Origin of the sequence: Arenibacter troitsensis (assembly GCF_900177645.1) — a bacterium.
GTDB lineage: Bacteria > Bacteroidota > Bacteroidia > Flavobacteriales > Flavobacteriaceae > Arenibacter > Arenibacter troitsensis.
This window is the reverse complement of record NZ_FXAO01000015.1, coordinates 1-56880: the sequence shown is the minus strand read 5'-3', so window position 1 is coordinate 56880 and position 56880 is coordinate 1. Positions and strand designations below refer to the sequence as shown.

The following is a 56880-nucleotide window of genomic DNA, read 5'->3' as shown; positions in this document are numbered from 1 at the left end:
TGGAGGCTTTTTGGGACTTTGGGACTTTGGCAGTGTGGTTGTTCTGGGGTATCGGGCTATTGTTTCATGGGTTAAAGGTGTTTTCGTATAATCCATTTTTCAATAAGGAGTGGGAAGAAAGGCAGATCCGCAAGTACATGGAGAAAGAAAAACGTGAAGCTGAAAAATACAAATAATGGCAATGGATAGAGATAATTTAGATATATATATTAGGGCTAAAAAGCGAGTGGATACACTTAAGAATTTTTATGCACATATTGCTGTTTACTTGGTTATGAATGTGCTTCTTTTTGTTTTTAAAGGGAGGATCGTGAGTTTCTTTGTAGATAAGGGAGTGGAGGATCAAGGGTTTTTAAATTGGATGGAATGGAATATGGTCTTTATTCCTATTGTTTGGGGGGTAGTCCTTTTGGTGGCCGGGATTTATATTTTGAAATTGAAACCCGGGTTCATTGAAAAATGGGAGGAAAAGCAATTGCGAAAATACACGGAGGAGTAAGAACAGGGGAATCGTACCATAAACTAAAAACCAATTAACCGCTATAAATGAACGCAATCATAATTGAAGATGAAAAACCTGCCGCCAGAAGATTAGGGCGATTATTGACCAATTTAAAGGTAGAGGTTTCCATTATGCTACACTCTGTTGAGGAGGCCATTGAATGGTTTCGGGAAAATAAACATCCAGACTTGATTTTTTTGGATATTCAGCTTTCGGACGGTCTGTCATTTGAGATTTTCGAGGCTGTGGATATTCAAAGTTCAGTAATTTTTACCACGGCATATGATGAATATGCCTTGCAGGCATTTAAGTTGAATAGTATAGACTATTTGTTAAAACCTATCGATGGGGAGGAGTTGGAAAATGCCGTAAAAAAGTACCTTGTTTTTAGGCCCGAAATACAGAAGTTGTCCCTTGATTTCGAGGATATAAAAAAGTTGTTGGTAAACCCATTGGAGCGGGAATACAAAAAGAGGTTTACTGTTAGTGTAGGTCAGCATCTAAAAATTATTAATGCGGAAGAAATAGAATGTTTTTACAGTGAGAACAAAGGTACCTATGCTTCTACAATTGATGGAAGAAATTACCTGCTGGACCTTACTTTGGAAAACTTGGAATCGGAACTTCATCCCAACTCCTTTTTCAGGGTGAGCAGAAAATTCTATGTGAATATAAGCCATATCAAAGATATTGTTTCCTATACCAATTCCAGGTTGGAAATCAAATTAAACCGCTTTAATGGTCAGGAGATAATAGTGAGTAGGGAAAGGGTGAAAGACTTTAAGCTATGGTTGGAATAATGGTATTTAATTTATTAATTTTTAATGTTTTAGGTGTAAAATTAAATCGCTATAAGTTTTTCTTATAGTGGTGTTTTTAGGTAATTTGGGGCTATTCTTCAACCCTGTTATCGTCAAAAGAGGAAGGTAGTAATTTAGGAATTAATTTGATGAATATAGGCAATAGAACTGCCCCTCCTGGGAGTATGAAAATTGCCAATGAAGGGATACTTTTAAAAATATCCAGTAGTTGATTTTGTACTTTTTTCTTCTCTTCCGGACTAAGGTCTTTGACCGTTGATTTTGATAATAGGGTGACCAATTCCTTGCTTTCCGAAAGTTCTTTTTGAAGACGTTTGCTGTTTCTTAGAATCAGTTTGTTTACAATTTTGGACATGCTATCATAAAATTGGACAGCCAAATTATGATCTTTTAGATGGGGTATTTTGTCGGCGTTTAATTGAAAAAATCCGGTAACATCGCGCAGTGATTTTGCTATTTCATTTTGGTCAAAACCAAGGTCCGTTCCCAAGCCAAATATAAATTCGGATTCAGTGTAATCCAAGGACTGATCTTCCCATACCGTTAAACATGCCACATCCAAAAAATAGCTATTTTCCGAAGAGGAATATTTATTGACCAGTTCATTTCTATAGGAGCCATCAAAATCCTGTTTTACACTTTCAATAAAGGTCAGCGAGGAGGCAAAAAGTTGCGCCAATCTTTCATCACTCTTGTTTTTCTCTTTAGAATTTAGGGTGTGATATGTAATATTTATGGTAATATGTTCCAGCTGTTGGGCATACTCTTTTATAAATGTTTCACCTTCAAGATATCTTTTAAAGCTAAGGACATCTATAAAAAGTAGTGAATTGGTTATAATGTTGTTGAAGGTCTTGCTGATAACGTTATCCTCCAGATATATTCTGGAATTTAATAGGTTTTCCAGTTTGGAAGATGTTTTTTTTCCCGTCAGGAATTTGTTAAAAAAGGAAATCCTGTTAATTCCCAAGTCTTTATAAAACATTAAGATGTATCCTAAAAAGGCTTCAAAATCGGATTCCTTGTTTTTGAGCTTATAGGTGAAATAGAGCGCAGTAATTAAATTGATCTTGGCTTTTTCGTCTTCAGTTAATGGTACCTCTTTGGTAATAAAGGAAGGAATATCCAAGTTGATCCCATAAACAAAGCCGGTACTTTTTAGAAGGGCATATAATTCTTGAAAGGAGCTGAAGTAGTCATGATTGTCCTTTACAAGATACCCAAATTTATCTATCCAACCAGAGGCCGAAGGATTCATAGAGCCAAATTTTAAAGGGTAAAATTAAGTTAAAATATGGGACTACATTCTTATTGGGGCTTTTTTTTAGGGAATGGCGCTTTTGACATGTTAACATAATATTAACATTTAAAACCAAACCCCTAGAATTGAACCTCCGTAGGTAAGGATGATTTTAATCTAAAAATATCTTATTATGAAAAAGACAAAATTATTATTTGGAATTGGCTTGCTAGGGCTAGCAGGCGCTATTTTGGTAGCGGCAGATCACATAGATGCTCCGTCCTCCATGGGTACTTCCGCGGATATAGCGGATTTTTACGGCTTCGAGCCTTCCGAAGGTTCGGATAATACCGTTTTTGTGGTGGACCTGCAGTCCAATGTACTTCCGGATTTGGCTTATGGAAGCTTTGATGAAATGGTTTTAACCGAAATCAATATCGATACGGATGGGGATTTGGTAGAAGATTTGGTAATTCAGGCCATACCAAGAGATGGTAAAATGTATTTTTTTGGACCGGTAAAGCCAACAAAAACTGGTTTGGACAGTCAAGTTATGGTGAGCTCGCCCTTAGGAAGTGTTGAAATTTCCGGGACAACCGCCATTAAGGCAACCACTGCGAATGGGGCAACACTATTTGCCGGGCCTAGACAGGATTCTTTTTTCTTCGATTTCTTTCAGTTTAACGCCGTCATAGGCGGAATGGCACCAGGTGGATTTAAGACTGCCGATGAGGCAGTAGATACTTTTGAAGGTAAAAACACCATGTCTATTGTCGTAGAGGTTCCAAACACCTTGTTGGGAACCCCTACAGGTGCTAATGCCCTGCAATTACCGGTATATAAGACTTGGGTTACAACAAACAAAAAACAATAATATATAACTACTTAAAATTATAATTATGAAACTAAATACAATAAAATATGCGTTACTGCCAATCTTAGGTTTGGCTATGATGACTTCCTGTAATAACGATGATGACATGATGGATCCAATAGCAATGGCCACTTGTGATGATGGAATTATGAACGGAAGTGAAACTGGTATTGATTGTGGTGGTTCCTGTGAACCTTGTCTAACAACTGTGGATTTTTCTGGCAACTATACGCAAGTAGACCATATGGGGAGACCTGGCATAAACACGGTTTTCGGTTTTGATATGGAGGGTCAGCCAAGTGTAAAAGATGCGCATAACAGGACTGTTCCTTCTGAAATGGCAGCTACTTTCCAAGCAGGGTATGAAGCTCGATTGGAACAATATTATGACGTGTACGCCGATCTTTTGGGGATTGACCCTGCTGCCCTCAATTATGAGAATAATATTTTGGGACTGGATGCCGCTACCCTTACGACCTACTTGGCGGCAGATGTATTGGAGATCTCTCCCAATTTGCCCACCACTTATTTTGATCCGGGAACAGATTTTGACAACGATGGAAGGATATTGGTTCCGGACGGGGATGAGGTTGCTTTAACGGGGAGAAAGTTGACAGATGATGTAATTGATGTGTCCCTAATACTATTGTTTGGCGGGGCTGAAGGAGATCGTTTTGACGGGTCGGACAAAAATATGGATGGTAGCCCAGACACACCTAGATTAACTTCGGACGGTGTTGCCTTGACAGCTACTGTCTCTGCAAGTTTTCCTTACGTGGGCAATCCGGAATAAGTTTTTATCTACGAACTTGACCATGATAATTTTTGATAGCTCCCTATAATTAGGTAGACGAAATATTTGATGGTGAAGTGCACCTGCCTATCCGCCCGTTCCGGTACGGACGGGAATGAAGAAGTCGGGCAGGTCTGATTGAAGAATAAACAATAAAATTTAAGCACATGAAAAGGAGGATAGGGGAGGACGGTAATAGTTCTCCCTTGTTTAAAAAGCATCAATTAGAAATTTAAACCTGAAACTATGAAATATACACTTCTATTTATGGTACTGCTTATGGTGGTATCCTGCTCGCAAGAGTCCAAAGAGAAAATTACGGACATCCGGGATTATAATATTTTTCTCAATGATGTAGAATCCAAGAAAACATCAAAATATTTTGAACAATGGAATTCTATGATCAAGCCAGATAGCATGCAGCTTATGAGTTTTGGAATCGTTGCTGGGGAATATAGTAGATATTTTCAGGAGACTGGAGATATTGCTCAACTAAAAATGGCTGAAAAAGCCCTGAAAAAAGCGGTGGAAATCGCTGCCATCGGAAAATCCGGATATTACAGGGCATTGGCCCGCAACTATATTTCACAACATCGCTTCAAGGAGGCATTGGAACTTGCCAATGCGTCCAGGAGCATGGGCAGTGGGATTTTAGAGACGCAAAAATTACTTTTTGACGTCCATATGGAACTGGGTAATTATGTAGATGCCGAATACTATCTGGATAGCATAAAGAATATGTCCGATTTTGATTATTTGATTCGATTGGCCAAATGGAACGATCACAAAGGGGATTTGGAAACAGCCATTAATTTTATGGAGAAGGCAAAGGATAATGCCGAATCTTCGAAAAATTCCTCCTTAATGTTGTGGTCCTATACCAATTTGGCGGATTACTATGGCCATGCCGGAAGAATACAGGATTCCTATGATCACTATTTAAAATCACTACGAATGGATCCCCAAAACGCTTATGCCAAGAAAGGAATTGCTTGGATTGTCTTTTCGCATGAAAAAAATCCAGAAGAAGCATTGCGCATTTTGGATTCCATAACCAAAAATTATAGGTCTCCGGACTATTTCCTGTTGAAGGCCGAGATAGCAGATTATATGGGAGACACCATGCAACTGGCACATAATTTGGACACCTACGCCATAGCCGTAGACAACCCAAGTTACGGCGCAATGTACAATGTTTACAATGCAGGTATGTATTTGGAACTGACGGAACAGTACCATAAGGCCCTGAAGCTTGCGGAAATTGAAGTAGACAATAGGCCTACACCGGAATCCTATAATCTTTTGGCCTATAGTTATTTTAAACTTGGCGAGAATGATAAGGCCCTAGAGATTGTTCGAAAGTATATTGAGGGCAAAACCTTTGAACCCACCATACTTTATCGTACAGCGGAGATCTATAAGGCCACCGGGGAGTATTCCAAACTTGCGGAAATAAAGGAGGAATTATTGGGTGCGATCTATGAACTTGGTCCTTCTATGGAAAGTAAAATTTTGAACCTGTAAATACGGGAAATTGGATCGGACCATATACTTTATGTATAAGGCGGAGTTTAAACTTGTGAATGTGTGTTTAGTGGTTTTTTAGGAGGGAACACCATGGCAAATACTGTTGTGGTGTTTTTTTATTTGAGAAGTAGGATTAGCAAACCCAACAGGGCTGCAACAATAAAAATATAAATATAAGTTTCCCTTGTACGATCTCTTAGGGCCCTATTTTTAATTCTTTCCTTAATTTTCTTTAATTCTATTTCGGAAACTGTCTTGAAGTTTAGTTTTGTAAGTGCGGGGACGGAATCGGAATATATATTGTCCCTGTTGCTATCCCTAAACTTTGCCCTGCTGGATGGCTTTAAAGAGCGATTCTGATTCACTCTATTGTTCATGTCTTGAATGCTTCCGCTCATATCAAAATTTTTGGGCTACTTTTTATTATACTTAAAAATAGCCCAAAAAAAATAAAATACAAAGTTTTATTAGTGAAACTCAATTTTGAGAAGTCAGTAAGACGCACTGAAAATTGCAAGTTGAACTAATCCCGCCTTTTTCGGCGGGATCCAGGTTCAATACCTCGACCCTTGGGTCGATTCCTATTATTGGGTTCAGGGCTTGCCCTGAGGTTTAATACCTTTTATTCTATTTCTATGGGTTATTCCCATTCGGTATGGAAGATACCTTCCATATCTGTCCTTTCATAGGTGTGCGATCCAAAGTGATCTCGCTGCGCCTGAATAAGGTTCAAAGGTAATCTGCCAGAGGTGTAGGCATCAAAATACGTCAAGGAGTTGGAAAGACCTGGCAACGGAATGCCATTTTTGGCTCCATATGCCACAAGGTTTCTTGTAGCCCCTACGGTAGATTGTACCTTGGGGACGAATTGGGGCGATAAAAGTAGGTTGGGCAATTGCTTGTCCTTGGTAAAGGCAGTGGATATGTCTTCCAACAAACCGGCACGAATAATACATCCCGCTCTCCAAATTTTGGCTATTACGGAAAGGTCCAGATCGTAGCCATATTCCTTGGAGGCATCTGCCAATTGATGAAGTCCCTGCGCATAGGTGGTAATAAAGGAAAAGTACAGGGCTTCCTCTGCCCATTTGGCCATTTCCTTTTTGTCCATTATGGCTGGTTCCGATCTGTTGTACAACTTATCGGCCAAAACCCTTTCTTCTTTTAAGGCCGAAATTTCCCTCATGCTTACGGCTATATCTATACTGGGAATTGGAATACCAAGGTCCATGGCATTTTGGGATGTCCATTTTCCAGTACCTTTTTGTTTGGCCTTGTCCAAGATTTTGTCTACCAATCTGCCGTCGCCTTTGTCGTCTTCCTGTTTAAATATGTCCGCAGATATTTCTATTAGAAAAGACTGTAGTCTTCCCTTGTTCCATGAATCGAATATGGCATGAAGTTCATCATTGCTGTACTTGCCTGCTTTTTTAAGGAGGTCATATATTTCGGAGGTAAGTTGCATTAGGCCATATTCAATGCCGTTATGTACCATTTTTACATAGTTTCCGGCAGATTTTGGTCCCAAATAGGCTACGCAGGGCTCCCCATTAAATTTGGCAGAGACCGCTTCAAATATAGGTTGTACCTCCTTGTAAGCTTCTTTATTTCCTCCAGGCATTATACTGGGACCCCTTCTGGCACCTTTTGCACCTCCAGAAACACCGGAACCAAAAAAGTGTATTCCCTTGCCTTGTAGATAAGCTTCCCTTCGATCGGTATCCGTAAAAAAGGAATTTCCACCATCTATGATTAGGTCGTTTTTATCCAAATATGGTAATAGGCTTTCAATTACGGAGTCCACTATTTTACCGGCTGGCACTAAAAGCATTATTTTTCTTGGCTGCGATAAGGATTGTACAAAGTGTTCGACATTGGTGGTAGCGTTTACTTTTTTGGTATCCTGTCCTTCTTCGATCAGTGCATTTACTTTTTCTTCATCAAGATCGTAACCCATTGCCGAAAAGTTGTTGTCCGCAACGTTCAAAATAAAATTACGCCCCATCACACCTAGGCCAATCAATCCAAAATCATATGTGTTTTCCATGTTTTTTCCTTAAAGTTATTTAACAAAATAAAGAGGCTTTTGTTAAGTGTCCTTGTTTATAAATGTATAATCTAAATTAGTTTTATCTTCGCATGATAATTCAAAAATCAAAAATAGTCAATTAAACGGTTTTTAGAACCAAAGTTTTAAAATCCCAACAAATTGAACAAAACTTCCAATAATTATAATATGAACAAAACAGCAAATCAAATGCTTGTTATTTTTGGGGCATCAGGAGATTTAACTGCTAGAAAGCTGGTACCAGCACTATTTAATTTATATAAGGCAAAACAACTTCCCGAAAATTTCGTGGTATTGGGAGTGAGTAGGAGTAATATGACCGATGGTGAGTTCAGGAAAAAGGTGGTCCAGGAAAGTACTTACTTAAAAGATAAGGTAAAGGATGCTTCCTTGGATTTTATAAACACTTTTGCCGATAAGTTTTTTTATGAGGATCTGGGCGAGGATTACAATAAGGTGTACAATAAGTTGGCAACCAGAATATCGGACCTGAACAATAAATTCAGTACCGGGGAAAACTATATCTTCTATCTTTCGACCCCTCCAAGTCTATACGAGGTTATTGCTAAAAACCTTTCTGAGCAAGGTTTAAATAACGAAACCAACGGATGGAAGCGTATTATTGTAGAAAAGCCTTTTGGGTACAGTTTGGAAACGGCCAAAAAACTTAATATAGGTCTTCAAACCTACTTTAATGAATCCCAGATCTATAGAATTGACCATTATTTGGGCAAGGAAACAGTTCAGAATTTATTGGTGACCCGTTTTTCCAACAGTATTTTTGAACCACTTTGGAACCGGAATTACATACACCATATAGAAATTACCAATGCCGAAAGTGTTGGTGTTGAAAAAAGGGGCGGCTATTATGATAAATCGGGTGCGCTTCGGGATATGTTCCAGAATCATTTATTGCAGATAGTCTCATTAATTGTAATGGAACCGCCAATAGATGCCAGTGCCCAGGAAATTAGGAACGAAAAAGTGAAGGCTTTAAAATCATTGCGAATTATGCGCGATGAGGAAACCTTATATAATAATACAGTAAGAGGGCAATACCTGGCATCTGTTATAGATGGTAAAAAAGTTAAAGGATATAGGGAAGAGGAAGGTGTTGATCCCAACTCCAAAACGGAGACTTATGCCGCTATTAAATTTTTTGTGGATAATTGGAGGTGGAAAGACGTTCCCTTCTATGTGCGCACCGCAAAAAGAATGCCTACTAAGGTAACCGAAGTGGTAATTCATTTTAAATCGCCGCACCACCAAGTATTTAAAAATTCTGATATGAACAACAAGGATAACCAGTTGATCATTAGGATTCAACCAGATGAAGGTATCCTTATTAAGTTTGGGGTAAAAGTTCCGGGACAGGGCTTTACGGTAGAACGTGCCAATCTGGATTTTTACTATTCCAATTTGGCAGATAACAATGTCATGGACGCTTACGAAAGATTGTTATTGGATGCCATGCAGGGCGACGCTACCCTTTATGCCAGAGCGGATGAGGTGGAAGCTGCTTGGGAGTTTGTAGATCCAATCCTGGACTATTGGAAGAATGGTTCGGATGTAAATATATACGGTTACTCCTCTGGAGTTTGGGGTCCAACCAATTCGGACCGCTTATTGGAAGGGGACTTAAAGTGGAGGAATCCCGGAGAAAACTTGGCCGACGATCCAGGTTTCTGTGTTATAAAATAAATATCAAATAAAAAAAATAGAATAGATGCACATTAATATAGCACCTACCAAAACAGAAGTGGCCAAAAACTTTTCAGATTATCTGGAAGAACTGATAAAGGAAAACAAAACAACCCATATTGCCTTGTCCGGAGGCAGTACCCCTAAGGTGGTCTTTGATTATATGGCAGAGCATTATAAGGATGTAGATTGGTCTACGGTTCATTTGTATTGGGGCGATGAACGATGTGTTCCTCCTACGGATCCGGAAAGTAATTACAAAATGACGGTAGACCATTTACTGTCCAAGATTGATATACCCAAAGATAATATTCATCGTGTTCTAGGGGAAGACCTACCGGAACTGGAGGCCAGACGATATGGAAAGGTCTTGGAAGAGGAATTGCCCATAGTGAACAACCTGCCCCAATTTGATTTGGTGATCCTTGGTATGGGTGATGACGGACATACGGCATCAATATTCCCACATGAAATTGGCCTATGGGATTCAGCAAAAAACTGCGAAGTAGCAGTGCATCCAGATTCCGGTCAAAGAAGGATCACCATTACTGGTAAGCTGATCAATAACGCCAAAACGGTAGCATTTTTGGTGACGGGTAGTAGTAAGGCGGAAAAAGTAAGGACCATACTCACAAAGGAGGAAGGCCATGAAAACTATCCAGCATCATTGGTAGCACCTTCATCCGGTGAATTAATTTGGTTCTTGGACGAGGAGGCCGCTGCCCAGATCAACTAAGCGGGATCCAGATTTATTTTTACATTTTCGTTGTCCAAATCCTTTAAGTGGTCATTCATTTTAAACTGGGACGATTCAAACTGACTGCTGCGCGACATTGCCTGTTTCTTTCGTTGAATGCTGCGTGCAAACCTTCTAACGCCCTGTTCGTCTTCAATGATTAGGCCAGGCACAGGGGCACTTCGGCCATCCGCATCTTTGGCTACCATAGTAAAATAGGAGCTATTGCAATGTTTCTTTTTACCCGTGGTTACATTTTCAGATTCCACACGAACACCTATGACCATGGAGGTGCGTCCAGTATAATTTACCGAGGCCTTAAGGGTGATCAGTTCTCCAACTTCAATGGGATTTAAAAAATCTACCTTGTTCACGGATGCTGTTACACAATACTTTCTTGAATGCTTTGAAGCGCAGGCAAAGGCAATTTGATCCATTAGGTTTAATATGTGGCCACCGTGTACTTTACCACCAAAATTGGAATGGGAAGGCAGCATCAACTCGGTAATGGATATCCTGGATTGTCTGGCAGTTTTAAATTGGTCCATTGTTTTTAGTTTAAGTGGGGAGAGTTTTCCTTTTCAACGGAAGTAATAAAATATTTGGTATCACCTAACCAAAAGAAGGTCCTATAGCGCTCAATATAAGTCACTTTAACATAAGACCCCTGATATTCCTTCAATTTGTCAATTACGTCGTCCTTTATGACCGAGAAGGAAAATATTTGTGCCCCGGATATTCCTTGGCTAATCTCACCTTCCCATGTCTTTATGAACACTCCTTTATGACTAATTTTAATTAGTTCCCCAGAACGGATACCTTCACTATAGGGAACGAAATAAACAAATAGAATATAGACGGTAAATATCAGTACCAGGCCTAGTAAGGTTAATCCGAGAAATTTTTTCATTTAAATATTGTATTTGTTTATAGCAGCGATACGGGTTCCTCGTTTTCGTCATCATCGTCCTGTGCTCTTTTGAGCAAGGATTCGGGGATGGATTTCTTTGCTTTGGCCCCCATTTTCTTCAATTTTTCTATGCTGGTAATGATATTCCCTCGGCCATCGACCAATTTGTTCATGGCTCCCTTGTATTCGGATTTCGCTTCGTCCATCTTTTTGCCTACCTTCATCAAATCCCCAACAAATCCTTCAAACTTGTCATATAGCGCTCCTGCCTGTCGTGCAATTTCAATGGCGTTGCGCTGTTGTTTTTCATTGTTCCACATCGTATCTATTGTGCGTAAGGTAGCCAATAGGGTAGAAGGGGTAACTATGATAATGTTTTGTTCAAATGCCTTGTTGTACAGGTTGTTATCGTTGTTTATTGCAATGGCAAATGCAGGTTCTATGGGAACGAACATGAGTACAAAATCCGGACTTTCCATTTCATAAAGGTCCTCGTATTTCTTGGCCGAAAGTTGGTCTACATGTCTTCTCAGGGAATTGATATGATCTTTGAGGAATTTGTCCTTTAGTTCATCCTCTGCGTTTACATATCGCTCATAATCCGTAAGGGAAACCTTGGAATCCACGATCATCTTTTTGCCGTCGGGCAGGTTAATGATTACATCGGGCAAAACGCGACTTCCATCTTCACGGGTAAAGCTCTGTTGTACCGTATATTCCCGATCTTTTTCCAAGCCCGACTTTTCAAGGACCCGCTCCAATACCAATTCGCCCCAATTCCCTTGCATTTTACTGTCTCCTTTTAGGGCTTTGGTCAGGTTTTCAGCTTCTTGGGTAATTTTGAGGTTTTGCGTTTGAAGATTGGCCAATTGTTCCTTTAAGGCAGAATGCATACCTACGCTTTCTTTTTGGCTGTCCTCTACCTTTTTTTCGAAAAGAATTATTTTTTCTTGTAAAGGGGTCAATATATTTTTAATGTTTTCCCTGTTCTGTTCAGTGAATTTAGTGCTTTTTTCATCCAAAATCTTATTGGCCAAATTCTCGAATTCCTTGGTGAATTTTTCCTGTAATTTTTCTACCTCCCCTTTTTGTTCCCTGTTTTTTAGGTCTAAATTCTCCATTTCCGCCTGATAGCGAACTATCTGATTGCCCAATTGTTCCTTTTCGGATTGTAATTGTGCTTTATATTCCTCAGCAGCCAATAGTTTCTGCTCCAGGGCGCTCAAGTTGGTTCTCAACTGTTGTTCCCGTTCCAACAGGGCGCTTTGACTGGATTTTGTTTTTAGATTTTGGATATAATTCCCTAAAAAATATCCAATGGCAAGGCCAACTAGGGCAAGGACTGCATATACTAGCAATTCATTCATTTAATTATTCATCTTTGCTGTAAAGATAGTGGATTGTGTTAAAAAAAAGTGATGTTGACTTTTATTACTTATTAACTCTAAACGAACCTGTTTCGGCATCGAAAGTAATGGTATCTGCAGGGAACAGATTTTCAAAACTTTTCATTTGTATCAATTCGCAAGGTGATCCAAAGGTGCTCTGGTTTTTTTCCAATATCAACATTTTGTCGCACAACTGGATAGCAATTTCAATTTCGTGGGTAGTAAAGAGAATGGTCTTTTTTGTTGTATGGGCAATAGATCTGAGCAGTTTCAATATTTGGACCTTATGGTATAGGTCCAAATGTGTTGTAGGCTCATCCAGTAAAATGAGCTGGGTATCCTGTGCAATGGCCCTGGCTATCATTACACGCTGCAACTGTCCATCACTTAGCTCATAACATTTTTTGGACCTTAATTCTGAAATCTGTACCATTTCCATGGCCAAGGAGATCTTGTCCCTATCCTCAGGTGTCAGTGTACCAAGCCAATTGGTATATGGTTGCCGTCCTAAACTGATGAGCTCTTGCACCGTTAAATTTTTGGAAGCAATGGGTTCTGTTAGTACAACACTTATTTCGGCAGCCAGTTCGGCTATAGTATGTTGTTCCAAAGGCAGCTTGTTCAAAGTGATACTACCGGATAATTTGGGCTGTACATTGCCGAGTGTGCGCAATAAGGTAGATTTTCCTATACCGTTAACACCAACAATGGCCGCAAGTTCACCTTTGGCCAAGGAAAAATTGATATCCTTGGCAATGCAGGACTGTTGCTTCTTGTTGGAATAGCCAATGCTTAGGTTTTCCGTTTTTAGGGCGATATGGAGAGTATTTGTATCTATCTGAGGTGAATTTTTGTTACTAATTTATTGGTTTTTGCCGTTTTTTTGTCTTTTTATAATTTACCTATCCACGGAAGGTAGTGTGCTTCTGCCCGAAATTGAGCATATGTTAAAAAATCATTTTCCTTTTTCTTAGTAGCAGCCAAATAACCACCGGTGCCCCAATGATTGATGTTATGGCGTTGATGGGTAAAACACTGGCCGAATTGGGCATTTGGGCAATGGTATCGCAGATTAGCATCAAAATGGCACCGTAAATCAATACGGCCGGAACCAAAACTTTATGATCGGTGGTGTTAAAAATTTGTCGGGTCAAATGGGGTACCGCCAGGCCTATAAAGGCAATGGGTCCGGCAAAAGCCGTTACTCCACCTGCCAACAATCCCGTGGCAACAATGATGGAATATCTGGATCGCTTCATATTTACGCCCAGACTCTTGGCATAACTTTCTCCCAATAATAGGGCGTTCAAGGGTTTAATGGAAAAAATACTGATCAAAATCCCGATCCCTATTATCATTAACAACAACAAAAGTTGGTTCCATGATAAATTTCCTATACTTCCAAAAGACCAATATACATATTGCTGTAATTTTTCGGCCGAGGAAAAATAGGACAGTACGCTCACCACTGCGGTGGTAATGCTACCAAACATTAGGCCAATGATAAGAAGAGCCATGGTGTCCTTTACCTTTGCGGCAACTACCATGACCGCCAAAAGCACCAGAAAGCTGCCTATACTGGATGCCAATGCCAAAGAAATATCATTTACCTTACCCAAAAAAATACCGGAGAATAGGGCGGACCCTAAAATCAATAGGGCAGCGCCTAAACTTGCGCCGGCGCTTATGCCCAGGACAAAGGGGCCCGCCAAGGGGTTTCTAAATAAGGTCTGCATCAATAAACCGCTCAAGGCCAAACCACTGCCCACCAATATGGCGGTAAACGCTTTGGGAATTCGGTAGTTCCAAATAATATAGCCCCAAGAATCCACTTTGGTGGTTCGTCCAATTATCGCATTCAATGTGTCCTCTAGGGGAATGGATACCGAGCCCAAGCTGATGTTCACCATAAAACAAATCAACATAACCAACAGCAGTAGGATAAAATAGATTCTATATGTCTTTAGTGGCAGCACTTAATCCAAGGGTTTAAAAAAGGTAGGTGCATAGTTCGGAAGAAGCTCTGGGTGAAAAATATGGATCAGGTCTTTTAGTACCAAATCCGGTCTGTTTGGTGCCAATTCAAAATAGAGCAATCCCCCAGTTTCCCCTTTGGAATTGGCGTAGGTATAAACGTTCTTATTTCTGTAAGCGGAAAATTGGGCATAATGTCGGTTGGCCGCCCTTAGTTCCGAATAGCTGCCGTACTGTGAAGGGGAGATCCAAAAATCGGCATCGTGGCCATGTTCAATCACACTTTCCAAACTTAAGGATAGACTTCCGGTTGAGGAGTTGCCGTTCCATAAATACTCTGCGTTTGCATCCGCTATAAAAGTAGAGGCCCAACTCTTTCCGCCGGGAAGGTACCATATGTCCTTATATAGGGCGCCACTTAATACCTTAGGCCTATTTTTTGCCTTTTCTGCCAAGGCCTTGGCATTATTGTAATTATCCTTAATGGAATTGAAAATGCTATCCGCTTCTTTTTCCTTTTGAAAAAATGGTGCGAAAAATTTTATCCATTCCGCTTTTCCCAAAGGTGTTTCTTCTGTCCAATCCCCGTTGTATACTACCGGAATATTGGATCGTTGAATAGTCTCATAAGCCTTGTTTTCGTGGTTAATGCTAAATCCTACAACTACTTCCGGATTTAAGGCAATCACCATTTCTGAATTTAGGGATTCATTGTTGCCCAATTCCTGCACCAATCCTTCATTTATACGTTTTCTGGTCATTGGGGATGATATGTACTTCGTATCCGGGAATCCTATTAATTTATCAGCCTCTCCCAGTGCTTCCAATGCTGGGATATGGGTTGTAGAGGTAACTACTATGTTTTGGACAGGCACTCCAATTATGGCATTATATTCATCACTGTTTAAGGTAATGGTCGACAATTTTTCTTTAGGTACCAAAGCATAGGTAAAACTTTCTTCCGATTCTGGCCAAGGTGAGGATACCCTTATCATGGTAACATCGGGCGATGTCTTTTCAATAGTAAAACCTTGGGCATAATCTATATTTGTGGGCAGTGTTAAAAAAGTACTGGAAATAGTCTCTTTTTTAGGCTGTTTGCAGGAATAAATGCATATAAAGAATAAAAAAAGAAGGGCTTTGTTCAAGAGTCTACAAGTTTGTTTAGGAATTCAAAAGTAGCATTAATTTCTTGAATCAAAATTTCTAAAAGCCTAACAATGGTCATAATATATTACATGTAGAGTATTTACTTTTGGGCAAATAAATAATTATGAGGGGAGAGTCCAACACCTTAATATATATTATTGCCGCTGTCATAGCCCTGCATTTTATTAGTGAAACTCAATTTTGAGAAGTCGGTAAGACGCACTTAAAATTGCAAGTTGAACTAATCCCGCCTTTTTCGGCGGGATCTAGGTTCAATACCTCGACCCTTGGGTCGATTCCTATTATTAGGTTCAGGGCTTGTCCTGAGTTTTAATACCTTTTTTTGTTGGTTTTATCTGGTTGGCCTATAAGCTAAATAGAAAAAATGACAGTGGTACTTCCAAAAAAAAGTAGTAGTTTCGCAGCGAATTTTGGTTTCTATTTCCAAATATATTGGGAATAGGATTAAAAGGGAATTCGGTGAAATTCCGAAACTGTTCCCGCAACTGTGAGCTTAATCCATGTTTATTGGATGGCTATCATTTCTTCTAATACCACTGCCCTATATTCCGGGGTGGGAAGGTAAATGATAGTACGCAAGTCAGGAGACCTGCCATATTCAGCACTAAATAGAATAGATCTTCGGGAAAAGGGTCTTCTTGAATATGGAAAAAAAGCAAATATTTTTATTTTTTATTGGACTATTGGCCTTTACCCAAGTTTTTGGGCAGAGTGACGGTGTTATTGTTTTGGACGAAGTTGTTTTGAGCGATGCCAAGCTTCTGCATTTCTCCAAGGGAACCAAAATAAGGGTGGTGAACGATTCCGTACAACAAAAAAGTGGGTCGTCATTAACCGATTTATTACGCTATAACTCCAATATATATTTTAAGGAAAATGGTTATGGAATGGTTTCCTCGGCTTCATTTCGGGGTACCAATGCCCAACAGACCGCAGTAGTTTGGAATGGGATAAATATAAATTCCCAACTTACCGGTCAGACAGATTTCAATACTTTAATTCCTAGAAATTACGGGGATGTGGTGGTCAGAAGTGGCGGGGGCTCGGTGCAATACGGGAGTGGTGCAGTTGGGGGGACTGTTCTATTAAACCACCGCTTTAAGTTTAATGACGGTTGGAGAAATAGTTTAGAGACAAGTTATGGTAGTTTTAACACCAGTAAGCTGGCATTTATTACTTCGCTAGGTAAAGAAAAAACATTCTTTCAAATCGGAATCAACCACATAGCTTCAGATAACGATTATAAGTACCTGGGAACAAACAGAAGAAACGAGAATGGTGCATACGATCAACTTAATATAAATGCCAATGTTGGCTTTATTTTGTCCGATCAAAATATTATAAAACTGTACCATAATATCTTTAGTGGTGACAGGGATTTTTCAGGGACCTTGACGGCCCCGGCCGATGAAAATTATAGGGATTTAAATTACAGGTCCCTCATAGAATGGAGCAGCTTTAATGAACGTAAGATCGCTCGTTTAAAAGTGGGGCATTTCTATGAACGTTATAGGTATTTCCCAAATAAGCAAAGGGAGGAGTTTAGCTTTGGGCAAGCCAATACCGTCCTTGCCAACTACGATTACAAATACCAATTGAACAAAATTTCCTTAAATGGGATCATCGATTTTTCTTCTATTTGGGCCAAAGGGACTTCTATTGAAAATGCCCAAAGAAATTTTGTTTCCGGAACTTTTCTTTTCTCCCATGAATTATCGGATAACTTTAATTATGGCCTAAACCTGAGACAAGAGGTGGTAAGCGATTATCAAAGCCCCTTTCTTTTTTCACTGAACAGCAGTTATAAGGTAAGTGGAAACTATACTTTAAGCTTGAACGCATCCAAAAATTATAGGGTTCCTACCTTTAACGACCTTTACTGGACAGGAGCCGGGGCTAGCGGTAATTTGGATGTTTTGCCGGAAACTTCTTGGCAAGTGGAACTTGGGCAAACCATTCAGCTAAAAAACATCGCACTTTCATTAAATGCCTATAATATAACAACCGATAATTTAATTCAATGGCGACCCAATACACAAGGTATTTGGATGGCGATGAATGTTCAGGATGTTTCCCAATACGGCCTTGAACTGGGCTTTGATTGGAAATGGAAATGGGAAGATCAAGAATTGGCCTGGGAAAGTGAATATAGCTTCACCAAATCTTTGGACAATGCAACAAAAAATCAATTACTTTATGTACCTGAGCATTTGTTGAGGTCAAATGTGGCTTATCAATTTAAGAAGTGGGTAGGCTTTTATCAATTTTTATATAATGGGTCGGTCTACACCACAACCGATAATAGTGATGGTTTGCCCTCTTATACCCTTGGCAACTTAGGGTTGGATTACCATTGGGGGAACATTTCCAAAATCAAATTTATTCTAGGGATAAAGGTGAACAACTTGTACAATAAAAATTATCAGAATGTGGCCTATAGGCCCATGCCCAATAGAAATTTTCAACTACAATTAATTACTAAATTTTAAAACAGCTAAAACAAATGAAGATTAGAAATGTATTTTTATCCTTGTTGATTATCGGCCTTTCTTGGTCATGTTCCAATGATGATGAGGAGATTCAGGAGCCTATGGGCGATTATGAAAATGGTTTATTGGTTTCCAACGAAGGTCCCTTTAGCAATGGAACAGGAACGGTCACTTTTATTTCCGAGGATCTGTCCGTGGTGAACAACGAAATTTATAAGATGACCAACAATGAAGATCTTGGCAATGTTGTGCAGTCGATAGGATTCACGGAGGACAAGGCGTTTATAGTGGCCAATGTCTCCAACAAAATAAATGTGGTAAATAGATATACTTTTGAAAAAATTACGAGCATTACCGAGGGATTGAACAATCCAAGGTATTTCATTGAAGCTAATGGTAAAGGGTATGTTACCAACTGGGGTGATACCGCTGATGAGACAGATGATTTTGTAGCCATTATCAATCTTGAAAGTTATATCGTGGAAGGCACTATATCTGTGGTGTTGGGGCCTGAAGCTATTTTAGCCCATGGCAATATGGTTTATGTGGCCCATCAAGGTGCTTGGGGACAGAACAATAAAGTTTCGGTAATCAATACTGCTTCCAATGAGGTAATAAAAACACTTACAGTAGGGGATGTGCCCAATTCCATGCAATTGGATGCCTCTGGGAACTTGTGGGTATTGGCTTCAGGCAAACCGGCTTATACGGGGGATGAAACTGCAGGGGTGCTATCCAAGATCAATACTGGCACCAATGTGGTGGATAGTAACATCCAGTTTGAGTCTACCGAGCATCCCAGTAGTTTAAATTTGGATAGTGGTGTTTTATATTATCATATGGGCGATAAGGTATTTGAACAGAGTCTGTCGGCAACTAGCCTAAGCAAGGACACTGTTTTGGAAGGTGTCAGTTTTTATACCATGGTCATAAACAATGGGAGATTATACGGTACTGATGCAGGTGATTATGCCAGTAATGGAACACTTACAGTTTATGATCTCAATACCAAATTGGCTATAGAAGAAATAACGGTGGGGATTATTCCTGGGGGGATTTACTTTAATTAGGTTATTGGCCTATTGAGTAGGTTTTTGTTGGCAAAGTAAATCCCAGAGGTTATTTGACCAATAAGTATGTATAACGGAACCCCTCCTTTACATGGCAAGGTCCAAGTAAAGGAGGGGTTTCTGTTTTATACTTCGTTTGTGGTATTAATATAAGGGTACGGCTTATTGAAAAGTAATATCAACAGGTTTATCCAGATACATATTATCTTTTATAGCCGTAAACATTTTGGAGTTGGAAACTTCATTTACAGGTATTTTTACACTAAAGTCCCTTTTGGCGGTTACTCCTGTAATTTCTTGGATTGCCCTAGCAAATAATGGTTCGTCAACATCCCCTAGAATTCCAAGATCCGCCAGATCTTCTGCTAACGCAACATCTGGGGTCAAGCCTGAGGTATAGTCCGAAAATCCTTCAGAATTTTCATTTCTTCCCATAAGCGGTTGCATTGCCCATCTATTACTAGGGTTTATCTTATTTTCCCTGTCGGACCTGTAGATATAATCATTGTCTATATCATCTACCATGGTAACGGAAAACTCATTTTTGCCCCTAGTAGTTTCGCCAATGTGAAAAACATTTACATAGGGTGCCAGTCCGTTCATGACCAATTCACTGGCCGATGCGGAACTTCCTGTTGCCAGAATATATACTTTGCTCAGGTTTAGGCTGTTCAATGCTGTTCCAGAGTCGGTTTTATTTGCAAAATAGTCTTCCAATTGCTCTTTATTCAACATGGATTGTATTTTGTCGTTCCATCGCTGTCTTACATATAATTCACTGGTATTGGTGCCGTAAACCATACTGGCCAATAATCTTGAACTGTTTACCGAACCTCCGGGGTTGTACCTAAGATCTAGCACCAATTCCGTTGCCCCGGCAGATTTAAACTGTCCAAAGACCGTATTTAGTTGTTCATTATAACTACTGGTAAAACCGTTGTACATTAGGTAGGCAATTTTGGTTCCGTTGACCTCTACGGTCTTCGCTACCAAGATAGGGTCTTCTTGCAATCCTGCAGATTTGGTCAAGGTTACTTCTTTGTCATTGTCGGTGACCACAGTGCCGGATATATCTGCCATACCAAGGGTGTAGGTATCCGAATTTCCAAAAAGTAGGCTTATATAATTGGAGTCTGTAAGTTGAACCCCGTTTACTCTAGTAAAAATATCCCCTCTGGCTATATCTTTGGTAGAGGCATTGGAATTTGGGATTATATACCGTACATATCCAAAAAGATCCGTACTGCCCTCATTACGCGCCAATCCAAATTCCAGTCCATTGCTTTTGGTCACACCACTTAAGGAATTTACAAGGGTTTCGTAATCATCCTCCACAAAACTGAAGCGATCAATAGCGGAACTGCTGCCAACTACATTAGAGTGGTTGTAACAGGTTTGATAGAAGAACTCCTCTGGATCGGTATAAGATTCAAGATAGTCCACATAGTCATCATTGGTAGCGAACCGGTCGTCCCCTAAATTTGGTGCGTCTGCCTGCCAAAAATACCAAAGATTTAGGCCTTGCCACATAAAATTCTGCACAGTTGACTCCTTTGGATAGACGAATGCGTCATCATCCTTGTCCGAACATGAAAGAATTATGGTAATTAAAAGTAGGCCTAGGATTTTTTTCATAATGTAATTGTATTATTAAACGTGTGGCGCACTATACATACTAGCCTATGTTTTTAAGCCGCATCTTATACATGGCACTGGCTACTGTTTTTTTATCAGGTTTAAGGGTTTTTTGATATCCATAAACATATTGTCCTTGGTCTTTGTGAACATTTTGGAACTACTAATCAATTCCACCGGCATATCTACCGTAAAATCCATTTTTGCGGTAACACCGGTAATTTCGGAAATGGCTTTGGCCAACAAGGGCTCATCCAAATTGCCCAATACCCCTAAATTGGATAGATCCTCACTTAATAAAATATCAGGTGTAAATCCGTCCGTATAATCCGAAAAGCCATTGGCATTTTCATTTCGTCCTATCAATGGTTGAATGGCCCAATGGTTATCAGGGTTGATGTTATCCTCCCTATCAGGATCATAGACATTGCCATTGTCAAAATCGTCAACAAAGGTAACCGAAAATTCATTCTTTCCAGTCGTTGTGGTTCCAATATGGATTACATTTATGTAAGGGTCCAAACCATTCATAACCAATTCACTTGCCGATGCACTGCTCCGGGTAGCAATGATATACACCTTGTTTAGGCCTAACGTGTTTATAGGCGTATTGTTGTCCGTTGCGTCCGCAAAGTATTCAATAAGGTCGGTCTCCTTAAACTCTGATTGTAGCTTTTGGTTATACCTGGCCTTAAGGAATATACTATTGGTATAAGTGCCATATATCATACTGGACAATAGTCTGGCCGAATTAACAGATCCACCTGGATTGTACCTTAGGTCCAATATTAGGTCTGTAACTCCGCTCGACTTAAACTCGCCAAAGACATTATTCAACTGTTCGTCATATTCGTTGGTAAAGCCATTGTACATTAAATAGCCAATTTTTTTTCCTCCAGTCTCCAATACCTTATTGATAAAGATCGGATTTTCGGTTAAGTTGGCTTCCTTTGTTAGAGAAACTGCCCTGTCTGTATCGGTAATAACATTATTGGAGATTTCCGCCATATTTAAGGTGTAGGTATCGTTATCACCAAATAATAGGTCTATATAGTTGTCTAGGTTAAGGGTAGTGCCATTAACACCTGTAAAAATATCCCCTCTGGCTATATCTTTGGTAGAGGCATTGGAATTGGGTACAATGTAGCGTACATAACCATAAACATCATTGCTATTGGCAAATAAGCTTAAGCCAAATTCCAAACCATTACTCTTGGATATTCCTGAGAAAGATTGCGTCAATTCCTTATAATCATCCGAATAAAAACTAAAGCGGTCTTCCGAGTAAAGTAATTTTTCGTCAAAAAATGTTCCCGGGTTTTCCTCGTCTTCCAAAAATGACACGTAATCGTCATAGGAAGCAAATCGTGTATCGGCCAAATCAGCTACATCACTTTGCCAAAAATAATAGGTGTTCATGGTCTGCCACATAAAGTTTTGGACTGTTACATCTATTTCTTCTTCCGGGGTAGGAATAATTTCTTCCAATTCCTCAGTAACCACGGGATCATCATTCTTACTACAATTGGTGAGGAGCAAACTCAATCCTAAGAAAGCTAATAAATACTTTTTCATAATTTCAAAAATAATTGCCATAACATCATGGGGTGTGGCCTACAAATATCATTCCATTAAAAAGTATGAAGCAGTTTTGGGGAACGATTTTAATTATATACGGTAATACTCTCAATTTGGTTTCCGTTGCGCTAATTTACTTACATTGTAATGAATTGAAAACTAATTGTAACAAAATTCGATGTAAGTCGTCTTGAAATTGTAAGCCTGTTATTCGGGATTATAAAACAACTGAACCAAAATGCAACAAACCGAGTTTTTAAATGTGGTTTTGCCATTTAAGGATAAACTTTATAGGTTGGCCAAACGATTATTGGTCTCTAAAGAGGAAGCTGAGGATGCCACACAAGAAATACTATTGAAGTTATGGTCCAAGAACAGTATGATGGAAGGCTATAGTAATGTGGAGGCATATGCCATGATGATGACAAAGAATTTTTGCTTGGACCGACTTAAATCCAAACAGGCAGGAAACTTAAAATTGGTACATAGCAATTACAAGGATGAAAATGTTTCACTACAAAATCAGTTAGAGGTTAGTGATAGTCTAAGTTGGATAGAAAGAATTATGGAGGAATTACCAGAACAACAGAAAATGGTCATACAGCTTAGGGATGTAGAACAGTATGAATTTGAGGAAATAGCGGAGCTTTTGGATATGAGTGCTACAGCGGTTAGGGTCACTTTATCAAGGGCACGAAAAACAGTGAGGGAAAAATTAGTTCAAAAACACAATTATGGAATTGGATAATATAGAAAAATTATTGGAAAAGTATTTTGAAGCAACTGCTACGGTTGCCGAAGAAGAAATCTTGAGGGAATATTTTGCAAAAGAAGACGTACCGTTGCACCTCAAGGAATATGCCCCAATGTTTCAGTATTTTTCCATGGCCAAAGATGAGAAGTTTACCAAAAAGGTTCCACTAAAACCCAGAAAAAGAAGCTATATAAAGTGGATTTCCGTTGCAGCTGTAAGCGTTTTGATTTTTGGTATATATTTTGGAAGAAGTTATCAAGAGCAGAGAGAAGCGGAATACGCTTATCAGGAAACGAAAAAGGCATTAAGCCTTTTGGCGTCCAATCTTGGTAAGGGAACCGAGAAAGTAGCTTATTTAAGGGAGTTTGAAGAAACAAAACAAAAAATTTACAACAAAAATTAAATTAAAAAAGATGAAGAAGAAAATCATAATAGTATTAGTAGCGGTATTGCCTTTTATCGGGTTTTCACAATCCATGTTCGATAAATTTGAAGATTTGGACAATGTGAGTGCTGTGGTCGTCAATGAAAGTATGTTTAAATTGTTGAGCAAGATAAACGTTGAGGTAGATGACAAAGAGGCACAGGATTTTATGGATATAGCCCAAAACCTAAAAAATTTAAAGGTATTCATTACCGAGGATAAAAAGATTTCCTCGGACATGCAGGTTACCATGGAGAAGTATTTAAAATCCTCCTCATTGCAGGAACTTATGAGGGTCAAGGATAAGGATGCCAACGTAAAGTTTTATATCAAGAGTGGGAAGGATGAAGATCACGTAAGTGAATTGCTCATGTTTGTTACCGGTATTAAAAATGGGAACGTGGAAATCAATGACAGGAAATTTGAAACGGTATTGCTATCACTGACCGGTGATATCGATTTAAACAAGATCGGATCATTAACTCAAAAGATGAATTTACCTTCCGAGTTGAATAAGGCGGGCAAAAACAAGTAATCGTGGGCTAGGGCAGTGGCCATTAAAAAGGCCGTTGCTCTGTCTGGTCAAAACTTAATTAGAAAGGAAATGAAAACAAGAATTGGGAAATTGGTCTGGGTAATGTTGTTGATCTTTGCAATTTCTGCATGTTCATCAACACAAAGTTTACAGGAATATTATGTGGACAATGCGGATAATCCAAATTTCTTATCGGTAGATCTGCCGGTAAGTTTATTGAATATGGAGAAGGCCGATTTAACCGAGGACCAAAGAGAGGCACTTAATTCATTAAAAAAATTAAATATTCTGGCGTTTAAAATAACCGAAGATAACCTTTTGGAGTTTCAAAAAGAAAAGGCGAATATTAACGCCATCCTAAAAAATGGCAAATTTACGGAGCTAATGAAAATGAACACCAATTTTGGCAAAGCTTCCGTTAGATATTTGGGGGATGATGATGCCATTGATGAGGTAATCATCTATGGTGATAGTGAGGATAAGGGCTTTATGCTGGTCCGGGTTTTGGGTAAAAACATGAACCCTGCCAAATTGATCCAGTTCATGAAGGCCATTGAAAAATCGGATTATAAAGGAGAAGGGCTTGGTGAAATTGGAAATTTTTTGAAAGGTTAGGCAGAAGTCCATCTAAAACAAAAAAGCCTGTATCAAAATACTTGATACAGGCTTTTTTGTATGTATTCCTTTCCATGAAAGCTAAAATTTATCCATTGAAATGTAGTTTTCGGAATTATGGTCTGCTAATACCGAAGGTTTGTTATTGTTAAAATCCATGGAGCCACTAGAAAATGATATGTATCAAGGAAGGGTATCATGGATAGCCAATAAGTATTGATTGGAAATGGGTCAAACATTTTCCTTTTAGAAATAAAGAAATATTTTTTAATAAGGGATATTTGGTTTTTAATCTTCTTCCAAATAGGGAAAGATTGAACCCCAACTTAATTTATAATTTGCACTTATTAAAAAAGTATCCGCTATGGCCATTTTAGGAAGCCTTATAAAGGGCGCAATACATTTGAAGGAAACTTTCAGTACGGAAAAGGATCACTGGAAAGAACAACAAGAGGTCCTGCAATACCTTTTAACTACTGCCAAGGATACCGATTTTGGCCAACATTACAAATTTGAAAGTATTTTGAATTCTGAAAACCCCTCCAAGGTATTTTCCGAAAAAGTACCATATTTTAATTATGATAAAATAAATGAAGAATGGTGGTCCAAACTACATAATGGTCATAATAATATTACTTGGCCTGGCCGCCCCTCATATTTTGCCCTGAGTTCGGGTACAACAGGCAACACCAGTAAGCGCATCCCGGTAACGGACGAAATGATTGAGGCGATTAGGGACGCCGGGCTAAAGCAGGTTTTTGCTTTGAGTAATTTTGATTTGCCAGCAGATTTTTTTGAAAAAGAAATAATGATGTTGGGAAGTTCCACCGATTTGGAGGAAAAAAATGATCATAAAGAGGGGGAGATAAGTGGTATTAGTGCTGGAAATATTCCTTTTTGGTTTAGAAGTTATTATAAGCCCGGGGAAGAAATTGCAAAAATTGATGATTGGGACAAAAGAGTTGCCCTTATTGCTGAAAAGGCCAAAGATTGGGATATTGGGGCTTTGAGCGGTATCCCGTCGTGGATAGAACTAATGCTTCAAAAAGTTATTGATCATCATAATCTAAAAGACATCCATGAAATTTGGCCAAATCTAATGGTGTACACTTCGGGTGGAGTTGCATTCGGGCCTTATGAAAAAAGTTTCAACGCCCTAATGGGGCATCCAATAACCATTATAGACACGTATTTAGCTTCAGAAGGCTTTATTGCATGCCAGACCAGGCCTGGAACCATGGCTATGCAATTAATTACGGACAATGGTATTTTTTTTGAGTTTGTTCCCTTTAAACCAGAATATATTCAAGAAGATGGTTCATTGGTCCAAAATGCCCCTGCCTTAACCCTGAATGAAGTGGAATTGGATAAGGACTATGTCTTGGTGATTAGCACGGTTAGTGGTGCTTGGCGATATATGATTGGGGATACTATAAAGTTTACCGATTTGGAGAAAGCGGAGATTGAGATCACAGGGCGTACAAAATTTTTTCTGAATACAGTGGGTTCCCAATTATCCGTAAACAAAATGGACGATGCTATGCGATTCCTGGAAGATACATTCCATACCAAGATACCGGAATATACCATTTGCGCCAAGCGTTGTGAAGATGGGGAGTTTTATCACTGTTGGTATCTGGGTTCCCATATGAAAAATCCCGATATGGACTCCCTATCCAATTCGCTTGACAAGTTTTTGAAAGAAGCTAATAAAAACTATAAGGTGGCGCGAGCTAAATCTTTGAAAGGGGTAAAAGTAAAGGTGGTGGGTACCGAAGTGTTTTATGACTGGAATGGTAAGAACAAAAAGAAGGGGGGTCAGGTAAAAATGGAAAGGGTCATGAACGAGGATAAATTTTCAGAATGGGAGAAGTTTGTCCAAACTACTGCATCCAATGGCAATTAACGACTGCGCTCTTCAACCAATACCATGATTTCTTCTGGCGATAGGTAATATTTTTTGATTCTATTTTTATAGGATGTTGCAATGTCCGCATGGTTAAGAATAAAGTTTTTGGTTGCAAGAATATATTCTTCCATGCCTTGGGCTACGGCATAAGTGTCGGCGGTTCGTTCGGCCTCTACTATAAAACGTTCCGAAAAAAGATATTTGAAGCCAAAGGAGATTAAATTGGTCTTACTCCTCTTTTGATAATCCATGATGTGTCCTAATTCATGACCTATCCAACCTATCAGAATATCGGAAGGAATATCCTTGGTCGTATATTGCTTATCTGCAATCTTAAAGGTTTCACTAATCAAAATTACATAGTTCCTATTGCTCCGTTTCTTAAAGAAACTTTGGAAAGTTGGTCTGGCCTGCATCGTGGATTTCTTGATATTCTTTTTAAATCTAAATTCAATACTACAATCCCGCAATTCGGGATAAAAAGAGAGCGCTTTTAAGGCTTCAAGCTCAATGGATTTTGGAATTTTGTGTTGTGCGTTCATAAAAAATGTGGTAGTAATAGCCAAAATGTATATTATCGTTTTCTTATTCAATAAATTCATAGTATAGTATATGAATATTTATTTACAAATAGTATTCCAAGAGCTAATATTTTAAGATAAATTAAAAGTTATACTTTTTAAGTGGTATAACATCTTTTTGTATTTATTATGGGAAGGGATGTTGGAAATATGAAACCCAATTCAAGATCTAATCTGCGGCTGTAATTAAGCCATTTTTAAAACAAATCATATATTAGATAAATTATAATCATTAACTATAACTATCTATTATCATGGAAAAAGCAGAAGAATGGCTTAATTACGGGGTGGAATTGGCAAAGGAGTTCGGCCCAAAGGTACTCACGGCGTTATTAATTTTTATTGTCGGATTATGGGTGATTAAAAGGATTATTGGAGGTACAAAAAAGGTTATGTATAACAGTAAATACGATGAATCCTTACAACGTTTTTTGCTGAGTTTGGTATCCTGGATCCTTAAAATATTTTTGATCTTATTGGTCATTGGGCAGTTGGGGATAAATATTACGACCTTCGCGGCTGTCATCGCTGCAGCTGGTTTGGCTGTGGGCCTGGCACTGCAGGGCTCATTGTCCAACTTTGCCGGTGGGGTTTTGATTATGATATTCAAGCCCTATAAAATTGGGGATTTAATAGAGGCACAAGGAGTGTTGGGTAGCGTAAAGGAAATTGAAATTTTCACCACCAAGCTTATAACACCCCAAAATAAGCTTGCCATCGTACCAAATGGGGCAATGGCCAATGGCAATATTATAAATTATACCGCTGAAGGTAAGATGAGGGTAGATACCACCATCGGAATTGGGTATGGTGAAGACATAAAGAAAGCCAAGAAAGTGCTATTGGAAGTATTGGAAGCCAATCCCCAGGTATTAAAAGACCCTGCACCATCTGTAAATGTGTCGGAATTGGCGGATAGTTCCGTTAATTTTGCCGTAAGGCCTTTTTGTGCACCAGAAGATTATTGGTCAGTGTATTTTGCAACTCTTGAAAATTGCAAATTGGCACTGGATAAGGCAGGTATTGAAATACCGTATCCACATCAGGTAGAAATACACAAGAAAGAATAGGTTTACGGGTATGCAAGGTCCATAAAAAAAAGCAATCTAGAGCGTCATTACTATGCTCTAGGTTGCTTTTTATTCTAGCACAGTTATTCTAAGGAGTGTTAACTCTGGGGTTTTTTAAATACCCGTATAATTACTAGGGGTAATTTGTTTCAATTCAGATTTTATATCTTCCGTTGTTTCCAAGGTATCTATAAAACTGGATATGGACTGTTGTGTAATCTTCTCATTGGTCCGTGTTAGTCCCTTCAACGCTTCATAAGGATTGGGGTAAGCCTCACGTCTTAAAATAGTTTGGATCGCTTCAGCTACTACTGCCCAATTGTTTTCCAAATCTTGCTCAAACTTCTCTTTATTCAACAATAGTTTGTTCAACCCCTTTAGAGTAGATTGAAAGGCTATAAGTGTATGGCCAAAAGGCACACCAACATTTCTAAGCACGGTACTATCTGTTAAATCCCTCTGCAACCTGGAAATTGGAAGTTTGGCCGATAAATGCTCGAAAATGGCATTGGCTATACCTAAATTACCTTCGGAGTTTTCAAAATCGATAGGGTTTACTTTATGCGGCATAGCGGAAGATCCTACTTCTCCTGCCTTTATTTTCTGTTTAAAATAATCCATGGATACATAGGTCCAAAAATCCCTGTCCAGATCTATGATTATGGTATTGATCCTCTTGAGGCAATCGAACAAGGCAGCCATATGGTCGTAATGTTCTATCTGTGTAGTTGGGAAGGAGTGGTGTAGACCAAGCTTCTCCTGGACAAATTGTTGTCCAAACCCCCTCCAATCAATTTGTGGGTAGGCCACCTTGTGGGCGTTAAAGTTTCCTGTGGCTCCACCAAATTTGGCAGCACTGGGAATATCGTTTAGCAGGTTAAATTGCTCTTCCAATCGAACCGTAAATACCTCGATCTCTTTTCCTAATCGGGTTGGGGACGCAGGCTGTCCATGCGTTCTTGCCAACATGGGTACAGCTTCCCATTCCTTCACTAAAGCCGTAAGCTTGTTCAGCACCTCCAAATATTGGGGTACGTAAACCTCGTTCATGGCCTCTTTAATGGAAAGCGGAATCGCGGTATTGTTTATATCTTGGGAGGTAAGTCCAAAATGGATAAACTCCTTATGGGACTCCAGACCCAATTTGTCGAATTCCTTCTTTATAAAGTACTCTACAGCCTTAACATCATGGTTGGTAACCTTTTCAATTTCTTTAATGGCATTGGCATCCTCAGAGTCAAAATCGATATAGATTTTTCTTAGATCAGTAAATTTTGAATTATCAAAATTTGAAAGTTGAGGAAGTGGAATTTCACAAAGTGCTATAAAATATTCAATTTCTATGCGCACTCTATATTTTATAAGCGCCTCTTCCGAAAAATAGGAGGCCAGGGAACTAATTTTATTTCTGTATCTGCCATCAATGGGGGATATGGCGTTTAATTTGTTTAATGACATTTTGTGCTATTTGATTGATTTTGGAAAAGCGCAAAGATAGCTATAAGTTGAAGAGTTTAAAAGTGAAGCGAAAGATTGTTCTGTTATTTGTTCAAAGGTCCATGCTTATCTTAGTTTTGCCAAGGTCATCCTTGCCCTGGCCTTATATGCTGCACTCCCATTTAGATAGTTCTTTTCCAGTATCATCTGCAATTCTGGATGGATCCATTCGAACTTGCTGCCCAATAACAAAAGGCTGGTCATGGAATACGCTTTGGCGGCCACTTTATGGTCACCTATGAGCCAATCAAAACAGGCGGAGGTAACTTTTTCCAAGTGATTTTCATTCAGTGTTTCACAGGTTTGTTGGTCCTTCGATTGAAAGTAGGCTTTCATTAAAACCTCACATATTTTTGCTATGGGCCTTACCGCAGGATCCAAATGTACAGAACCGATATTACCTGCAAAAATATCCATGTTCGGAAGAATGGAGGCCAATTTTTTTTTGGCAGTGAATTCCAATATCCAACAGGCTTTACAGGAAACAGGGTCATCTACCTTAAAGGCAATTTCCATAAGAGGAGCCATTAAAGATGGATCTTTTAGTACAAGGTTGGACATTGCCAATCTTTTGGTTCTGGAATGGTCAACGTTGCGAAGGGCGTTATAGAGTTCTAAGTAAGTCACAATTATATGTAAATATTAATTTTATAGACCCGTTATTATACCAAGTAATGAATATAAAAAATCACTTAAAATACCCGCCAAAATGAGTCAAATATTCTAAGATTATATATTTAAGGAAAGCCAAATTTAGGACTTTCCTGCAATTAACTCCGAAACTAATGGGGGCACTCCATTTACGGCACTGGCTTGTATAATGGTAAGTCTGTTGAATTCGGTTTGATTTATGTTGGGTTTTGGGTCTATAAAATAAATAGGGGTATCCTTGGAGGCATAATGTATTAAACTAGCTGCTGGATAGACTTGCATAGAGGTGCCAATAATAACTAAAATATGGGCTTTTTGCGTAATGTTGGCTGCTTTTTCCAATAAGGGTACTTCTTCTCCAAACCATACAATATGGGGGCGCAATTGATTACAATTCTCCGAAAGGTCGCCTATTTTAATGTCGGTTTTCCAGTCAATTATTTTACTCGGATTATGACTACACCTTGCCTTTAATAACTCTCCATGTAAATGAATTACTTTGGAACTGCCAGCACGTTCATGCAGATCATCTACATTTTGGGTAATGATGCTAACATCATAATGCTCCTCCAAGCGCACCAAAGCCCTATGGGCCATATTGGGGGAAACTTTGAACAATTGTCTTCTTCTCTCGTTATAAAAATTGAGCACTAATTCGGGATTCTTCTGAAAACCCTGCGGCGTGGCCACTTCCATGACATCATGGCCTTCCCATAAGCCGTTGGCATCCCTGAAGGTATTGATTCCACTTTCTGCACTAACTCCTGCCCCTGTTAAAACCACTATTTTTTTCATTGTACTGGATTATAGTAATATTTGTAAAATTAATTGTTTTCTTTTTTTAATACCTTAGGATTATGTTCGATCAAAAGTTACTTGATTATTTGGAGGGTTTTATTACCCCTGAGCGGAAAGCCCGTTTCTTGGATATTCTGGAAGAGCGGACAAATTATATTACGGTTGCTATAGAGGATGTTTACCAAATGCACAACACCAGTGCCGTGGTAAGAAGCTGCGATGTTTTTGGGGTGCAGCAGGCCCACCTTATAGAAAATAAGTTTGGCAAGCGCCTGGACAAGGACATAGCCATGGGGGCCCAGCAATGGGTCGATTTATACAGATATAAGACTACGACGGACTGCATTGATACTCTGAGGCAAAAAGGATACAAAATTGTGGCTACAACACCACATGGGGAAAATTGTTCACTTACGAATTTTAAATTTGATGGAAAGACGGCGCTATTTTTTGGAACCGAACGCGATGGGTTGAGTAAGGAGGTATTGGAAAAGGCAGATTCTTTCCTGAAAATTCCAATGGTCGGGTTTACTGAAAGTTTAAATATTTCCGTTTCTGCCGCGATAATTTTGCAAAATCTAACAAGTCAATTACGTAATGAGAATGTAAATTGGAGGTTGACCGAAGATGAGAAACTGGAAAAAAGATTGTATTGGACCAAGAAATCCGTGCGGAGTTTGAATGATGTTTTGGCCAGATATTATGGAACAAAATGATATTTTTAGTATATTTAATACCCAACTAACCATCAATCGACAAGCTCATGACAATTTTGCTTTATATTATTTTAGGGATTATAGCCTTGATTGTAGTTTTGGCTTTATTGGCCCCTAAAAATTATGATGTCTCCCGTTCTATAGAAATTTCCAAACCCAAAGCCGAAGTCTTTGATAATGTTAAATATTTAAAGAAGCAGCAAGAGTGGTCTCCATGGGCCAAAAAAGATCCCAATATGGAAAAGAAATTTACAGGCATTGATGGAGAGGTAGGGGCTATAAGTTATTGGAACGGCAATAAGGAGGTAGGTGAAGGTGAGCAGGAAATCACAAAAATAATAGACGGCAAAAGAGTTGAAGGGGAGCTTCGATTCATGAAACCTTTCAGGTCTACTTCAGGCAGTTATATCGATTTGGAAGATTTGGGAAATGGAAAAACCAAGGTTACATGGGGATTTAAGGGAGAGAACAAGTTCCCAATGTCCATTATGATGCTGTTTATGAACATGGATAAAGCTGTAGGTAAGGATTTTGAAGAGGGTCTTCGGGATTTAAAATCCATAATGGAAAAATAACTCGGTCGTGGAAAGTAATATGGTAGGCTGGTTCGAAATTCCAGTAACGAACATGGAGCGCGCCAAAAAGTTTTATGAGACGGTGTTTAATATTACTATCTCTGTCCATGAACTGGACGGGTTAATAATGGGCTGGTTTCCGTCTGCACCTGGCAAATCTGGAGCTATGGGATCATTAGTAAAGCATGATTTGTACATTCCAAGTGACACCAAAGGCCCAGTATTGTATTTTTCATGTAAAGATTTGTCCATTGAATTGAATAGAGTAGGGGGTGCTGGAGGTGCAATTTTGCAGTCTAAGAAAGAAATAGGTGAAGGTCATGGGTTTATGGCTTTGGTAAAGGATACTGAAGGCAATAGGATAGCGCTACATTCGCAAAATTAGCAACTAGATGTAGAAAATACTTGCCTCTGCCCTGGCTCCAAACCGTATGGGCAACCTTGTTGTCCCAATTCCTTTTGATACGTACATTTTAGAAATTTCGTTGTTGTACCAACCTTTAACGTAGTCCCCACTTCCGAAGGGTGTAAAGAAGGGCTCTCCAAAAAACGTAATCTGCCCCCCATGGGTGTGGCCCGAAAGAATAAGTTTTGGTTTAATTTCTTGTTCTATGCTTACAAGGTCTATTTGCTCTCTATAGGCAGGACAATGATTAAGAACGATTGTTGGTAACGATTTATCGATATCTTCTATGCACTTTTCAAAATCAGGATGTCCATGGACCAAGTCGTCCAAGCCGATAATGCTAATTTCACGGTTTTTGGTTCTGAATAGATAAGCTTCGTTGATTAGCAAAATACCATTATGGTTCTCATAAATGTCCTTTAATTTTTGCAAATCAATTCTACCAGATGATTCCTTATTGCCTAAAATGGCAATTTTTGGGATTTTGTTGTCAATTAGGTTTAAAAAATCCGCTAAAACCGGTAGATTTTTGTTCCGTTCTACAGAATCTCCTGTAATTAGGATGACGTCTGGCCACTCCTTGTTAATTCGCTCAGCAATAGATTTATGAACAGATTTTATACTCTGCAAATGCAGGTCGGTAAGGTGGACGACTTTAATTTTGTTGGATTCCGATTCAGAAATGTCGTGCTCCGTCCACTCCACAAAATAGGTTTCCAACCAGAAAGAATCAAGTACAACAAAACCAATAGATCCCAGAACCAATTTTAGCATAAATTGTTTTCTATTCAATTTCATTCAATATTTGTTGGAATCTTTTTTTAGTATTAGCCTAGGAAGTGCACGAAATTAAGAAACATATTTAGAAATAGTATTGTAAAAAAGTTAAAAAAGATGCTTAAATAGGTCAGAGAAATAATGTTTGGGGTATGTGGACCATTAATTTCTTGCTAATTCCAATAGTGCTACGTCAAAGTCATTTTCCAGATAAACTTTACCATTTTCTACCGTGACAAAGGTTTTTGAAAATGTATCATAAAGTTTGGTGCCATCACCGAAAAAGCCCTTCACCCACAGGAATTTTTTGCCTATTGGGAGATCCAGTCCAACTGCCACCTTATCCTTAAATTCGCCATCAACGTAAGTTCTGCCAAACACATAAGGATTCTTGGATAGTTGCTGATGCTTGCCCGCGCCTATGGCCGGATGATGGCCTCTAAAGGTGCCCAGCTTTTGCCAATAGGACAGTATGGTTTTGTTATTCCCAATACTGTCCAATTCTCCCCAGTTCATAAAGGATCTAAGGGTTGCATCACCTTTGGCGCCTTCCATGTTCAAGCTGCGGACAGATTCGTCCCCATAATAAATTTGGGAGGCACCGGGGGTAAGTAACAATACATTGGCCGCCCGATACGGTTTTTTTCTTTCCCTGTCAAAGGGGGTGTTGTCATCGTGGGAGGTGAGATAGTTAACCACACTTTTACCTTTTAATTCATTGAACAGTAGGTTGTTGTATTTGCTAAATATGGTTTCGTAATCCATATTGGCATCATCCTTTAATTCAAAATTGATCAGACTTTGAAACCCATTCCCAAAATAATCCACCTTTTTGTCGCCAAAATCATATTCACGGCCACTGGATATTCCATAACCATATACCTCCCCGACCATAAAAAAGGGATTGTCGTCCAACACCTCTTCTGGATGTTTTCTTTTCCATACATTAAAGGCATAGTTGGCCTCATTGTATAATTCCTGCCATGTTCTTTCATCCACATGCTTTGCAGTATCTACCCTAAAACCATCAATTCCCAAATCGTTTACATAATCCGTTAGCCATTTTATGATGTAAAAGCGAGGTGCCCTGGGATAATTGGTACGATCAAAAAAAACTTGCAATTCGTCCAATTCGTTGCTTAAACGCCCTTCTTCCTTCCATTTTGCCATCAGGGCATCCGGAAGTTCTACCGCAGTATCCAATTCCGTAATAATATCGGGTAGGTTTTCTACTAAAGTGCAGCTGGTTGTGGATTTATAATCGGTGAAGTCACACACCGGTTCCGAACGCACCCATTCTTTTGGCCATATAGGATCTATTTCTGTCACCGGACCTGTGTGGTTAAGCACAATATCCATCAATATTCTGATACCATTCTTATGTGCGGTCCTAACGAGTACTTCCAATTCCTTTCTTGTTCCAAAATTGGGGTCTAATGCTGTCCAATCCTTGGTCCAATATCCGTGATATCCGTATGTACTTCCCGTTCCTTCGTCTACATTGTCATGGATCTGCTCTACTATAGGGCTAAACCAAATGGCATTAATACCCAAGTCGGTAAAATAACCATCATTTATTTTTTGGGTAATACCAGGGATGTCACCTCCCATAAAACCTCTTAATAAAGCTGTTTCCTTGGTTCTGTTTAGACTAATATCATTCAAGGTGTCGCCGTTGTTAAAACGATCGGTAAGTAGAAAATAAATGTTGGCGGCATCCCATAAAAAGGGTTGGTTCAATTCCTTTTTGTGCGGTAATTCAGCAGTTGGTCGGGCTTCTTTTACTACTTCATTCTTATTTTCTTTACAGGATAAAAAAAACATTAAAAGCACGGCAAAAAGAAGTCCCTTTTTCATAACCATCTATTTTGTCTAAAGCTATAAAATGATGTCGGTAAAAGAAAATTTATTTTAAGCCAAACCCATTAGGTCAGCCAATATAAAATATTGATTTAATAGGGTTGGAGGAGCACCACTTTTGGGGGTAATATGGACCAGCTTATTTTTTCCTGTTAAGAACCTTGTATTCTTCGTAACAGCTACTAATGGCATCCAAGATCTGCAAGTCATTGGCCGTAGTTATAAAAGATTTGGAATAATTGCAGTTGTTAAGGATGTCCTCTATGTCTACCTTTTCCAATTGAAGTAGCTCCGTCAATGTTTCCCGGTCAAATTTTGAGGCCAAAAGATCCCTAATTTGATCGTCTTCCTTCATTTGACGCAGTTTCCGCATTTGGTTGGGCTTTTTTCCGAATAAATTTCTCAACAAATCTGCTGGGTTAAGTATGGCGCCCAATACTTTGGTAACGGCACTTGGGTTCTTGCTCCCGGCTTCATAACCTACGGACAAACCAGAAATACTATATTGAAAAGCATTGTTCAAAGGCAAATTCTTGACGTCTATTTCCAAGTAGCCCGTAAGAGAGTAGGGTCTAACGATTACCTCTTCCAACGCATATGCCAATTCCGTAAGTGAAATTTTTGTTTCTTTAAATTTGAACATATCATTGGTAACCCGCACTTTTTGTGATTTAAAACCTAAAAAAGTAATATAAAGGGTGTCATTGACCTTCGCAGGAATATTGAACTCTCCTTTTTCATTGGTAATTGTACCCACCACCTCGTTAAGATTCACGACATGGACACTTTCCATTGGCTGGTCGGTTTGGGCGTTTAGAACCACCGCTTTTAATTGTTTTACCTCCTGTTCATTTTTCTCGTCCTGGGAATATCCAAAAGAAACAAATATGAGGAATAGGGGCAAGAAATAATTTTTCATTAAATAAATTGGATGTTATAAATGGTAAACTAACTAAAAAAATACGCCGAAGCGTATTTTTTTAATATACAATTAACTAAAAGAAATCACTTTTTCTTTTAGATCTTCTTTTTCCTGAACTACTGGAAGGGCTTCCTTTGGATGCGCTTCTGTCCCTTCTTCTTCCTTTGTTGCGATCATTTTCCCTAGAATCACGACCTCCGCCACTTCTGCTTCTATCACGTCTTCCACGGCCTCCTCCTCCGCCTCCACCAGGATTTTTAGAGACTTCAACATTGACAAATCTACCATCGACCTTAAATTCCGTGAAGGTCTTTAAAATGGCTTCGGTAGCTGCTGCATCCGTATTGAAGAAAGAAAAACTATCTTTTACATCAACTTTGAAAATATCGTCCTTGCCTAGATTAACCGTGTCCCTGATGAAATCTTTTAAGGACATCCAGTCATAGCCGTCCTTTTCACCAACATTGATGAAATATCTAACGTTTCCGTCAGCTGGGATACGGCTATCCCCATCCCTAGATCTTCCTCTTTCTGAACGATCGCCGGAATCGGAGGTGTTTAGATCTTTGGTTTTGTTATAGTAATTAAAGAAACGGGTAAACTCTACAGAAACTATTTTTTTGATAAGTTCCTCACGGTCAATACCTTGAAGTACATCATTTATGGCGGGCAAGTAATTGTCTACTTCTTCATTAACCTTAGTGTCTTTAATTTTATTGGCCAAATGGTAAAGTTGTATTTCGCATATTTCCATTCCCGTAGGAATTTTTTTGGAAATGAAATCCTGTTGAATTTTATTTTCTATGGCCTTGATCTTCCTAAGTTCACTTCTGGTTACAATGACCATGGAAATTCCGGATTTACCAGCTCTTCCTGTACGTCCACTTCGGTGGGTATAGGTCTCTATTTCATCTGGTAATTGATAATTGATAACATGGGTAATATCGTCAACATCAATACCACGGGCAGCCACATCCGTAGCGACCAACATTTGTATTTGTTTCTTACGGAAGGAATTCATTACCAAATCCCTTTGGTTCTGACTTAAGTCCCCATGTAATGCTCCTGCGTTGTAACCATCCTCTATTAACTTTTCAGCTACCTTTTGGGTATCCCTTTTTGTTCTACAGAAAATAACGGAGAATATATCAGGGTTGGTATCGGCAAGTCTTTTTAGGGCTGGATAACGATCACGACCACCAACTACGTAGTATTCGTGTTGTACCGTAGTGGCACCCGAATTTTTTGTTCCTACCGTAATTTCTTGCGGACTGTGCATGAATTTTTTAGCTATTACCGCTACCTCTTTGGGCATGGTTGCTGAAAACAGCCAAGTGGACTTTTCTTTAGGCGTATTGGAAAGAATATCTTTGATATCTTCCATAAAACCCATATTCAGCATTTCATCTGCTTCATCCAGAACACAGTAATCAATTTTGGAGATATCCACCAAGCCACGGCCAATCATGTCTTTCATTCTACCTGGGGTAGCTACCACAATTTGGGCACCCCTTTTTATTTGTCTGGCCTGATCGGTAATACTGGCACCACCATAGATTGCAACAACATTAAGCCCTTTTTCATACTTGGAATATAAAGTAAGTTCATTGGTGATCTGTAGGCAAAGCTCCCTGGTAGGGGATAGTATTAAACCTTGTGTGGTTCTACTGTCGCTATCTATTTTTTGAATTAGTGGGAAACCGAATGCGGCGGTCTTTCCTGTGCCTGTTTGTGCCAAGGCAACTAAATCGGTTTCGCTTTCCAATAAGATTGGAATTGCTTTTTCTTGTACTTCCGAAGGTGATTCAAATCCCAAATCAGAAATAGCATTCAACAGGGACTGTTTAAGCCCCAATGCTTCAAATTTTGTCATAATATGTATTAAATAATCGCAAATATGTATGTTGCATAGAGCGATTATTCTTTATAACCTATTTAGACTCAGGGCAACACATGCTATACCAGCGGCGTTAATTGAAGCGGCAAAGGTACTGCTTATTTTTTAATTAAAATATTTTATTTTAGGTGGGTCTTAAGGAGCCAATATTAAACCGTAAACGGAGATTAAAATTCCAATGGCCCCGAACGACAACATGAGTGCAATGAAGTTTTTCTGTAATTTTTTGTTATCCCGAATAATTATACAAACTGCACCTAGTACGATACATATTTGAAATAATAGTTTTCCCAGGTCGAATTTCTTAGTCGCTGTTTCGTATTTTTGGGTAAGTTTTTCCCATTCGTTTATTCCTATAATTTTTCCCATTTCCCCGTCCAGATCTTGAGCCCAATGTTCTCTGGGAACATTGGATGATCCCACCAGTATTTCGGTTTTTTCCGCCTCGTATTTTAATACCAGGCTTTTGGTCTGGGCTATTTTGGTATTGATATTCCTAATTTTATCCTCGGGTATTATTCCAGTTTCCGTCAAGGCATTCAAATAGTCCAGTTCACTTTCTTTTAAACTTTGTTTAATACTTTTGGATTGGTACCAATTGGAATAGTTTACGTATTGGCTATGTGCGATCATCATTTCCTCTTCCAGATTATTGTTGACCAGTTCCGCAATGGCCAGTAAGGCGGCAAATACAGCAATCAGTATTCCTCCAATGGTCTCGGTGCGTTCCAATAACCTAGGAGTTGGTAGGGATGTTTGCTCGGGTTTATTTGTTGACATGGGGTCTGTTTTTGAAAAATGCAAGTATTTGTTCTATTGCTTTGGCTCTGTGGCTAATTTTGTTTTTGATCGAAAGTGGTAATTCGGCAAAAGTCTTGTCATAACCGTAAGGCTTAAAAATGGGGTCGTATCCAAAACCTTTTTCGCCTTTTTTTTGAGTTGTTATTTCGCCTTGAACAATCCCTTTAAAAAGAAATTGCTGCTTGTTGATATTTAGGGCGATAACGGTTTTAAAATGCGCCGATCTGTTGGTGTTTTTGTCCAATTGGAACAATAATTTGTCCATATTATCGTCTGCATTCTTTTGTTCGCCTGCGTATCTTGCAGAATACACTCCTGGTGCCCCATCCAGGGCATCCACTAATAGCCCTGTGTCGTCTGCGAAACAGGGGTAACCGTAATTTTCCGTAACAAAATTGGCTTTAATGATCGCGTTGCCCTCCAAGTCGGTTGCAGTTTCAGGAATCTCATCCATGCAGCCGATATCCTCTAATGAAAGTAGTTCTATTTCCTGGGGAAATAGCATTTGTACTTCTTTGACCTTGTTGTGGTTGTGTGTTGCAAATACCAATTGCATTTTGCCTAGTTTTGTAATTCTTTAGTTCGGGTTTGATTATCTTATGGGGCAAACCAATTTTAAAAGTCTAAAAGTAGTAATTTTATTTTCTTATCATTTTATTAAATTCTATGAAGTTAAAAATTCCGCCCCTTGTTGTCACTTTTGCTTTTGGGTTGTTAATGTATCTTCTGGCGACATATTTACCAGTAGGTTATTTTGATTTTTTTGGGAGGTATTATGTAATGTATTTTCTTTTTTTTCTGGCATTGCTAATTGGGGTGGTTTCATTGGTTCAATTTTTTGGTTCCAAGACCAGTATAGATCCACGTACCCCTTCCAAAGTGTCTAAATTGGTTACCGGCGGCCTATATCAGTATTCCAGAAACCCTATGTATTTGGCATTATTGCTCCTTCTTTTAAGCTGGGGACTGTATTTGGGAAATGCTTTTAATACACTTCTGGCGGCAGGGTTTGTTTATTATATGAATACCTTTCAGATCATACCCGAGGAGGAAGCGTTGACGAATATGTTCGGGAAGGAGTATCTAAAGTACTGTGTAATGGTTCGTCGTTGGTTTTAAATGTTTTATATAATCGATTTGACTTATAAGTAAAAATATTAGGTTTTTAGCTTATATTTAAATATATTAGCATTTTAACTTATATATGGTAGCTATAATTACAGGGGATATTATTAATTCGGATCGCTATGCGGCCTCGGAATGGATGGATATTCTAAAGCCATATCTTGCTGGTCAGGGAAAAACGCCCAATGATTGGGAGATTTACAGGGGAGATGAATTTCAAATAAGAACAACCCCTGAAAGAGCATTGAAAATGGCCATTCAGATCAAGGCCCTTATTAAATCCATCAAGAAATTGGATGTAAGGATTGGGATAGGATTAGGGTCCGAAACGTTTGTAGGGAATAGTGTGAGTCAGTCCAATGGGAAGGCCTACCAACGCTCCGGAAGAATTTTTGAAACCTTAAAAGAGCAAAAACTTAATTTGGCCATAGTCACCGGCCATGACGATAAGGACAAAACTTTGAACCTCATGTTGAAACTTGCATTGAATTTTATGGACGATTGGTCTGTTGTTTCGGCACAAATGGTGAGTTTAGCCCTAACAAAACCAAATGCTTCCCAACAAGAGGTTGCGGACCAATTGAAAATAAGGCAATCAGCAGTAAGCCAACGATTAAAACGGGCCCGGATGGATTTGGTATTGGAATTACTGGCGTATTATGATGAAAATCTAAAGGGTATTAAAATATGATGTTGTTTACTAAGCTCTTATTGGCCCACCTTTTGGGGGATTTTTTGTTTCAGCCTACTAAATGGGTGGTGCACAAAGAGGCCAATAAGATGGCGTCCAAATATCTGTACCTACATATATTGATCCACTTTGGGTTAACCATGCTTCTGCTTTGGGATATAAAATTATGGTGGTGGGCAGTTATTATTGCCCTTTCGCACTATATGATAGATTTGTCAAAGATATATGCCAACTCCTATTTTAAAAATAAGACCATTCCATTTTTTATAGACCAAGTTCTTCATTTGATTGTTTTGTATTGCTGTGCGTTCAATTCTGACATAATAGGGCACACCGTGGGTCTTATTCAGGAAATAAATTGGCCGTTGGTTACTGCTGTGGTGTTTGCCAGTTATCCGTCCTCCATTATTATGGCCAAATTATTGGAAGGTATGTCGGACAGGATAGAATTGGACCATAAATCCCTTCCGAATGCAGGTAAGTACATTGGTATTATAGAGCGTTTGTTTGTGTTGATATTTATAATTTTGGGCAGATGGGAGGCCATTGGTTTGTTGATTACCGCGAAATCTGTATTTAGGTTCAACGATCTTAAGGAAAGTAACTCAAGGAAGCTCACCGAGTATATATTGATCGGTACCTTGCTAAGTTTTGGATTGGCCATCCTAACAGGATTAATTTATCTTGGGGTTCGCTAAAGGTGACTTTGTACCGGTGCAGGGATATAGGTACATCTCGTCTATGTCAAAACCATATTACTATAGTGGGAAAAATCAATGTTCCGTAAATTGGCTTGGTGACTAGCTTGCAGGAGAATTTTATCAATTTCATAATTTTGTAAGGATAAAAAAATCATTTTCTTATATATGTCGAATAAAATCATGTATTGAATACTTTTCTTCGTTATAATAGGGAGTTGGATAAAATTAATTCATACTTTTGCCCCTTAAAATTCAGATTCAATGGTTGCGGTAGGCAGAAAATATGTGTTTGATTTTGATAGTACCCTAACTAGGGTAGAGGCACTGGATGTTTTGGCAGAAATTACCCTCAATGGCAGATCGGATAAGGACGATATTATTCGTGAAATCCAAAGAATAACCAATTTGGGTATTGACGGGGATATTTCTTTTACCCAGTCCTTGGAGAAAAGAATCAATTTATTAAATGCCCACAAGGACGATTTGGACAATTTGGTACAATTACTTCGCCAAAAGATTTCCAAGTCGATAGAATCCAACAAGGAATTTTTTCATAATTATGCCGATGATATTTATGTAATTTCTTGTGGTTTTAAAGAGTTTATAGATCCCATAGTTGCCGAATACAATATTCCTGCGGACAGAGTGTATGCCAATACATTTCGATTCGACGAAAATGGAAAAATAATAGGATTTGACGAGGATAACGTGTTAGCCTCGCACAATGGAAAGATTGCCTGTTTGAAAAACTTGGATTTACAAGGGGAAGTACAGGTAATTGGAGACGGTTATAGCGACTATGTAATGCGCGAAGCCGGTATTGCGGATAAATTTTTCGCCTATACCGAGAATGTGCATAGAGAAAAGGCTGCGAGAAACGCAGACTATATTACACCTAATTTAGATGAATTTTTATTTGTGAATAAGTTGCCAAGAAAGATATCCTACCCAAAGAATAGAATTAAGATTTTATTGTTGGAAAATGTCCATCAAAATGCTTTTGACACCCTTTCCGAGGAGGGGTTTTCCGTGGAGCTGTTAAAACATAGTTTAACGGAAGAAGAGCTCATCGAAAAAATAAAAGGAGTGCACGTTCTCGGAATACGTTCCAAGACGCAGGTCACCAAAAATGTGTTGGCTGCGGCGGACAAATTAATGGTGGTTGGCGCTTTCTGTATAGGTACTACCCAAATAGACCTGGAGGCATGCAAGAAGAAGGGTGTAGTGGTATTCAATGCGCCTTATAGCAATACAAGGTCTGTAGTGGAACTGGCTATCGGTGAGATTATCATGTTAATGAGGAGTATTTTTCCTCGTAGTACCGAAATCCATGCCGGTCAATGGAATAAGACTGCCGCCAATTCCAAAGAGGTGCGTGGTAAAAATCTCGGTATTGTAGGATATGGGAATATTGGAAAGCAATTGTCCGTATTGGCCGAAGCATTAGGGATGCGTGTCTACTATTACGATGTGGGCGATCAGTTGGCTTTGGGTAATGCCACCAAGTGCAGTACATTGGAGGATTTATTAAATGTTTCCGATGTTGTAACCTTGCACATAGACGATAATAAGGCCAATAAGAATTTTATTGGGGAAAGGGAAATTAACCAAATGAAGGATGGTGCCCTTTTTATAAATCTATCCAGAGGCTTTGTGGTGGATATTGAAGCTTTGGCCAATGCCCTGAAAAGTGGAAAGATTGCAGGAGCGGCCATAGATGTTTTTCCTGAGGAGCCTAGAAGTAATGGTGAGTTCTTAACAGAGCTTAAAGGTTTGGAGAACGTTATACTAACTCCGCATATTGGAGGTAGTACGGAAGAAGCACAACGTGATATTGCCGATTTCGTTCCCAATAAAATAATGGATTATATTAATTCTGGAAATACTGTAGATGCAGTGAACTTCCCAAATATTAGACTGCCCAAACAGAATAATGCACATAGATTTTTGCATATTCACAAGAATGTTCCTGGGGTCATGGCGAAGATCAATGAAGTTTTGGCCCGTTATGACATGAACATTTCAGGACAATATCTTTCTACCGATAACGAGGTGGGATATGTAATCTCCGATTTGGACAAAGAGTATAACAAGGATGTGTTAAAGGCCCTTAAAAAAATAGACAATACTATTAAATTTAGGGTGCTGTATTAGGATACAACCGGTAATCATAACTTAAAACTGCCTTGAATTTATTTTTTTGGCAGTTTTTTTATGTCTTTTACTGGAAATTTTTTAGGAACCGAACATATAGTGCTAAGCTGAATGGCTTCTGCACTGGGTTGGCACCTGCTTTTTCAATCATTTTTCCTTATTGATGATGGTAAGGTTCATTTCTTAGAATGGTAAAAGCCCTATATAGTTGCTCCACCATAAACAATCGGACCATTTGATGCGAAAAGGTCATTTTTGATAAACTGATCTTGCCCTGGCTTTTTTGATATACGGCATCGCTAAATCCGTAAGGGCCACCAATGACGAACACGAGTTGCTTTAAGCCGGAGTTCATTTTTTTTTGTAGGTATTCCGAGAATTCCACGGAAGTTTTCTGTTTCCCATTTTCATCCAACAGTATAAGCATATCCGCAGGGTTTAGTTTGTTAAGAATGGCCTCGCCCTCTTTTTCCTTTTGTTGTTTTTCAGATAGATTTTTGGTGTTTTTTAGGTCCGGAATTATTTCCAATTCAAACTTGATATAGTGTTTTAACCTATGTTGATACTCCTCAATTAATTGGCTTAATTGAGTACTATCTGTTTTCCCAAGTACTAAAAGTTTTATGGTCATAGGGCAAATGTAATAGGCTTATTTGAATCTCCAAAAAGAAACTTTTGTCTTAATGGAACATCGTGATAATGATGATCGTGCTTATTGATAATAATTGGACACTAAATATTTTGAAGGATTATTTTATTTGGGGCACCTAATTAATTAAGGAAATATTGAAGAGGGTGGAATTGGAGAAACATTTTAGTAAATTAGCATAGAAAAAATAGTGCATGATATCAGAAGAACAATTTAGGAAAGAACTCGATATAATAATAAAGAACGCGATACGTGAGGATGTGGGGGATGGGGATCATAGTTCGCTGGCCTGTATTCCCGACTCTGCAAGCGGTAAGGCTATGCTTTTGGTCAAGGACAACGGCATTATTGCCGGAGTGGATTTTGCCAAAAAAGTCTTCGAATATGTAGATAGTGACTTAGTCGTGGAAGTATTGATTAAGGATGGGGCATCGGTAAAATTTGGGGATATAGCCTTTTATGTTTCAGGACGTTCCCAAAGTATTTTAAAGGCGGAGAGATTGGTGCTCAATGGGATGCAAAGAATGAGTGCTATTGCCACCAAGACCCATTATTTTGTGAAACTTTTGGAAGGTACCAACACTAAGATATTGGATACCAGAAAGACCACCCCGGGAATAAGGGCGCTCGAAAAATGGGCGGTAAAGATAGGTGGAGGTGAAAATCATAGATTTGCCCTATACGATATGGTTATGTTAAAGGATAACCATATTGATTTTGCCGGTGGTATCACCAAGGCCATTCAGAAAACGCAAGAATATCTGGCCGCCAAAAAATTGGATCTAAAAATTATCGTAGAGGCTAGAAACCTGGAAGAAGTGGAGGTTATATTGCAGTCTAACGGAATATATAGAATTTTGCTGGATAACTTCAGTTTTGCCGATACCAAGAAAGCGGTAAAAATGATCGGGGATAAATGTCTAACAGAATCTTCGGGCGGAATTAATGAGGAAACCATACGGAAATATGCGGAATGCGGAGTTGATTTTATATCTTCTGGTGCTTTGACCCATTCCATTTACAATATGGATCTCAGTCTTAAAGCAGTATAAATGTCCCAGGAAATTGAAGGTAAACTGGAGAAGATTCCCATAGTTAATTGGATCGTGGGGTTAATGAAAAGCCTTAAGCTGCCTGGCTTTGAAGGGCTTTCAATTTATGACCTTATGGAGATGTATGTACTGGGGATCGTAAAGGGTGCCTTATCTACCCGTGCAAGCTCCATTTCCTTTAGTTTGTTTTTGGCCCTATTTCCTTTATTGATTTTTTTGGTTACCCTAATTCCGTTCATAATCCCCTATGTTTCTGTAGGAAATTCGAATTTTGATACGGAATTCCTAATTTTTTTAGAATCCTTTTTACCAAGGGCAACGGGAGATTATTTTAGTGAAATTTACCTGCAGATCAGTGCACAGGAAAGGGGAGATGTCCTGTCTTCCGCCATCGCATTTATAACCTCGATTTTTTTGATGGCCAACGGGGTGAATGCAATTTTTGTGGGATTTGAAAACTCTTACCATGTAAATCTCAATCGCAGTATTTTTAAGCAATATGTCTATGCCTTGATGGTGGGGTTGATGCTGTCTATACTTTTACTTTTGGGAGCGGTCATATTTGTTTATTTTGAGGCTTATGTGCTGATAGGCTTGCATGATATAACCCATAGGGGGATAGAATTGGAGGTAGACAAAAGTGAGTTTATTTTGGTGCAATGGGGCAAGTTTTTATTTCTGGGCTTGCTGGCCTATTTCATAACCGCTATTTTATATTATTTTGGAACGAAGGAGGGAAGGCAGGCCAGATTTTTTTCGGCTGGGGCCCTTATGACTACCTTGCTATTTATCCTTACTTCCTATTTGTTTGGGGTATATGTGGAAAAATTTGCCCGATATAACGAATTATACGGGGCATTGGGTGGTTTATTGATTTTATTGGTATTTATTTGGTTAAATTCCAATATCTTGCTACTGGGGTTTGAACTAAATGCCTCCTTAAACTCTTTAAGAAAAAAATATGAAAAACATGATGGGAAGGAATAAAAGGATAATGTGTAGTGTTTTTGTGCTTCTTTCTTTGTCTACTTCGGCGCAAAGTATCTTTGGAAAATGGAAGACCATAGATGACAGGACGGGCAATCCCAAGGCTATTATTCAAATTTATGAGGAAGACGGACTTATGTACGGTCATGTTGTTGAGATCTTGGAAGAAGGTAAGGAAAATGCCGTTTGTGGAAAATGTGATGGTGAAAAAAAAGATCAGCCTATTCTTGGCATGAAAATAATTGAAGATGTGGAGCACGTGGGCAATGGCGAATGGAAGGGCAAGACCCTGTTCGATCCCGAACAGGCAATGACCTTTAGGTGCAAATTGTGGCTAAATCCCGATAATCCGGACGAACTAAAGGTCAGGGGATATTTGGCTTTCATCTACCGAACGCAGACTTGGGTAAGGGTGGAAGGATAGAATTTAAGGGAATATGCAGGATTTTATCAATGTTATTTTACCCATTCCTATAGAAAAGCTCTTTACCTATAAGGTTACCGAGGAAGAGGCGAAATTATTAAAACCGGGAATGAGGGTTGCCGTTCCCTTCGGAAAGTCGAAAATATATACGGCCTTGGTGTTCGAAATCCACAACACCCCTCCTACAGTCTACGAAGCAAAGCAGATCGATCAAATTTTGGAAGATCATCCGGTTGTGACCCAGGTGCAACTTAAGTTCTGGCATTGGTTGGCCCAATATTACATGTGTTCTTTAGGGGAAGTTTTTCGGGCGGCCGTACCCAGTGCTTTATTATTGGAAAGTGAAACTTTAATACTTAGGAACGATAGGGCCGATCTAGAAGAAAACGATTTGCTGGATGATGAATTTATGGTTTTTGAGGCCTTGCAGCATCAATCAATATTAAGGGTTCAGGAAATAAGTGATATCCTGGACAAAAAGAATATCATCCCGGTCTTAAATAGGTTGCTCAAAAAGAATATCATCTTTCTTAAGGAAGAGATGTATGAGCAATACAAGCCCAAATTGGTGAGATATGTTCAACTGGGAAAAAGCCATAGGTCCGAAGAGAATTTGGAGGCCTTGTTGAATGGCATGACCAGGGCCCCTAAACAGAGTCAAGTGGTATTGACCTTGTTTCAATTACAAGCGGTAACCAAAAAGCCCGTTAAAGTGAGCGATCTGGAAAATGCCAGTAATAGTTCCAGTGCAATCATAAAGACCTTGATAGATAAGGGTATTTTGGAGGAACAATTTGTTCAGACAGATAGAGTGGTGTACGAAGGAGGTGATGAAACGGAAACCTTAAAATCTTTAAACGACTTTCAAAAGGAGGCTCTCAAGGATATAAAAGGTTCTTTTAAGGATAACAAGGTAGTACTTTTGCATGGCGTAACCTCTTCCGGAAAAACAGAGGTCTATGTTAAGCTGATCGAAGAATATGTAAACCAAGGAAAACAAGCGCTTTATTTGCTTCCTGAAATTGCCCTTACTACCCAGTTAATTTCTAGATTACAGGCTTATTTTGGAGAAAAAGTAGCCGTATACCATTCCAAGTATAATGTGCAGGAAAGGGTTGAGGTCTGGAACAATGTCTTGGAGAATAAGCCGGTTGCCCAGATAGTCATAGGGGCTAGGTCTGCGTTGTTTTTGCCTTTTAATGATTTGGGATTGGTAATTGTGGATGAGGAGCATGAAAGCTCCTTTAAGCAATATGACCCGGCCCCAAGATATCATGCAAGGGACGCTGCCATAGTCTTGGGTAATTTGCATGGCAGTGATATCCTCTTAGGTTCCGCCACACCAAGCGTAGAAAGCTTTTATAATGTAAAGGTTGGCAAGTACGGCTATGCCCATATAGAAAGAAGATATGGAAATGTACTTATGCCGGACATGGAATTGGTAGATATAAAGGAGCAGTCCAGAAAAAAAAGGATGAAAGGGCATTTTTCGGAGCGACTATTGGAGGAAATTACTGAAACCTTGGATAATGGGGAGCAGGTTATTCTCTTTCAAAATAGACGTGGGTATGCGCCCATCATGGAATGTACTACCTGCGGGCATGCCCCCCAATGTCCAAATTGCGACGTAAGTTTAACCTATCATCAGCACAGAAAACAATTGCGATGTCACTATTGCAGTTATCATATAGCCCTTCAGGAAACGTGCCAGGCTTGTGGCAATGCTACCTTGGATACCAAAGGTTTTGGGACCGAGCAGGTAGAACAGGAGCTGAATACCTTGTTTCCAAAGGCCAATGTTGGTAGAATGGATTTGGATACCACTAGAGGGAAACATGGTTATGAAAAGATTATCACCTCCTTTGAGCAACAGGAAATAGACATCCTTGTTGGAACCCAAATGCTTACCAAAGGGTTGGATTTTAGGAATGTAAACCTGGTAGGAATCATGAACGCGGATTCTTTGTTGAATTTCCCTGATTTTAGGGCCCACGAACGAAGCTTTCAGTTGCTTACCCAAGTGGCCGGTAGGGCAGGGAGGACCAAGAAAAGAGGTAAGGTAATTATACAGAGTTACAACCCCAATCATAGGATTTTACAGCAGGTAACCACCAATGATTATTTAGAAATGTTCCAGGAACAGATTTATGAAAGGCAACAGTATAAGTATCCCCCAATAAACAGAATTATTAAGATTACGTTTAAGCACAAGGATTACAATAAACTTAATGAGGCTGCAGAATGGTTTGCCAAATCGTTGAGAAATAGTTTTGGCGGAAACGTATTGGGACCGGAATACCCCCCTGTGGCAAGAATCCGAAATCAATACATTAAGAATGTTATTGTCAAGATAGGGGAAAATTACTCCTTGGTAAAAACAAAAAATAGCATTAAAAGAATTGAAAAATCCTTTAATGCTATTTCCTATTACAGAGGCGTTAGGGTAATCTACAATGTGGATCACATATAACTAACTATCTAAAAATTATTCAGAGCCTCTGCTAATTCAGTTTTCTTATTTCTACTTAGAGGTATTTGTTTTCCACTAACTTCTACATTTTTACTATTAAATTTCTCTACCTTCTCCAAGTTGACAATATAGGATTTGTGAATTCTCAAAAACTTATCTTCCGGCAACTGTTTTTCAAAAGATTTCATTGTTGATAAAATTACGATATTGGCCTCATCCGTAACTAGTTTTATGTAGTCGCCCAAGGCTTCGATCCATTTTATCTCGTTTAAAATAACCTTTCTTTTCTTTAGGTTGCTCTTAACAAATATGTGTTCTTCGTCTTCCGTTACCTTATTGATTTGCTCGTATTTCGCTACGGCCCGCTTTACGGATGCGTCAAAACGTGAAAGGGTAATAGGTTTGTGAAGGTAATCCGTTACATCGTAATCGAATGCTTTAAGGGCATAATCGGGTTTTCCGGTGATCAAAATTACCTGAGGACTGTTATCCAAGGATTCCAATAGGTCGAATCCGGTGATAATGGGCATCTCTACATCTAAGAAAATTAAATCGATTTCATTGTTTTTGATGCCGTTCTTAGCTTCAATGGCATTACTGTACTCAGCTACCAAAGCCAGATTCGGATGGTTATTTACCAGTTTGGCAACTGCCATCCGCTGCATGGACGAGTCGTCCACGATAATGCTTCTTAATTTCATAAATGGTTGATTTGTGGGGTTAAATCATCGACAAAGTACTTAAAAATCACGCTGATGTACAACTAAAGTTGTAAACATTGTAGTAATTGTTGTGTAAATGGCAATGACCATAGTTTAATTGTTTTTGGTTAAGTTCAATATTATGTTTTCTCTAGGTATAACGAAGATTTTTTCATTTTCTTGTGATATGAACAAAAAATAATTACTTTTGCACACTTAAAAAATTTTAAACATATGAACAATTACGAAACTGTTTTCATTTTAAATCCCGTTCTATCTGATGTTCAGATAGAGGAAACAGTTAAGAAATTTGAGGATTTCTTAATTAACAAAGGTGCCAAGATGGTAGCCAAAGAAAACTGGGGGCTAAAGAAATTGGCCTATCCTATCCAACACAAGAAAAGTGGTTTTTACCATTTGTTCGAGTTTACAGCTGAAGGCGACGTTGTTGCCCCTTACGAATTGGAATTCAGAAGGGACGAGCGAGTAATGCGTTTTCTAACTGTGAAATTAGACAAGCACGCCGTATCATGGGCAGAAAGAAGAAGAACAAAGTTAAAAGCTAAAGCGTAAGGATTATGGCATCAATAGAACAACAAGCAAAAGGTAAAAAAGACGGAGAGATCAGATATCTTACTCCTCTTAATATAGAGACCAATACTCAAAAGAAATATTGTCGTTTCAAAAAGTCGGGTATTAAATATGTAGATTACAAGGATCCTGATTTCTTGATTAAATTGGTAAATGAGCAAGGTAAATTGCTTCCAAGAAGACTTACTGGAACTTCCTTGAAATATCAGCGTAAAGTGGCCGTTGCTGTAAAAAGAGCGCGTCATTTAGCTTTAATGCCTTATGTTGGCGATTTATTAAAATAAAAAGAAACGGACGATGGAACTTATATTAAAGGAAGACGTACAAAACTTAGGTTTTAAAGATGATTTGGTGAACGTAAAGAATGGTTTTGGTAGAAATTACCTAATCCCAAGAGGATTGGCCTCTTTAGCTACGCCATCAGCCAAAAAAGTATTGGCAGAAAACCTAAAACAAAGAGCTCACAAAGAGAAGAAAATTGTTGATGCTGCCAATAAGACTGCAGAAGCCATTAAGCAATTGGAAATCAAGATTGCTGCAAACGCTGGTGCTGGAGATAAATTATTTGGATCTATCACCAATATAGATTTGGCCGATGCTTTGGAAAAAGCTGGACATTCTCTTGATAGGAAATATATTGCAATTCAGGGTGGAGCCGTAAAAAGGACAGGTCCTTATAACGCTCAAATAAGATTGCACAGAGATGTGGTAATCGATTTCCCATTTGAAGTGGTTGCAGAGGCAAAAGGATAATCTTATCTGGATAAGTAATATGAAAGGCCGCATTTATGTGGCCTTTTTTATGTTAATTACCTTAAAATTTACAGCAAAAAAATGTTCCATATGTCCACCCTGGTTTCATGGGCAGGGCATTATTGAAATTTAGTGGCAAAATGAAATACTTAAGACTAACAAGACAGCAGTTGGAAGAGTTGCACCAAGAGTTTATCAACTTTTTGGCTACCCAGTCCATTACAGGGGAGGAATGGGAAAAGTTGAAGAAAGAAAAACCGGAAGTAGCGGAGGAGGAACTGGATGTTTTTAGCGATTTAATTTGGGAGGGAGTATTATCCAAAGTAAAGTTCTTGGAAAATATATCCGCACAGCAAATGCATTTATTCCATACAGAAGAAAAGGAAATGAAGCTTATCTCCGTAAAGGTGATGAATCCGGATGTTGATCTTACTACCAAAGAAGGCTTTTCTTGGTTCAGAAAAAACTATCAATCAGATTTTGTAGAATATTTAACGGCCTCCAAAGCGTATTCTGCCGATAAAAACCTGGATAAGTTTAATTTAATAAAACAGGGGGCTGTAATTACCAAAGGAGAACTATACCAATGGTTCGATAATCTTATAGGTTAATTTTATGCTATCCGGCATAGGCAAAAATCTACAATCCATTATATTTACAACAGAATTATAAACAATGGCACAAAAACCATCCATACCTAAAGGAACTAGGGACTTTTCCCCTTCTGAAGTCAATAAGAGAAATTATATTTTTGATGTGGTAAAAAAGCATTTTCAGACCTACGGTTTTCAACCTATTGAAACTCCGTCCTTTGAAAATTCTGAAACCTTAATGGGGAAATATGGTGACGAAGGCGATCGATTGATCTTTAAAATTCTTAATTCTGGCGATTTTTTGAATAAAGTGAATGATGATCTATATGCTACTAAAGACTCAAGTGCCATTACTTCAAGGATTTCAGAAAAAGCCCTGCGTTATGATCTTACCGTGCCCTTTGCCCGTTACGTGGTAATGCATCAAAATGAAATCGACTTTCCTTTTAAGCGATATCAGATCCAACCGGTATGGCGTGCAGATAGACCTCAAAAAGGCCGTTTTCGTGAATTTTTTCAGTGCGATGCCGATGTGGTAGGGTCAGATTCACTGTTACAGGAAGTGGAATTGGTACAGTTGTACGATGCTGTTTTTACGGATTTAAAGCTGGAAGGAGTAACTGTTAAACTAAACAATAGGAAGATATTGGCCGGGATTGCCGAGGTAATCGGGGAACGCGATAAACTGATCGACTTTACCGTGGCTTTGGATAAGCTGGATAAAATAGGGATTGATGGAGTTTCCAAGGAAATGAGGGAAAAAGGCATTTCTGATACAGCCATTGAAAAAGCGGCCCCTTTATTTGCGCTAAGTGGAAGTAACTTGGAGCAGCTTTCGGTTTTAAGTGATTTGTTAAAGGATTCCGAAGAGGGGAGCAAAGGAGTAGGGGAGCTAAGATTTATTATTGCAACCATTGAAGAATTGGGGTTACAATCTGCAAACCTAAAGATAGATGTTACTTTGGCCAGGGGACTTAATTACTATACCGGTGCCATATTTGAAGTAGCTGCTCCGGAAGGAGTAAGTATGGGATCTATTGGTGGCGGCGGACGTTATGACGACCTTACCGGCATCTTTGGGCTTAAGGATGTGAGTGGAGTAGGGATCTCTTTTGGTCTGGACCGTATTTATTTGGTATTGGAAGAGTTGGGACTGTTTCCTGAAACCATTGATCAATCCTTGCAGGTACTCTGTGTTAATTTCGGGGAAAAGGAAGCGTTGACCTCCTTGAAACTTGTTAATCGACTTAGGAAGGCGGGTGTAAAATGTGACTTGTACCCTTCTAGTGCCAAGATGCAGAAACAAATGAAATTTGCCAATAATAGGAATGTTCCCTATGTGGTGTTGATCGGGGAGCAGGAGTTGGACAGCAATTCCTTTGTGGTTAAGGATATGGTTAAAGGGGGGCAACAAACATATAGCCTAGATGCCCCTGAGCTTTTTTACAAAGGCCTATAGTCGTTGCTTAATGGCGTTCAACACAGTGTTGTAATAATCCATATCATAAGGCACGTATTTCTTGGAATGTATTTTGCTTTCCAGTTCCTTTTCCAATTTGTCTATTGATATCAGGCTAAGATCGGCCACTTCGCTTTCCTGCATTTCAAGCGTGGCCAAGGGTACTTTCAATTCACATAAAAAGGTATGGTGAAATTCACAATCCAATAAATCTTTATGGTGTTGGTGGCTGTATTTGAATACCCCTATTTTGAGCAGGTCCTTGCTAGATATTTCAAGCCCTATCTCTTCCTGGACTTCCCTAATGGCAGATTCGGTTACATCCTCACCGGCCCCAATATGACCGGCCACGGATACATCCCAAAGTCCGGGATGGGTATCTTTGTTTGTGGCGCGTTGTTGAATAAGTATTTCCCCGTTTTTGGTATAAAGCCAAACATGTATACTAGGGTGAAAAACTCCCTTTCTGTGTGCTTCCGATTTCATGATGGATTTGCCGGTGTAATTCCCTTCGGCATCCAGTACATCTATTAATTCATCCATGTTAGCTTATATTGAATAATTGATTGAATACATATTATAAAGAAAATCCTCCCCAAAAAGGGAGGATTTTCGGTAAAGATTATTCAAAGTAGCTAAAAGTTTCTCCTTCTTTTATGTTTAAAAGTGTTTCGTAGATCAACCGAATAACGTTTTCCACATCATCCTTATGCACTGTTTCTACGGTGGTATGCATATATCTCAAGGGTAGGGAAATCAATACTGATGCCACTCCGCCATTGCTGTAGGCAAAGGCATCGGTATCCGTACCGGTGTATCTCGAAGCAGCCATGCGCTGAAAAGGAATCTTGTTGGTTTCGGCAGTTTCAATAATTCGTTCACGAAGTTTATTTTGCACGGCCGGGGCATAGGAGATTACTGGGCCTGCTCCAATTTCGGTATGACCTTGTTTCTTTTTCTCGATCATGGGCGTAGTGGTGTCGTGGCAAACGTCCGTGACTATCGCAATGTTCGGTTTTATGGTCTGGGTAATCATTTCAGCACCCCTTAATCCAATTTCTTCTTGTACGGCGTTGGTTATATATAGTCCGAAAGGGAGCGTCTTTTTGTTCTCCTTGAGGAGTCGGGCCACTTCGGCGATCATAAAACCACCAACGCGGTTGTCTATGGCTCGACAAACAAATTTATCTTTGTTCAGAATTTGGAAGGTGTCCGGATAGGTGATGACACAGCCGACATGTACTCCTAATTTTTCCACTTCCGCCTTGTCTTTGGCGCCTATGTCTATAAAAATATTGTCCAATTTAGGGGGCTCTTCTTTGGAGCTGTCCCTGGTGTGTATGGCCGGCCATCCAAATATACCTTTTACGATTCCTTTTTTAGTGTGGATGTCTACCCATTTTGAAGGGGCAATTTGGTGATCGCTTCCTCCGTTACGGATAACATAGATTAAGCCGTTGTCCGTAATATAGTTAACGTACCAGGATATTTCATCGGAATGTCCTTCTATAACCACTTTATATTTGGCATCTGGGTTTATGACCCCTACGGCAGTTCCATAAGTGTCGGTGATAAAAGTATCTACATAAGGTTTTAAATACTCCATCCATAATTTTTGTCCCTCCCATTCGTAGCCTGTAGGGGAGGCATTGTTTAAATATTTCTCTAAAAAATCTATGGATTTTTTGGTAAGGATCTTTTTAGCGCTCATTTACGTATATTTTGGATACAAACTTAACAATATTCACTTTTAATTAATAATATCATTCTTTCTTTATCGTTAATTTTGGCAAGGCTTTTGTATTTTATGGTGGCAATGGGAAAAAGATTTTTAGTAATACTTTTTGGTGTAGTGGGATTTATGGGCTTTGGGCAGGTTGCAGAAGAAACTTTGGATTCCTTGGCCCAGCAATATATAATAATGGAGGGAGATTCCGTACTTCAGAGTTCCATTGCCTTAAATGAAGTGTATGTATTTGGCAGACTTAAATTTTCCTCCTATAACGATAAGTTAAGGTATTATATTCTTCGTAGAAAAACTATGAAGGTGTATCCCTATGCCAAATTGGCTGCAGAAAGGTTGGTAGAACTGAACGACAGTTTGGAGCATATAAAAAAGAATTCCCATAAAAGGAGGTTTACGCGCAAGGTTCAAAAATTTATTGAGGACGAGTTTTCGGAAGAATTAAAGAAATTAACGCGTACCGAAGGGCAGATTTTGGTAAAGCTGATATACAGGCAAACTGGGGTCACCGCTTTTGATCTGGTAAAAGAGTTGCGGAGTGGTTGGCGTGCTTTCTGGTACAATACCACCGCTAAAATGTTCAACATTAGTATTAAGGAAGAATTCCATCCCGATCTGGTGCATGAGGATTACCTTATAGAGGATATTCTGCAAAGGGCCTTTGCTGATTTTAGTTTGGAAAGACAACCTTCCGTTTTGGAATACGATTACGCCACCCTTACCAACATCTGGAAAGATCAGAACAAGTCCAAGGAGTAGGGGTTGGGTATTCTCTTTGTTTCCTGAATAATTATTATGTAATGTCTTTGGTGCCCTCTGCCCTGTGCGGGGGTGGCCCAACGCGGCCTGTAGTAATTTTAACGTGTCTTTTTTTTGTGGTTGTTGGAAAAAGCGTTAAATTGTTTTCCCTTTTTCGCGGGAGGTCCCTGTCGCAATATGCTTGTTGACAGGGTGTTGTGCGTTGCCCTTAAAAAAAGGCAAAAAAAGTTTTGAAAAACCCTTGCGGATTTAAAAAAGGGTGGTAGATTTGCACCCCGCTAACGAAGGAATCACGGAGTCGGCGGAAGGGGCGTTGGGAGCGCCACGTTCATATAGTTTTGTTTCCGTTGCCGGGCTTCCAAAAGAAAAAAAATATTTTTTCAAAAAAGCTTGGCGGATTAAAAAAAGGCTGTACATTTGCAGCCGCTTTGGGAGACAGGGCGAACGAAAGGAAGTAAAGAAGTTCATTGATATATTGTAAAGACAGCGTGCCACATTCCTGGGAACGGGGATGTGGTGCAGAAAAAGAAATCGAAATAACGGGCCGGGAAACAGCTTTTATGGGTTGATCGAATTTATATAAGAATCAACGATGAAGAGTTTGATCCTGGCTCAGGATGAACGCTAGCGGCAGGCCTAACACATGCAAGTCGAGGGGCAGCGGGGATAAGCTTGCTTATCCGCCGGCGACCGGCGCACGGGTGCGCAACGCGTATAGAATCTGCCCTGTACTGGGGAATAGCCCAGAGAAATTTGGATTAAT

Annotated in this window: 58 protein-coding genes, 1 rRNA gene and 1 riboswitch (1 of these 60 only partly in view); of the genes, 34 read left to right on the top strand and 25 right to left on the bottom strand. The window is 39.1% G+C overall.

What is annotated here, in order from left to right:
- The 3 genes in view from B9Y87_RS21255 to B9Y87_RS21245 are tightly spaced (at most 47 nt apart) and all read left to right on the top strand, a layout consistent with a single transcriptional unit that may run on beyond the window.
- A protein-coding gene (locus B9Y87_RS21255) for a 2TM domain-containing protein (RefSeq protein ID WP_085500958.1) crosses the window boundary here: on the top strand, nucleotides 1-176 show its 3' portion. Its footprint begins 163 nt before the window's first position; 176 of the gene's 339 nt are visible here — the last part of the coding sequence; its start codon lies beyond the left edge, outside the window; it ends in the stop codon at nucleotides 174-176.
- Nucleotides 176-499, top strand: a complete 324-nt coding sequence (locus tag B9Y87_RS21250; protein WP_085500957.1) for a 2TM domain-containing protein — start codon at nucleotides 176-178, stop codon at nucleotides 497-499. Before B9Y87_RS21255 ends, B9Y87_RS21250 begins: the two co-directional genes overlap by 1 nt.
- Before the next feature lie 47 nt (nucleotides 500-546).
- Nucleotides 547-1302: a LytR/AlgR family response regulator transcription factor gene (locus tag B9Y87_RS21245; protein WP_085500956.1), complete on the top strand. Its 756-nt coding sequence runs from the start codon at nucleotides 547-549 to the stop codon at nucleotides 1300-1302.
- Between the two features lie 91 nt (nucleotides 1303-1393).
- Here the strand turns inward: B9Y87_RS21245 and B9Y87_RS21240 are convergent, their stop codons facing one another.
- The gene (locus tag B9Y87_RS21240) at nucleotides 1394-2581 is read right to left on the bottom strand and encodes an LETM1-related biofilm-associated protein (RefSeq protein WP_085500955.1); all 1188 of its coding nucleotides are present in this window, start codon (nucleotides 2579-2581) and stop codon (nucleotides 1394-1396) included.
- Between the two features lie 175 nt (nucleotides 2582-2756).
- On the opposite strand from B9Y87_RS21240, the gene B9Y87_RS21235 reads away from it, so the two are divergent.
- The 3 genes from B9Y87_RS21235 (at nucleotide 2757) to B9Y87_RS21225 (ending at nucleotide 5754) form a co-directional block, all read left to right on the top strand.
- A complete protein-coding gene (locus tag B9Y87_RS21235) occupies nucleotides 2757-3437 on the top strand; it encodes a DUF4331 family protein (protein WP_085500954.1) in 681 nt (226 codons plus the stop codon).
- 25 nt (nucleotides 3438-3462) lie between these two features.
- Nucleotides 3463-4230 carry a DUF4331 family protein gene (locus B9Y87_RS21230; RefSeq protein ID WP_085500953.1) on the top strand — a complete coding sequence of 256 codons (768 nt, stop codon included), beginning with the start codon at nucleotides 3463-3465 and terminating at the stop codon, nucleotides 4228-4230.
- A gap of 246 nt (nucleotides 4231-4476) precedes the next feature.
- Nucleotides 4477-5754 carry a tetratricopeptide repeat protein gene (locus B9Y87_RS21225; protein ID WP_085500952.1) on the top strand — a complete coding sequence of 426 codons (1278 nt, stop codon included), beginning with the start codon at nucleotides 4477-4479 and terminating at the stop codon, nucleotides 5752-5754.
- A 119-nt stretch (nucleotides 5755-5873) separates the two neighbouring features.
- Here B9Y87_RS21225 and B9Y87_RS21220 read toward each other — a convergent pair whose 3' ends face one another.
- Entirely contained in the window at nucleotides 5874-6155 is a 282-nt protein-coding gene (locus tag B9Y87_RS21220) for a hypothetical protein (RefSeq protein WP_139827306.1), read from the bottom strand.
- Nucleotides 6156-6397: 242 nt separating this feature from the next.
- The gene (gene gndA, locus B9Y87_RS21215; protein WP_085500950.1) at nucleotides 6398-7804 is read right to left on the bottom strand and encodes an NADP-dependent phosphogluconate dehydrogenase; all 1407 of its coding nucleotides are present in this window, start codon (nucleotides 7802-7804) and stop codon (nucleotides 6398-6400) included.
- 189 nt (nucleotides 7805-7993) lie between these two features.
- On the opposite strand from gndA, the gene zwf reads away from it, so the two are divergent.
- Together zwf and pgl are read left to right on the top strand one after the other, a co-directional pair.
- Entirely contained in the window at nucleotides 7994-9526 is a 1533-nt protein-coding gene (gene zwf / locus B9Y87_RS21210) for a glucose-6-phosphate dehydrogenase (RefSeq protein WP_085500949.1), read from the top strand.
- A gap of 25 nt (nucleotides 9527-9551) precedes the next feature.
- On the top strand, nucleotides 9552-10262 hold the full coding sequence (gene pgl, locus B9Y87_RS21205; protein WP_085500948.1) for a 6-phosphogluconolactonase: 711 nt from the start codon (nucleotides 9552-9554) through the stop codon (nucleotides 10260-10262).
- On the opposite strand, the gene B9Y87_RS21200 is transcribed toward pgl, so the two are convergent.
- From B9Y87_RS21200 to B9Y87_RS21175, 6 genes are all read right to left on the bottom strand, one after another.
- On the bottom strand, nucleotides 10259-10810 hold the full coding sequence (locus B9Y87_RS21200; protein WP_085500947.1) for an acyl-CoA thioesterase: 552 nt from the start codon (nucleotides 10808-10810) through the stop codon (nucleotides 10259-10261). The genes pgl and B9Y87_RS21200 overlap by 4 nt on opposite strands.
- A gap of 5 nt (nucleotides 10811-10815) precedes the next feature.
- Nucleotides 10816-11172, bottom strand: a complete 357-nt coding sequence (locus tag B9Y87_RS21195; protein WP_085500946.1) for a 6-phosphogluconate dehydrogenase — start codon at nucleotides 11170-11172, stop codon at nucleotides 10816-10818.
- A 17-nt stretch (nucleotides 11173-11189) separates the two neighbouring features.
- Nucleotides 11190-12539 (bottom strand): DNA recombination protein RmuC, encoded by a 1350-nt coding sequence (rmuC, locus tag B9Y87_RS21190; RefSeq protein WP_085500945.1) that lies wholly within the window; start codon nucleotides 12537-12539, stop codon nucleotides 11190-11192.
- Nucleotides 12540-12603: 64 nt separating this feature from the next.
- The gene (locus tag B9Y87_RS21185; RefSeq protein ID WP_085500944.1) at nucleotides 12604-13398 is read right to left on the bottom strand and encodes an ABC transporter ATP-binding protein; all 795 of its coding nucleotides are present in this window, start codon (nucleotides 13396-13398) and stop codon (nucleotides 12604-12606) included.
- A gap of 109 nt (nucleotides 13399-13507) precedes the next feature.
- Nucleotides 13508-14485: a FecCD family ABC transporter permease gene (locus B9Y87_RS21180; RefSeq protein WP_085500943.1), complete on the bottom strand. Its 978-nt coding sequence runs from the start codon at nucleotides 14483-14485 to the stop codon at nucleotides 13508-13510.
- A 51-nt stretch (nucleotides 14486-14536) separates the two neighbouring features.
- Nucleotides 14537-15682, bottom strand: coding sequence for an ABC transporter substrate-binding protein (locus B9Y87_RS21175; RefSeq protein WP_085500942.1), 1146 nt, complete (start codon nucleotides 15680-15682; stop codon nucleotides 14537-14539).
- A gap of 416 nt (nucleotides 15683-16098) precedes the next feature.
- A riboswitch (cobalamin riboswitch) is annotated at nucleotides 16099-16315 on the top strand.
- A gap of 33 nt (nucleotides 16316-16348) precedes the next feature.
- On the opposite strand from B9Y87_RS21175, the gene B9Y87_RS21170 reads away from it, so the two are divergent.
- Both B9Y87_RS21170 and B9Y87_RS21165 read left to right on the top strand, forming a co-directional pair.
- Nucleotides 16349-18193: a TonB-dependent receptor gene (locus tag B9Y87_RS21170; RefSeq protein WP_085500941.1), complete on the top strand. Its 1845-nt coding sequence runs from the start codon at nucleotides 16349-16351 to the stop codon at nucleotides 18191-18193.
- A gap of 14 nt (nucleotides 18194-18207) precedes the next feature.
- On the top strand, nucleotides 18208-19263 hold the full coding sequence (locus B9Y87_RS21165) for a YncE family protein (RefSeq protein ID WP_085500940.1): 1056 nt from the start codon (nucleotides 18208-18210) through the stop codon (nucleotides 19261-19263).
- A 162-nt stretch (nucleotides 19264-19425) separates the two neighbouring features.
- On the opposite strand, the gene B9Y87_RS21160 is transcribed toward B9Y87_RS21165, so the two are convergent.
- Entirely contained in the window at nucleotides 19426-20898 is a 1473-nt protein-coding gene (locus B9Y87_RS21160; protein WP_085500939.1) for a S41 family peptidase, read from the bottom strand.
- An 81-nt stretch (nucleotides 20899-20979) separates the two neighbouring features.
- Nucleotides 20980-22473: a S41 family peptidase gene (locus B9Y87_RS21155; RefSeq protein WP_085500966.1), complete on the bottom strand. Its 1494-nt coding sequence runs from the start codon at nucleotides 22471-22473 to the stop codon at nucleotides 20980-20982.
- A gap of 241 nt (nucleotides 22474-22714) precedes the next feature.
- Between B9Y87_RS21155 and B9Y87_RS21150 the strand changes: the two genes are divergently transcribed.
- The 5 genes from B9Y87_RS21150 to B9Y87_RS21130 all read left to right on the top strand — a co-directional run bounded on the left by B9Y87_RS21150 (nucleotide 22715) and on the right by B9Y87_RS21130 (nucleotide 26710).
- Nucleotides 22715-23224 (top strand): RNA polymerase sigma factor, encoded by a 510-nt coding sequence (locus tag B9Y87_RS21150; RefSeq protein WP_085500938.1) that lies wholly within the window; start codon nucleotides 22715-22717, stop codon nucleotides 23222-23224.
- Entirely contained in the window at nucleotides 23211-23633 is a 423-nt protein-coding gene (locus B9Y87_RS21145) for a hypothetical protein (protein WP_085500937.1), read from the top strand. The genes B9Y87_RS21150 and B9Y87_RS21145 overlap by 14 nt, the downstream gene beginning before the upstream one ends.
- A gap of 10 nt (nucleotides 23634-23643) precedes the next feature.
- Nucleotides 23644-24189: a DUF4252 domain-containing protein gene (locus B9Y87_RS21140; protein ID WP_085500965.1), complete on the top strand. Its 546-nt coding sequence runs from the start codon at nucleotides 23644-23646 to the stop codon at nucleotides 24187-24189.
- A gap of 69 nt (nucleotides 24190-24258) precedes the next feature.
- A complete protein-coding gene (locus B9Y87_RS21135; RefSeq protein WP_085500936.1) occupies nucleotides 24259-24804 on the top strand; it encodes a DUF4252 domain-containing protein in 546 nt (181 codons plus the stop codon).
- Nucleotides 24805-25168: 364 nt separating this feature from the next.
- Nucleotides 25169-26710 (top strand): GH3 family acyl-acid amido synthetase, encoded by a 1542-nt coding sequence (locus B9Y87_RS21130; protein ID WP_085500935.1) that lies wholly within the window; start codon nucleotides 25169-25171, stop codon nucleotides 26708-26710.
- On the opposite strand, the gene B9Y87_RS21125 is transcribed toward B9Y87_RS21130, so the two are convergent.
- Nucleotides 26707-27315, bottom strand: coding sequence for a hypothetical protein (locus tag B9Y87_RS21125; RefSeq protein ID WP_245808770.1), 609 nt, complete (start codon nucleotides 27313-27315; stop codon nucleotides 26707-26709). The genes B9Y87_RS21130 and B9Y87_RS21125 overlap by 4 nt on opposite strands.
- 233 nt (nucleotides 27316-27548) lie before the next feature.
- On the opposite strand from B9Y87_RS21125, the gene B9Y87_RS21120 reads away from it, so the two are divergent.
- Nucleotides 27549-28364, top strand: coding sequence for a mechanosensitive ion channel family protein (locus B9Y87_RS21120; protein ID WP_085500934.1), 816 nt, complete (start codon nucleotides 27549-27551; stop codon nucleotides 28362-28364).
- A 114-nt stretch (nucleotides 28365-28478) separates the two neighbouring features.
- On the opposite strand, the gene purB is transcribed toward B9Y87_RS21120, so the two are convergent.
- From purB to B9Y87_RS21105, 3 genes are all read right to left on the bottom strand, one after another.
- Nucleotides 28479-29822, bottom strand: coding sequence for an adenylosuccinate lyase (gene purB, locus B9Y87_RS21115; protein ID WP_085500933.1), 1344 nt, complete (start codon nucleotides 29820-29822; stop codon nucleotides 28479-28481).
- Between the two features lie 105 nt (nucleotides 29823-29927).
- Entirely contained in the window at nucleotides 29928-30422 is a 495-nt protein-coding gene (locus B9Y87_RS21110; protein WP_317045146.1) for an adenylosuccinate lyase, read from the bottom strand.
- A 192-nt stretch (nucleotides 30423-30614) separates the two neighbouring features.
- On the bottom strand, nucleotides 30615-31307 hold the full coding sequence (locus tag B9Y87_RS21105; RefSeq protein WP_085500931.1) for an SIR2 family NAD-dependent protein deacylase: 693 nt from the start codon (nucleotides 31305-31307) through the stop codon (nucleotides 30615-30617).
- A 62-nt stretch (nucleotides 31308-31369) separates the two neighbouring features.
- On the opposite strand from B9Y87_RS21105, the gene B9Y87_RS21100 reads away from it, so the two are divergent.
- Genes B9Y87_RS21100 through B9Y87_RS21090 form a run of 3 tightly spaced genes read left to right on the top strand, consistent with a single transcriptional unit; the run spans nucleotide 31370 to nucleotide 32986 of the window.
- Complete coding sequence (locus B9Y87_RS21100) at nucleotides 31370-32026, top strand: TrmH family RNA methyltransferase (RefSeq protein WP_085500930.1); 657 nt, start codon at nucleotides 31370-31372, stop codon at nucleotides 32024-32026.
- Nucleotides 32027-32073: 47 nt separating this feature from the next.
- Nucleotides 32074-32601, top strand: coding sequence for an SRPBCC family protein (locus B9Y87_RS21095; protein WP_085500929.1), 528 nt, complete (start codon nucleotides 32074-32076; stop codon nucleotides 32599-32601).
- Between the two features lie 7 nt (nucleotides 32602-32608).
- Nucleotides 32609-32986 (top strand): VOC family protein, encoded by a 378-nt coding sequence (locus tag B9Y87_RS21090; protein ID WP_085500928.1) that lies wholly within the window; start codon nucleotides 32609-32611, stop codon nucleotides 32984-32986.
- Nucleotides 32987-32989: 3 nt separating this feature from the next.
- Here B9Y87_RS21090 and B9Y87_RS21085 read toward each other — a convergent pair whose 3' ends face one another.
- The 6 genes from B9Y87_RS21085 to B9Y87_RS21060 form a co-directional block, all read right to left on the bottom strand.
- Nucleotides 32990-33805, bottom strand: a complete 816-nt coding sequence (locus B9Y87_RS21085; RefSeq protein WP_085500927.1) for a metallophosphoesterase — start codon at nucleotides 33803-33805, stop codon at nucleotides 32990-32992.
- A gap of 141 nt (nucleotides 33806-33946) precedes the next feature.
- Nucleotides 33947-35641 (bottom strand): alpha-amylase family glycosyl hydrolase, encoded by a 1695-nt coding sequence (locus tag B9Y87_RS21080; RefSeq protein WP_085500963.1) that lies wholly within the window; start codon nucleotides 35639-35641, stop codon nucleotides 33947-33949.
- Between the two features lie 142 nt (nucleotides 35642-35783).
- The gene (locus B9Y87_RS21075) at nucleotides 35784-36563 is read right to left on the bottom strand and encodes a carboxypeptidase-like regulatory domain-containing protein (protein WP_085500926.1); all 780 of its coding nucleotides are present in this window, start codon (nucleotides 36561-36563) and stop codon (nucleotides 35784-35786) included.
- Nucleotides 36564-36639: 76 nt separating this feature from the next.
- The gene (locus B9Y87_RS21070) at nucleotides 36640-38439 is read right to left on the bottom strand and encodes a DEAD/DEAH box helicase (RefSeq protein ID WP_085500925.1); all 1800 of its coding nucleotides are present in this window, start codon (nucleotides 38437-38439) and stop codon (nucleotides 36640-36642) included.
- A gap of 159 nt (nucleotides 38440-38598) precedes the next feature.
- Nucleotides 38599-39243, bottom strand: coding sequence for a DUF4337 domain-containing protein (locus B9Y87_RS21065; RefSeq protein ID WP_085500924.1), 645 nt, complete (start codon nucleotides 39241-39243; stop codon nucleotides 38599-38601).
- Nucleotides 39230-39820 (bottom strand): non-canonical purine NTP diphosphatase, encoded by a 591-nt coding sequence (locus tag B9Y87_RS21060; protein WP_085500923.1) that lies wholly within the window; start codon nucleotides 39818-39820, stop codon nucleotides 39230-39232. The genes B9Y87_RS21065 and B9Y87_RS21060 overlap by 14 nt, the downstream gene beginning before the upstream one ends.
- Before the next feature lie 110 nt (nucleotides 39821-39930).
- Here B9Y87_RS21060 and B9Y87_RS21055 point away from each other — a divergent pair, with 110 nt between their 5' ends.
- The 4 genes from B9Y87_RS21055 to serA all read left to right on the top strand — a co-directional run bounded on the left by B9Y87_RS21055 (nucleotide 39931) and on the right by serA (nucleotide 43935).
- Nucleotides 39931-40383, top strand: coding sequence for a methyltransferase family protein (locus tag B9Y87_RS21055; protein ID WP_085500922.1), 453 nt, complete (start codon nucleotides 39931-39933; stop codon nucleotides 40381-40383).
- 85 nt (nucleotides 40384-40468) lie between these two features.
- Entirely contained in the window at nucleotides 40469-41080 is a 612-nt protein-coding gene (locus B9Y87_RS21050; RefSeq protein WP_085500921.1) for a SatD family protein, read from the top strand.
- Entirely contained in the window at nucleotides 41077-41778 is a 702-nt protein-coding gene (locus B9Y87_RS21045; RefSeq protein WP_085500920.1) for a DUF3307 domain-containing protein, read from the top strand. Before B9Y87_RS21050 ends, B9Y87_RS21045 begins: the two co-directional genes overlap by 4 nt.
- A 264-nt stretch (nucleotides 41779-42042) precedes the next feature.
- Complete coding sequence (gene serA, locus B9Y87_RS21040) at nucleotides 42043-43935, top strand: phosphoglycerate dehydrogenase (RefSeq protein WP_085500919.1); 1893 nt, start codon at nucleotides 42043-42045, stop codon at nucleotides 43933-43935.
- Between the two features lie 157 nt (nucleotides 43936-44092).
- Here the strand turns inward: serA and rlmH are convergent, their stop codons facing one another.
- Nucleotides 44093-44566 carry a 23S rRNA (pseudouridine(1915)-N(3))-methyltransferase RlmH gene (gene rlmH / locus B9Y87_RS21035; RefSeq protein ID WP_085500918.1) on the bottom strand — a complete coding sequence of 158 codons (474 nt, stop codon included), beginning with the start codon at nucleotides 44564-44566 and terminating at the stop codon, nucleotides 44093-44095.
- Nucleotides 44567-44778: 212 nt separating this feature from the next.
- On the opposite strand from rlmH, the gene nadC reads away from it, so the two are divergent.
- From nadC to priA, 4 genes are read left to right on the top strand one after another with little or no spacing between them, the layout of a single operon-like run.
- Entirely contained in the window at nucleotides 44779-45636 is an 858-nt protein-coding gene (nadC, locus tag B9Y87_RS21030; RefSeq protein ID WP_085500917.1) for a carboxylating nicotinate-nucleotide diphosphorylase, read from the top strand.
- Nucleotides 45637-46623: a YihY/virulence factor BrkB family protein gene (locus tag B9Y87_RS21025; RefSeq protein ID WP_085500916.1), complete on the top strand. Its 987-nt coding sequence runs from the start codon at nucleotides 45637-45639 to the stop codon at nucleotides 46621-46623. It begins immediately after the preceding gene.
- Complete coding sequence (locus B9Y87_RS21020) at nucleotides 46607-47047, top strand: DUF2147 domain-containing protein (RefSeq protein ID WP_085500915.1); 441 nt, start codon at nucleotides 46607-46609, stop codon at nucleotides 47045-47047. The genes B9Y87_RS21025 and B9Y87_RS21020 overlap by 17 nt, the downstream gene beginning before the upstream one ends.
- Nucleotides 47048-47060: 13 nt before the next feature.
- Nucleotides 47061-49517, top strand: a complete 2457-nt coding sequence (gene priA, locus B9Y87_RS21015) for a replication restart helicase PriA (RefSeq protein WP_085500914.1) — start codon at nucleotides 47061-47063, stop codon at nucleotides 49515-49517.
- Between the two features lie 8 nt (nucleotides 49518-49525).
- Here the strand turns inward: priA and B9Y87_RS21010 are convergent, their stop codons facing one another.
- Nucleotides 49526-50218: a LytR/AlgR family response regulator transcription factor gene (locus tag B9Y87_RS21010; protein WP_031444569.1), complete on the bottom strand. Its 693-nt coding sequence runs from the start codon at nucleotides 50216-50218 to the stop codon at nucleotides 49526-49528.
- Nucleotides 50219-50452: 234 nt separating this feature from the next.
- On the opposite strand from B9Y87_RS21010, the gene rpsF reads away from it, so the two are divergent.
- The 5 genes from rpsF (at nucleotide 50453) to hisS (ending at nucleotide 53614) form a co-directional block, all read left to right on the top strand.
- Nucleotides 50453-50791 (top strand): 30S ribosomal protein S6, encoded by a 339-nt coding sequence (gene rpsF / locus B9Y87_RS21005; protein WP_031444568.1) that lies wholly within the window; start codon nucleotides 50453-50455, stop codon nucleotides 50789-50791.
- 2 nt (nucleotides 50792-50793) lie between these two features.
- Entirely contained in the window at nucleotides 50794-51093 is a 300-nt protein-coding gene (gene rpsR / locus B9Y87_RS21000) for a 30S ribosomal protein S18 (protein ID WP_176225701.1), read from the top strand.
- Between the two features lie 13 nt (nucleotides 51094-51106).
- Entirely contained in the window at nucleotides 51107-51562 is a 456-nt protein-coding gene (rplI, locus tag B9Y87_RS20995) for a 50S ribosomal protein L9 (RefSeq protein ID WP_085500913.1), read from the top strand.
- Nucleotides 51563-51702: 140 nt separating this feature from the next.
- Nucleotides 51703-52173 carry a DUF6495 family protein gene (locus tag B9Y87_RS20990; protein ID WP_085500912.1) on the top strand — a complete coding sequence of 157 codons (471 nt, stop codon included), beginning with the start codon at nucleotides 51703-51705 and terminating at the stop codon, nucleotides 52171-52173.
- A 64-nt stretch (nucleotides 52174-52237) separates the two neighbouring features.
- On the top strand, nucleotides 52238-53614 hold the full coding sequence (hisS, locus tag B9Y87_RS20985) for a histidine--tRNA ligase (RefSeq protein WP_085500911.1): 1377 nt from the start codon (nucleotides 52238-52240) through the stop codon (nucleotides 53612-53614).
- On the opposite strand, the gene B9Y87_RS20980 is transcribed toward hisS, so the two are convergent.
- On the bottom strand, nucleotides 53609-54157 hold the full coding sequence (locus B9Y87_RS20980) for an NUDIX hydrolase (protein ID WP_085500910.1): 549 nt from the start codon (nucleotides 54155-54157) through the stop codon (nucleotides 53609-53611). The two genes, hisS and B9Y87_RS20980, sit on opposite strands and share 6 nt — an antisense overlap.
- Before the next feature lie 79 nt (nucleotides 54158-54236).
- Nucleotides 54237-55325: a M42 family metallopeptidase gene (locus B9Y87_RS20975; RefSeq protein WP_085500909.1), complete on the bottom strand. Its 1089-nt coding sequence runs from the start codon at nucleotides 55323-55325 to the stop codon at nucleotides 54237-54239.
- 105 nt (nucleotides 55326-55430) lie between these two features.
- Between B9Y87_RS20975 and B9Y87_RS20970 the strand changes: the two genes are divergently transcribed.
- A complete protein-coding gene (locus tag B9Y87_RS20970; RefSeq protein WP_085500962.1) occupies nucleotides 55431-56117 on the top strand; it encodes a DUF4294 domain-containing protein in 687 nt (228 codons plus the stop codon).
- A 589-nt stretch (nucleotides 56118-56706) separates the two neighbouring features.
- A 16S ribosomal RNA gene (locus tag B9Y87_RS20960) occupies nucleotides 56707-56880 on the top strand; the annotation flags it as partial.

Bases quoted from the DNA above. Each gene is read 5' to 3' on its own strand.
- B9Y87_RS21055 (WP_085500922.1), top strand. From the start codon at position 39,931: ATGAAGTTAAAAATTCCGCCCCTTGTTGTCACTTTTGCTTTTGGGTTG.
- B9Y87_RS21140 (WP_085500965.1), top strand. From the start codon at position 23,644: ATGAAGAAGAAAATCATAATAGTATTAGTAGCGGTATTGCCTTTTATC.
- B9Y87_RS21180 (WP_085500943.1), bottom strand. From the start codon at position 14,485: ATGTTGATTTGTTTTATGGTGAACATCAGCTTGGGCTCGGTATCCATT.
- serA (WP_085500919.1), top strand. From the start codon at position 42,043: ATGGTTGCGGTAGGCAGAAAATATGTGTTTGATTTTGATAGTACCCTA.
- rpsF (WP_031444568.1), top strand. From the start codon at position 50,453: ATGAACAATTACGAAACTGTTTTCATTTTAAATCCCGTTCTATCTGAT.
- B9Y87_RS21020 (WP_085500915.1), top strand. From the start codon at position 46,607: ATGATGGGAAGGAATAAAAGGATAATGTGTAGTGTTTTTGTGCTTCTT.
- B9Y87_RS21120 (WP_085500934.1), top strand. From the start codon at position 27,549: ATGGAAAAAGCAGAAGAATGGCTTAATTACGGGGTGGAATTGGCAAAG.
- nadC (WP_085500917.1), top strand. From the start codon at position 44,779: ATGATATCAGAAGAACAATTTAGGAAAGAACTCGATATAATAATAAAG.
- B9Y87_RS21065 (WP_085500924.1), bottom strand. From the start codon at position 39,243: ATGTCAACAAATAAACCCGAGCAAACATCCCTACCAACTCCTAGGTTA.
- pgl (WP_085500948.1), top strand. From the start codon at position 9,552: ATGCACATTAATATAGCACCTACCAAAACAGAAGTGGCCAAAAACTTT.
- B9Y87_RS21245 (WP_085500956.1), top strand. From the start codon at position 547: ATGAACGCAATCATAATTGAAGATGAAAAACCTGCCGCCAGAAGATTA.
- B9Y87_RS21075 (WP_085500926.1), bottom strand. From the start codon at position 36,563: ATGAAAAATTATTTCTTGCCCCTATTCCTCATATTTGTTTCTTTTGGA.
- B9Y87_RS21235 (WP_085500954.1), top strand. From the start codon at position 2,757: ATGAAAAAGACAAAATTATTATTTGGAATTGGCTTGCTAGGGCTAGCA.
- B9Y87_RS21200 (WP_085500947.1), bottom strand. From the start codon at position 10,810: ATGGACCAATTTAAAACTGCCAGACAATCCAGGATATCCATTACCGAG.
- B9Y87_RS21135 (WP_085500936.1), top strand. From the start codon at position 24,259: ATGAAAACAAGAATTGGGAAATTGGTCTGGGTAATGTTGTTGATCTTT.
- B9Y87_RS20980 (WP_085500910.1), bottom strand. From the start codon at position 54,157: ATGGATGAATTAATAGATGTACTGGATGCCGAAGGGAATTACACCGGC.
- B9Y87_RS21220 (WP_139827306.1), bottom strand. From the start codon at position 6,155: ATGAGCGGAAGCATTCAAGACATGAACAATAGAGTGAATCAGAATCGC.
- B9Y87_RS21170 (WP_085500941.1), top strand. From the start codon at position 16,349: ATGGAAAAAAAGCAAATATTTTTATTTTTTATTGGACTATTGGCCTTT.
- B9Y87_RS21145 (WP_085500937.1), top strand. From the start codon at position 23,211: ATGGAATTGGATAATATAGAAAAATTATTGGAAAAGTATTTTGAAGCA.
- B9Y87_RS21110 (WP_317045146.1), bottom strand. From the start codon at position 30,422: ATGTCCAACCTTGTACTAAAAGATCCATCTTTAATGGCTCCTCTTATG.
- B9Y87_RS21230 (WP_085500953.1), top strand. From the start codon at position 3,463: ATGAAACTAAATACAATAAAATATGCGTTACTGCCAATCTTAGGTTTG.
- B9Y87_RS21250 (WP_085500957.1), top strand. From the start codon at position 176: ATGGCAATGGATAGAGATAATTTAGATATATATATTAGGGCTAAAAAG.
- B9Y87_RS21045 (WP_085500920.1), top strand. From the start codon at position 41,077: ATGATGTTGTTTACTAAGCTCTTATTGGCCCACCTTTTGGGGGATTTT.
- B9Y87_RS20990 (WP_085500912.1), top strand. From the start codon at position 51,703: ATGAAATACTTAAGACTAACAAGACAGCAGTTGGAAGAGTTGCACCAA.
- rmuC (WP_085500945.1), bottom strand. From the start codon at position 12,539: ATGAATGAATTGCTAGTATATGCAGTCCTTGCCCTAGTTGGCCTTGCC.
- B9Y87_RS21165 (WP_085500940.1), top strand. From the start codon at position 18,208: ATGAAGATTAGAAATGTATTTTTATCCTTGTTGATTATCGGCCTTTCT.
- B9Y87_RS21100 (WP_085500930.1), top strand. From the start codon at position 31,370: ATGTTCGATCAAAAGTTACTTGATTATTTGGAGGGTTTTATTACCCCT.
- B9Y87_RS21060 (WP_085500923.1), bottom strand. From the start codon at position 39,820: ATGCAATTGGTATTTGCAACACACAACCACAACAAGGTCAAAGAAGTA.
- B9Y87_RS21050 (WP_085500921.1), top strand. From the start codon at position 40,469: ATGGTAGCTATAATTACAGGGGATATTATTAATTCGGATCGCTATGCG.
- B9Y87_RS21125 (WP_245808770.1), bottom strand. From the start codon at position 27,315: ATGAATTTATTGAATAAGAAAACGATAATATACATTTTGGCTATTACT.
- B9Y87_RS21225 (WP_085500952.1), top strand. From the start codon at position 4,477: ATGAAATATACACTTCTATTTATGGTACTGCTTATGGTGGTATCCTGC.
- B9Y87_RS21025 (WP_085500916.1), top strand. From the start codon at position 45,637: ATGTCCCAGGAAATTGAAGGTAAACTGGAGAAGATTCCCATAGTTAAT.
- B9Y87_RS21195 (WP_085500946.1), bottom strand. From the start codon at position 11,172: ATGAAAAAATTTCTCGGATTAACCTTACTAGGCCTGGTACTGATATTT.
- B9Y87_RS21070 (WP_085500925.1), bottom strand. From the start codon at position 38,439: ATGACAAAATTTGAAGCATTGGGGCTTAAACAGTCCCTGTTGAATGCT.
- B9Y87_RS21240 (WP_085500955.1), bottom strand. From the start codon at position 2,581: ATGAATCCTTCGGCCTCTGGTTGGATAGATAAATTTGGGTATCTTGTA.
- hisS (WP_085500911.1), top strand. From the start codon at position 52,238: ATGGCACAAAAACCATCCATACCTAAAGGAACTAGGGACTTTTCCCCT.
- B9Y87_RS21080 (WP_085500963.1), bottom strand. From the start codon at position 35,641: ATGAAAAAGGGACTTCTTTTTGCCGTGCTTTTAATGTTTTTTTTATCC.
- B9Y87_RS21085 (WP_085500927.1), bottom strand. From the start codon at position 33,805: ATGAAATTGAATAGAAAACAATTTATGCTAAAATTGGTTCTGGGATCT.
- purB (WP_085500933.1), bottom strand. From the start codon at position 29,822: ATGTCATTAAACAAATTAAACGCCATATCCCCCATTGATGGCAGATAC.
- B9Y87_RS21150 (WP_085500938.1), top strand. From the start codon at position 22,715: ATGCAACAAACCGAGTTTTTAAATGTGGTTTTGCCATTTAAGGATAAA.
- B9Y87_RS21155 (WP_085500966.1), bottom strand. From the start codon at position 22,473: ATGAAAAAGTATTTATTAGCTTTCTTAGGATTGAGTTTGCTCCTCACC.
- rplI (WP_085500913.1), top strand. From the start codon at position 51,107: ATGGAACTTATATTAAAGGAAGACGTACAAAACTTAGGTTTTAAAGAT.
- B9Y87_RS20975 (WP_085500909.1), bottom strand. From the start codon at position 55,325: ATGAGCGCTAAAAAGATCCTTACCAAAAAATCCATAGATTTTTTAGAG.
- B9Y87_RS21095 (WP_085500929.1), top strand. From the start codon at position 32,074: ATGACAATTTTGCTTTATATTATTTTAGGGATTATAGCCTTGATTGTA.
- B9Y87_RS21160 (WP_085500939.1), bottom strand. From the start codon at position 20,898: ATGAAAAAAATCCTAGGCCTACTTTTAATTACCATAATTCTTTCATGT.
- B9Y87_RS21130 (WP_085500935.1), top strand. From the start codon at position 25,169: ATGGCCATTTTAGGAAGCCTTATAAAGGGCGCAATACATTTGAAGGAA.
- priA (WP_085500914.1), top strand. From the start codon at position 47,061: ATGCAGGATTTTATCAATGTTATTTTACCCATTCCTATAGAAAAGCTC.
- gndA (WP_085500950.1), bottom strand. From the start codon at position 7,804: ATGGAAAACACATATGATTTTGGATTGATTGGCCTAGGTGTGATGGGG.
- zwf (WP_085500949.1), top strand. From the start codon at position 7,994: ATGAACAAAACAGCAAATCAAATGCTTGTTATTTTTGGGGCATCAGGA.
- rlmH (WP_085500918.1), bottom strand. From the start codon at position 44,566: ATGACCATAAAACTTTTAGTACTTGGGAAAACAGATAGTACTCAATTA.
- B9Y87_RS21010 (WP_031444569.1), bottom strand. From the start codon at position 50,218: ATGAAATTAAGAAGCATTATCGTGGACGACTCGTCCATGCAGCGGATG.
- B9Y87_RS20970 (WP_085500962.1), top strand. From the start codon at position 55,431: ATGGGAAAAAGATTTTTAGTAATACTTTTTGGTGTAGTGGGATTTATG.
- B9Y87_RS21105 (WP_085500931.1), bottom strand. From the start codon at position 31,307: ATGAAAAAAATAGTGGTTTTAACAGGGGCAGGAGTTAGTGCAGAAAGT.